The organism is Paenibacillus faecis, from assembly GCF_008084145.1.
In the GTDB taxonomy this organism is placed as follows: domain Bacteria; phylum Bacillota; class Bacilli; order Paenibacillales; family Paenibacillaceae; genus Fontibacillus; species Fontibacillus faecis.
This window is the reverse complement of record NZ_VSDO01000001.1, coordinates 288,119-345,789: the sequence shown is the minus strand read 5'-3', so window position 1 is coordinate 345,789 and position 57,671 is coordinate 288,119. Positions and strand designations below refer to the sequence as shown.

Sequence of the window (57,671 nt, the reverse complement as noted above, 5' to 3'; positions counted from 1 at the left end):
CGCGCATAACCGAGCTGGAGCTCGATGGGCTCAATTGTGACCCGGACGTTTGGCCGATGGAAGATCCGAAGGACGACCCGCCGGATCCCATGGATCCGACGGAACCGACAGACCCCATAGAACCGGTGGAACCGGCAGATCCAACTGAGCCGAGGGAACCGGCGGAGCCGATAGATCCGACGGACCCTGCGGAAGATCCGAAAGAGGAACCGCTTTGCGGACCGAAGGATGATCCGGCCGACGATCTGAGCGAAGAAGTTCCAAAGGATCCTGCCGACGAACCGGAGGCTCCGAACGACGAATTTACAGGCGAAGCTCCGATGGAAGAGCCTGCGCCAAAGGATGCACCGGATCCGATGGAAGAGCTTGCGCCAAAGGATGAACCGGCCCCGATGGAAGAGCCTGCGCCAAAGGAGGATCCAGACCCGATGGAAGAGCCTGCGCCAAAGGATGAACCGGCCCCGATGGAAGAGCTTGCGCCAGAGGAGGATCCAGACCCGATGGAAGAGCCTGCGCCAAAGGAGGAGCCGGCCCCGATGGAAGAGCTTGTGCCTGAAGAGGAGTCGGATCCGATGGAAGAGCCCATGCCAAAGGACGAACCCGAGCCGAAGGAAGTTCCGCCGGAAGAAGCGCCAATGGAAGAAGCGCCAATGGAAGAAGCGCCAATGGAAGAAGCGCCAATGGAAGAAGATCCAATCGAAGAAGATCCAATCGAGGAAGAGCCGATGTTTCCTTGGTTAAATCCCGTTTGGCTAAATCCCGTTTGGCTAAATCCCCCCCCAAATGAGCTGGACGGTCTGTATTCCTGGCTTCCGAATTGGCTGGTTCCAGAGAAAGAGGTTCTTTCAATTTGGCTCGTCAGCTGCGACAGCTGCTGGAACTGCTGCATCGCTTGCTGATGACCTTGAATCGCTGTCTGAATCGTTTGAACCGCCTTGCGTTCGCGTTGAGCCAACTGCTCCAGTTGAATCGCGTTTTGTTGTTCCTGTTCCAGCATTTGCTGATACATGGCGGTAGATTGGCGGGTTTGCTGTTCCAATTGTCTTACAATCTGTTCGATCTCGCGAACTTGCTGAGAGACATTATTGTACATGTAGTTTGTCCTCCTAAATGTTTAGATATTGGGAATCATGGTTAGCTTGCCCACCATGTACCTCGATATGCATGTTAGAATGTACGGCCGAATTTCCGTTTATGTGGAGAAAATATCTTACTACGAAATAAGAAAGGTGATGGATGAATGTACCGGTTGGTGCTGGTCAGACATGGAGAAAGCGAATGGAACAAATCCAATTTGTTTACGGGATGGACGGATGTCGACTTATCTGCGAAAGGAGCCAAGGAAGCGAAGGACGCTGGAATTTTGCTGAAAGAGGGGAAATTCGTTTTCGATGTGGCCTACACTTCCTACCTTAAGAGGGCGATTAAAACACTGTACTATATCCTGGATGCGATGAATTTGCTCTGGATCCCGGTGCATAAGACTTGGCAGCTGAATGAACGGCACTACGGGGCTCTGCAAGGGTTGAGTAAATTGACGACAGCCCAGCAGTATGGAGAGGATCAGGTTATGTTATGGCGCCGAAGCTTTGATGTGCTTCCTCCTTCCCTTAATCAGGAGGATGAGCGTTATCCGCGAAACGATCCGAAATATCGCGATGTTCCGGATTCGCAAATCCCCCTGACGGAGAGCCTGAAAGAGACGATCGTGCGAGTGCAGGATTATTGGGACAGAGAAATCAAGCCACAGATCCTTGCGGGGAAAAACGTGGTCATCGCAGCCCATGGCAACAGCCTCAGAGCCCTGGTGAAATATCTGGAGAATTTAAGCAATGAGGAGATCGTGGATGTCAACATCCCCACGGGAACTCCGTTGGTTTACACGTTGGACGAAAATTTAAAACCTGTGGAAAAGTACTATCTGGGAAGCGACCAGAAGGTGGAGCACAAAATCAGAAAAGCGGCGGATCCCGACAAGATCCTGGAATAAGCCTGTTTTGTCCTATTCTGTCCAAGCGTCCGGAGAAACCTCTGCATATGCTGATTTTGGAGGTGATGAGATGGACAGAGCGGAATTCATCGCTGCAATTGCTCCGGACGCGGTGAAAGACTGGCATCAAAGCGGAGTTCCCGCTTCCCTCACGATCGCTCAAGCCGCATTGGAATCGAATTGGGGATCCAGCGGTCTGGCGAGACAAGCCAACAATTTATTCGGAATTAAAGGTAACGGGCCTGCAGGCAGCGTAATGATGCCGACGACGGAATACCGGAACGGATCACCGATACGAATCCATGCCCCGTTCCGGAAATACCGCTCGTGGGCAGAATCGATAGCGGATCATACCCGGCTGTTGCAGAATAAACGATACGCCGGGGTGCTGCGGCGTTCCGGGCAGGAGGCGGCTAAGGCGGTCGCGGCGGCAGGTTATGCGACCGATCCGTCATACGCTTCCAAATTAATCGGTTTGATGGATAAGTATAATCTATATCAATATGATACTCGGAAAGGGGATGAGCCGATGACGGCCGAGGAAAAGAAGCGGTTTGACGCCCTGTTGGATACGGTGAACATGCAGGCGGAGCGGATTGCCGAACTGGAAAGAAAGGCGAGCATGCCCGTACCGGATTGGGCCAAAGCAGCGGTTCAGGCCGCCGTCAGCTATGACCTGGCCCGGCCGCTGATCGATACCCCGGAGGGCGGAAGCCTCGATTTCTACCGGGTCATCACCATTTTGCATCGCCGCGGACTGTTTGACAAGAAAGAATGAAATCCAACAAATTCAGGAAATGAAATGACGGTTTTTTAATCCAAAAGTTACGGATTTGTAAATTTCTATATATACAAGGATTGGGAAAAGGCTTATACTCATGGTATGGGGAACGAAAAACACAAAGAAGACACCCTCTTTCTGCATAGTCATACCAATAGAAAGGAGTGTGTTGGATGGATTCGCTGGAACAAATAAAGGAGCATTACAAGTCTCTGGAAAATCGGGTCCGGTTGTTTATCATGGTGCACTCCGACATAGAATACGTTCAAGGATCTTCCGAATGTGTGGAAGGCGGGGCATTTACTTGGGCAACCCTCTCTCCGGATTCCCAACTCATACAATCCGAACTGTACCATGAATATATGTCCTTGATCAAGCGAGCGAGAAAGCACTTGGAATTGGCCGGGAGCTCCTATCTTGAAACATTTGATAAGAGCTGCGCCGAGGTCAAAGCTTATATTTTGCAGGAAAATCTTCTTTGGGGCTCGTCCCTTCAAGATGTTTTCATCGGTGTTAAAAAAGAACTTGACCTGCAACGAGGTCTGATTGCCCAGCCGATTTTGATCTGAAAAAGCGAAACAGCGCGAAGGCGTCGCAGAGTATATCTGTGACGCCTTTTTACCGTTTCAAACTCCCCCAGGAAATGGCGAAACTTCCCTTATGCTGTTTCCCCTTCACCTCAAGACGGTAGTTTCCGGGTTGATCGAGCTGGACGACAAAGGAGGAAGTTTGGATTTGTTTTCCTTGATAGGAGGGGTTGCCCTGACTATCCGTCAAGGAAATATCCAACTGCCCGGAATCGGTGGTTACTTCAAACCCGACCTCCAACGGCTGACCTTTTTCCACCTGAATGTCCTTTTCTTTTTGCCCCGTAAACTTGGCGTATTTCATGCTCATCGAGGTTGGGGTGTTGGTCTCTACGGCCATTTTCGTGGACTCACAGCTTGTGAGAAGAAGTGCCGCCATCACCATGGCCAAAAATCCTTTAAACGAAAAAACGCTGCGCCACAACGGACTCATAAAAGGAACCTCCCCAGATTTGAACTGTTTTCTTAATACAGCATACAACAGAATCTGGAATATCGGCTATGAAATCTGATATACCCGGCATAAAAAGCGAAATGAGGATCAGATATTTAAAACGGCCGTAAAACTGCCATATTATAAACTTAAATGCTAAGCTTAACCGATAGCACTGCTCTGGCAGTTCTGGTACAATACCATCATCAAGTTTTAAGGAGCGGAGTCCCATGGACAATGATCTTAAAGAGTTGCTGCAATCGGTAATTCGAGCGGAATTGGTACCCGTGAATGAGCGCTTGGAACGTATCGAAACAGAACAGCAGGAAATGAAGCAAGAACTCCAGGGGATAAAGCAAGAGCAGCAGGGGATGAAACAAGAACTCCATGAGATAAAGCAAGAACTTCAGGAGGTAAAGGAAGAACAGCTGGGAATGAAACAGGATCTGCTGGAGATGAAGCAGGATCAGGTTTTGATCAAGCGTGTGGTACTGGAAACCAATGATCGCCTGAAGAACGTGGAAACCATTTTGGAGAATCAGCATAGAATCATCGAGCTTCTCTCTGCTCGTTCGATCCAGCAGGAAGCAGAATTAAAAAGAATCAAGTAAACCGGTCCCGTGGGGAATCGGCATGTTCCACGTTGGATTCAGGAATTCCCGACCGCTCTCTATGAGCGGTTTTTTGCTTTTTCGCATTATGGTTAAAGTTCAGTTCATCAACTCATAAAAAAAGGACAAAAACCTTCGTAGAAAACCTTGCTACAAAGGCTTTTGTCCGGGCGCCCCTTGCGGGACGCCCATCATGGGAGAGGAGAAACCGGACGAAGAGCTTATGGGGAAACGTAAGTCTTCTCCGCGGTTGTCTACGACATTTGTGATGTCGATAGTACCATTCTGATCACTTTAAGGGTGATTTATACATCCTTGCGAGAAAATATGGAGAGATTTCAATTTTTAATTCCCCGTTCGATTATGGTACGATAGCGTCAGGCATTTTTTGCATGAAGGAAGGGAAGCGAAACATGAGAGTCATATCGGGCAGTGCCCGGGGGAGAGCGCTCAAGGCGGTCCCCGGTATGGGGACAAGGCCCACGACAGACAAAGTGAAGGAGGCCTTGTTCAGCATGATCGGGCCGTATTTCGAAGGGGGCTGCGCGCTGGATTTGTTCGCGGGTACCGGCGGACTGGGGATCGAGGCCTTGAGCCGCGGAATGGACAAAGCCGTATTCGTGGACTTGGAATATAAAAGCATCGAAATCGTTCGCGCCAATTTGCGGACGGCGGGGCTGGAGGACAAGGCGGAGGTTTATAAAAATGACGCCGAACGGGCGCTCAAGGCGTTAGCCAAGCGCGAGGCGAAGTTTAATCTCGTCTTTCTGGATCCGCCTTATCGTCTAAAGCATGGGGACAAGCTGATGAGCATGATGGATCAGCTAGGCCTGCTCCATCCCGGAGCGACAATCGTTTTGGAGTATGAATCCTCGTACGCTTATCCGGAGCGGGTCGGGGCCTTTGCCGAGACGAGAAAGGCCCAGTACGGCGAGACGGCTGTCTCTATCTACCGCTACAATGAAGAGGATCATGAACCCCCGGTTCAAGAACCGGGCGAGGAGGCATAAGATGGAACATCAAAGAAAAACGCCGCGGATCGCGGTTTATCCGGGAAGCTTTGACCCGGTGACAAAGGGGCATATGGATATCATTCAGCGGGCGTCGCGCCAGTTCGACAAACTGATCGTAGCCGTCCTGAACAACTTGAGCAAAAATCCTTTGTTTACGGTGGACGAGCGAAAAGAATTGCTCGGCACGGTGACGGCGCATTTGCCTAATGTGGAAATCGACAGCTTCCGGGATCTGCTCGTCAATTACATGGATCTCAAGCAGGCTCATGTAATCGTAAGAGGGATCCGGTCCGTAACCGATTTTGAATACGAACTCCAACTGGCGTCGACGAACCACAAGCTGAACAGCGAGGTCGAGACGATTTTTATGATGACCAATCCGAAATATTCCTATCTCAGCTCCAGTGTGGTGAAGGAAATCGCCAGCTTCCACGGGGACGTGGGCGACCTCGTTCCGCCGGAAGTGGAGAAGGCGCTGAAGGAGAAATTCGCGAACCGTTGAAGGATATCAAGCAAAGCATCAATTCGCATTTTTTTTGTAAACGAGCGAAATGACCAGAAAAGCTGCGACAAGGAACAACAGCAGCCAAAACTGGGCCTGAACAACTCCGGAGATTTGCTCCCATCCCGGTATGGGAAAAGAGCCCGCGGTAACGGAAGGCAGATCAACCTCCGCCGTGGTGGACTTGACTTGGGGGAGCCATTTGGACATCGGAGCCCACAGCAGTAAAGTCAATACATAGGCGTATGCTCCATGAAGCAGTCGAGTCAGCAAAAAATACTTCGTACCGCCCAGGCCGGCAGGCTTCAGGACGGACCTCGCCTGCAGAAACGCGCAGATTCCGCTCCATCCCAGCAAAGCGCCGAGCAGTGCGCAGACCATCGCCGGCGGAAGCGACAGCCGGGCGGCCGTGTAGGTGCCCAGATGGACTTCCAGCAGGCCGGCCACGACGAAGGAAGGAAGAAATCCGGGCAAGATGCCGGTCAACACATGGATGACCACTGCAAAAATAAGCATATAACCGCCGGTCGTCATCGAGATCTGTACTCCCGAACTGACCGTATCCCCCAGCAGTTTGCCGATACCGCGGCCGTCCGCCCTGCGGGCTTCTTCCATTTGCGCGAGCGCCTGGCGGAATCGGGACGGCCGGGGGCGGGAGGGAGAGGTGACGGCCGGCTTTGCTTTGGGTTCGGGGCCCGGACTCCGGTCCAGAAGGTGAAGCGTAACGCCTGCGGCGAGGCCGCCGAGCCAATGCGCGGCAAGGAGCAGGAGGCCCCACTCGGGCCGCCCCCAGAAGCCGGTGCCGACCACAACCGCAATGAGCATCGGACTGGCAAAGTGGGCGGATGCGGCCATCTTTTCCGCTTCCAGAGCCGAAATCTTGCCTTGTTTGTACAGAGTGGCCGCGGCGGATGCGGCGGCCGGAAAACCCGCCGTAAGACCGAGCGGCAGCACCCAGGCATAAGAGCCGGGCAGGCCCAGTCCCCTTCGGGTTAACGGCTCGACCAAGACGCCGAGCCCGTGAGCGAAGCCGCCGGCAAGCAGGATTTCGGACAGCACCAGAAACGGGAGAAGGGCGGGGAACACGATCCGCCACCAGACGGTTAACCCCTGGCCGGAAGCCTGAAAGGCCTCGCGGGGGTCGATCATAATACAAACGACGAGCAGGACGGCGGACAGCCCGAATAGCAGTGTCGCCGAAAAGCTGCTTCCGGAAGTGGAGCTCTTGCTTGGCAAGGAGTTCACCTACTTTTTTTGATAATCGCTAAAAAACGAATGGAATAGTACAAGATATATGCTCGGGAGGCAAAGTACATGCCATTGTCCGAGAACGGCAAAATCAGAGGGGGGAGAGGGAAATGCGCAGAAGCAGATCGTCCGTCATTAAAGCGGGGCTGTATTTAATCACGTTGGCCATATTGATTTACGTCCTGGTGTACATGCCCACGCCTTATATGATCCATCAACCCGGTTCGGCGGAGGAGATCAAACCGATCGTCAGCGTTAAGAAAGGGGATACGGAAGAAAAGGGAACCTTTATGCTGACCACCGTTTCCGTCAGCTATGCGAATATCGCTATGCTCGTCACGTCCCAATTTCAGCCTCACACGGAAGTCATCCGCAAGGAACCGGACCGGAACGAGGAGGAATATCAGACCGAGCAGCGCTACTACATGAATACTTCGCAATCCAGCGCGATCATGGCCGCTTACAAATACGCGGGGGTCGAATACAAAATCGTGCCGGAGTATGTTTTTGTGATCGGCCTTTCCGACAAGATCACCCCCAAGGGAGAGTTTCATCCTGGAGACATCCTCAGAAAAGTGGACGGGAAGAAAGTCGAAAAGTTCGAGCAGCTGGCTGAGCTCATGTCCGGGAAATCGGCGGGGGATCAAGTAGCGGTGGAGCTGGAGCGAAACGGGAAAAAGGTCGAACAGCGGGTAGAGCTGGTGGAACTCGGCGAAACCAACGGGATCGCCAAAGTGGGATTCGGGGTCAGCGTCGGGGAAGTCCGAAAAATCCAGCCGCAGGATCCGGGCATGGAGGTGCATTTTGCCGAAACGCGAATCGGCGGTCCTTCCGCAGGGTTGATGTTCTCCCTGGAAATTTATAACCAGCTGACCCCCGGGGACCTGAGCAAAGGCTACCGCGTTGCCGGAACGGGCACCGTGGCGGAGGACGGAACCGTCGGCCCGATCGGCGGGGTCCAGTTTAAAATCGTCGCTTCCGATCGGGAGAAGGCGGATATATTTTTTGTGCCGGAGGACAATTATAAGGAAGCAAAGGCGAAGGTCGACGAACTCGGGACTTCGATGAAGCTGGTTCCGGTCAAGCGAGTCGACGACGCCCTGAAGTATTTGAAGGAGCTGTCGTACAAATCATAAAGGCCGAACCTCGGCCTCTATAACTGAAGTGGAGGCTGCCGATAATCCCGCAACATATCTTCCGTCGTTCTTGTCGTCATGGCGTTCGCGTAAAGGGCGGAGGCTTTGAGATCAAGCGCCAAATGAGAATGAGCCTCGCCGCCGGCCGCCCGGGTGATGACGGGGAGGGCGGCCGTTTTTCTCATCGTTTTGAGCAGCGCTCTGCCTTTTTGCGAAAAGCCCAGGACCCGCAAATATTGCGGCCCTTGCCCCAAAGCTTCAGGGGCGAGGGAATCGGCCGGATGCTGAAGCAAAACATGGAGCAGGGTCCGCTGAAGTTTGGTGTGCGTGTAACGCTTCGTTTTCAGCTGTTTGACCAGCTCGGATACCGTGGGGTGGCTTAGATCGGATAACAGACGTTTAATCCGGTACTCCAGCCCTTCGGTCATTTCATGATGGGCCGCGAGCTCGCCGGGCGTGCAGGCGAGCAGCCGGTGAAACAACTGGGGCGCGAACCGCTCCCAGTCCATCGGCCCCCGCCCGGCGGCGAACTCGCGGGCCAGTACGGCCGCCGTGAACGGCGGCACGTACGGCTCCGCGGCGGCAAGCCCGCCCGCCTTGGCCAGGAGCGCCCGCACGGCGGTGGCGCTAGCGATCGCGGCGTCCCGCGGCGCCGCGTCGTGGTACCCCGCGGCCCGCCGCCGCACCGTCAGCGGCGCGATGCCGCTGGACAGCCGCCGCAGCGCGATCAGGTAATGCAGCCCCAAACTGTTGTTGGGCTGCATCAAAAGCGCTCGCGCCGCGGCGGCATCGCCGCCCGCGCAGGTGCGGGCGGCCGCGGCGGCGTAGGCCGCGGGGTAGCTCGCCCCGGTGGCGAGCTCCTCGCGGACTGCCGCCCGGAGCGCGGCGCTCTCGTCCGCCAGCCGCTCCGCGAGCGGCTGCAGGGCCTCGAGCGCCCCGGCTTCGCTGCCGAAGCACAGATGCGTCACGACGCCGGTCGCCTGGAGCGTGGCGACGGCGCCGTACGCAAACCATTCGGCCGGCTGCACGGCATAGGCGACCGGCAGCTCCAGCACGAGGTCGACGCCGAGCCGCAGGGCCATTTCGGTCCGGGCCCATTTGCCGACGATCGCGGGTTCGCCCCGCTGCAAAAAATCGCCGCTCATCACGGCGACGGCGGCTTCGGCACCGGCCAGCCGCTTGGCTTCGGCGAAATGATAGGCATGCCCGTTATGAAGCGGATTATATTCGACGATGAGTCCGACGGTCTTCAAAGTTCGTTCCCCTCTGACGGCACAGCTTCCGCAGGGCGCTCTGTAGAGGCGCGCCGGCGGTTACTGCACGATGATTTTGGTTTATTTAATATGAATAATAACACAGCAGGGCTGTTGACAAAACTTACTGAAAATCGGTATAATAATTTTTGTTTGTTTGGAGTGATATTCATGATCTTAAATTTTCGTCAGTTGGCGTCGTCCGACCGCCCGGTGGAGTTCCACCAGACGCTGGATGTCAGCCAGGTTATCAAGGGACGCAAGGATATTCAGGCGGCCGGACCCCTACAAGCCGATCTTCAGGCCGAGCCTGCCGGCGGCGGAGTGGTGAAGGTGACCGGAACCCTTGCGGGCGAACTGGACATGTCCTGTTCCCGATGCCTGAAGCCCTTGAGCCACAAAGTCGATATCGAGTTTGAAGAACGCTTCAAGCAAAGCGATCATCCCGAGGCGGAAGCGCAGGATGAAGATGAGGAACTGCAATGGGTCGCTGAAGATCAGTTGGATCTGAAGCCCTACGTTGAAGAGTCCTTTCTTCTGAACCTTCCTTTCGCGGCCTTGTGCAAGGAAGATTGCAAAGGGCTTTGCCCTTCTTGCGGAACCGATCGCAATGAGCGGGATTGCGGCTGCAATACGGAGCGGATTGATCCTCGTCTGGCCTCGCTCGGCGATTTTTTCAAAAAGTAAACAACGAACAGCGTAAGAAACCGGGAACCCGGGTTGACTTGATAAGGAGGTGGGAACCATGGCAGTACCTCAACGGAGAACGTCCAAAACGCGCCGCGACAAACGTCGTACGCACTTCAAATTGGCTGTGCCGGGCATGGTAAAATGTGAACAATGCGGCGAATTGAAGCTTGCTCACCACGTATGCAAAGTTTGCGGAACATACAAATCGAGAGAAATTATCAACGCGTAAGCGACTGTAATTTCAACAACTTCAGGTAGTATCTCATTTCGGTGAGATACTATTTTTTTTGGGGCTAGTTTCCAAACTTCCAACTCCAAAAAGATGCAAATCTGCAGGAATTTTAGGCCGATTCCCGAGGGAATGCGAAAAAAGATGCAAATCTGCAGGCATTTCCAGCGATTTTAGAGAAACGAGCCGGTTTCGTCGAAAATTCCTGCAGATTTGCAGGTATTTTGAAATTTTTAATCCAAACAGGAAAAAAGCATGCACATATGCAGGAATTCTATGTTATCAAGGTTGTCTGAAGGGGGACTAGTAATAAACGCACCCCTTCAGGAGTAGGCAAAAGCGGTAACGGAATAGTAGCTTGAACGAAGTGAAAGTTAGCGCCTTTAGACGCAAGCCGGTAATAAAGGCATATAGCCTTAAAGCAAAACCACCCGTTTGACGGGTGGCTATGATGTGCCGCGGGGCGGAAAGAACGGCGGTTAGAAGCATTGCCTCTTTCTTTTTCCGGGCAGATGTTTTATACTAGAATTTAGTACCAGGTTCTAAAATGTGATGTCATCAACCTAGCGTTTATAATAGATTGAACTGATCCTCGGAGGGGATATCCATCGAACGTTTGCCGAAAAGAGCGAGACAGCAGCAGCTCGTGAAACTTATAGAGGAAAATCCGTTTGTCACGGATCAGGAGCTGACGCGTCAGCTTAAAGTCAGCATTCAGACGATTCGATTGGACCGCCTGGAGCTGGGAATCCCCGAACTCAGGGAACGCATGAAGCTGATGGCGGAGCGCTCCTACGATCAGGTTCGGTCCCTGCCGCTGCATGAGGTGATCGGGGAAATCGTCGATCTCCAGCTGGACAAGAGCGGGATCTCCATCTTCGAAATCCGGGAGGAGCATGTTTTTTCCCGGACGGGGATTGCGCGGGGACACCATGTGTTCGCCCAGGCCAACTCCTTGGCCGTCGCCGTGATTAACGACGAGATCGCTTTGACGTTCTCCGCCGACATCCGGTTTATCCGCTCGGTTCATTTGGGGGAGAAGTGCATCGCGAAGGCTTACGTGCGTCCGATGTCCGGCAACAAAGGCAAGGCTCGGGTCGAAGTATTTACCTATGTGGGGGAAGAAATGGTTTTTCAAGGGAACTTTGTCATCTACCGGTCCACCGCCGATGACAATCAAGAGGGAGGAAATAGCCATGCGAATCGCGATTGACGCCATGGGCGGGGATCACGCGCCGAAGAGCACCGTGGAAGGCGCGCTGGCCGCGGCCCGGGAATGGAGCGACGTGCAAATCGTGCTGGTCGGCCGCAAGGAGGCTTTGGAACCGCTGATGGCGGGGGCTCCGTCCAATCTATCGATCCAGCACGCCGAAGAGGTGATCGAGGCCGAGGATGAGCCCGTTAAGGCGGTCCGCCGCAAGAAGGACGCTTCGATGGTCGTAGCCGGACGGATGGTCCGCGAAGGCCAAGCGGACGCGATGATTTCGGCGGGCAATACGGGCGCGCTTATGACGACCGGCCTGCTTGTCGTCGGGCGGCTGGAGGGGATCGAACGGCCGGCCCTGGCGCCGATGATTCCTACGCTGGACGGACGCGGCGTATTGGCGCTGGACTTGGGCGCGAATATGGACGCGAAGCCGGAGCATCTGGCGCAATACGCGCTGATGGGCAGCATTTACCGGCAAAAGGTTCACGGTATGGAGAAGCCGCGCGTCGGCTTGCTGAACGTCGGAACGGAAGCGAAGAAGGGCAACGAATTGACGAAGGCGGCTTATCCGCTGCTGGAGGAGACGCCGATCGCGTTTGTCGGCAATGTCGAGGCGCGCGATATTCTGACCGGGGCTTGCGATGTCCTCGTCTGCGACGGGTTTGCCGGCAATATTTTGCTTAAAACCTTGGAAGGGACGGCCGGCGCCATGTTCTCGCTGCTCAAGCAGGAGTTTACCAAATCGCTGAAGAACAAGCTGGCGGCGGCGATGCTGATGCCGTCCCTGAAAGGGCTTAAGCAGACCTTGGACTATAAAGAGCACGGCGGAGCGCCGCTGCTCGGTCTTAGCGGCCTGGTAGTCAAGGGGCACGGCTCTTCGGACGGCGATGCGATCAAAAACGCGGTTCGCCAGGCGCGGACCGCCCTGCAGAGCCGGTTGACGGAAAGTATCGCGGAGGAAATCGGGAAACGGATGGTGCAATCATGAAATTTCGTTCAATTGGAATCGTCGGGTACGGCAAGTATGTGCCCGAGAAGGTGTTGACCAACGCCGATTTGGAAAAAATGGTAGAGACGAACGATGAATGGATCGTATCGCGGACGGGGATCCGCGAACGCCACATCGCCGCGCCGGAGCAGGCGACTTCCGATCTGGCGTACGAGGCGGCGGTCCGGGCGCTGAAAACGGCCGGTCTGGCGGCGGAGGATGTGGAGTTGATCATCGTCGCCACCGTGACGCCGGACACGACCTTTCCTTCGACCGCCTGCATTTTGCAGGAAAAGCTGGGGGCGAAGAAAGCCGCCGCTTTCGACCTGTCCGCGGCATGCTCGGGCTTTGTGTACAGCATGGCGACCGCGAACGGCTTTTTGCAGACGGGCATGTATAACAATGCCCTGATCATCGGGGCGGATACGTTGTCCCGCATTACGGATTACACCGACCGGAACACCTGCGTTCTGTTCGGGGACGGAGCCGGAGCGGTCGTTCTGGGCGAAGTTCCGGAGGGCCGCGGCTTCCTCTCCTTCGACCTTGGCGCGGAAGGGGCCGGCGGGCCGCTGCTGAAACTCGAGGGCGGCGGATCCAGACTCCCGGCCTCGGAAGAGACGGTAAAGGGCGGCAAGCACTTTATTTACATGAACGGCCGCGAGGTGTTCAAGTTCGCGGTGCGGGTCATGGGGACGGCGACGGAGGAAGTGCTCCGCAAGGCCGGCAAGAGCAAAGAGGATATCGATCTTTTCGTGCCGCATCAGGCCAATATCCGGATCATTCACTCCGCAATGCAGCGCCTGGAATTGCCGGAGGAGAAGTGCGTGATCAACGTGGATAAGTACGCGAATACCTCGGCGGCTTCGATTCCGCTTGCCTTGGTCGAGGCGGCGGAAGAGGGGCGGATGAAGGAAGGCGACACGGTGCTTCTGGTCGGCTTCGGCGGAGGATTGACCTGGGGGGCGTCCGTGCTCGTTTGGTAATCCGCGCGGCGTGCAGATTGCAGATTAATGAAGGACAGGAGGGCGTGATCGGAAGATGGGGAAGATCGCCTTTGTTTTTCCGGGACAGGGTTCCCAACATGTAGGAATGGGCAAAGATATGTATGACGGCGTGTCGGAGAGCCGGCGCTTGTTTGAGCGGGCGGACGAGGTGCTCGGCATGCCGCTGTCGAAGCTGATTTTTGAAGGGCCGGACGGCGATTTGAAGCAAACGGCCAACACGCAGCCGGCGCTGCTGACGACAAGCGTGGCGCTTTATGAAGCGTTCGCCGCGAAAGGGATCAGACCGGACTATGTGGCCGGACACAGCCTTGGCGAATACAGCGCTTTGACGGCGGCGGGCGCGCTGAAGTTTGAGGAAGCCGTTGCGATCGTAAGGGCCCGCGGCGAATTTATGGAGCAGGCGGTACCCGGCGGCAAAGGCGCCATGGCGGCCGTGCTGGGCGGCGAACGCGAGGCGCTCGCGGGGCTGTGCAAAGAGATTGCGGACGGTGGCGACCTGGTCGAGCTGGCCAATATCAACTGCCCGGGCCAAATTGTCGTCTCGGGTACCCGTGAAGGGATTGCCAAAGTTGTCGAACGGGCGAAGGAGATCGGCGCCAAGCGGGCGATTCCGCTGGAAGTGAGCGGACCGTTCCACTCCTCGTTGATGACTTCGGCGGCGGAGCGGCTGCGGACGAAACTGGCCGAGGTGCAGTTCGGGGACGCCGACGTTCCGGTCATAGCCAATGTGACGGCGCGTCCGGTCCAAAGCGCCGGGGAGCTTGCGGACCTGTTGGTCCGTCAGGTGTACAACCCGGTTCTCTGGGAGGACAGCGTGAGATTTCTGATCGCCGAAGGCGTGGATACCTTTGTCGAGTTGGGGCCTGGCAGCGTGCTGGCGGGCTTGATCAAGAAAATCGACAAGAGCGTCCGGATTCTTAACGTCAACGGGCTGGAGAGCCTGGAAGCATCGGCGGAAGCGCTCCGCTAAAAGATTAGGCTGACAAGCTCATCCTTTTCTGGTATTTTTAAGCTTGACCTCCCTTGATTTAGAATCCAAAAGGTATATCCTCTTTGGGGAAGGAGATGAATGACATTATGGCAAAACCGCTTGAAGGGCAAAACGCTCTGGTTACGGGCGCGTCCCGCGGAATCGGACGCAGCATCGCCCTTGCCTTGGCCGAGGCCGGCGCGAATGTCGCGGTGAACTATGCCGGGAATGAACAGGCGGCTGCGGGCGTCGTGGCCGAGATTGAAGCGCTGGGCGTTAAAGCCTATGCGGTGAAGGCTCATGTCGGAAACAGCGAACAGTTTGAAGGGATGGTCAAGGGCGTGTTGGACGCCTGGGGCAAGATCGACATCCTCGTAAACAACGCGGGAATCACTAGAGATAATTTGATTATGCGGATGAAAGAGGAAGAGTTCGACGAAGTCATCGAGACGAATTTGAAGGGCGTGTTTAACGGAATTAAAGCGGTGACGCGTCCGATGATGAAGCAGCGTTCCGGCCGGATCATCAACATCTCTTCGGTCGTCGGCACGCTCGGCAATCCCGGACAGGCCAACTATGTGGCCGCCAAGGCCGGCGTCATCGGTTTGACGAAATCGTCGGCCCGGGAGCTCGCGTCGCGCGGGATCACCGTCAACTGTATCGCCCCGGGCTTTATCGAAACGGATATGACCGATCAGCTTTCCGAAGAACTTCGGGAAGGCATGCTGAAAGGCATCCCGCTCGCGAGGCTCGGCCAGCCGGAAGAGATCGGCAAAGTGGCCGTTTTTCTGGCCTCGGACAGCGCGTCCTATATGACCGGACAGACGCTGCACGTCGACGGCGGAATGTACATGTGATTCGCCCGCTATCGCTTCTGGCATTTTACTTTTAATTCTCGTATAATACCAAAGAGGAGGTGAACCGGATGTCCGATGTATTGGATCGCGTAAAACGCATTGTGGTGGATCGCCTTGGTGCTGATGAAGCCGAAGTTACGCTTGAAGCTTCTTTCAAAGATGATTTGGGTGCGGATTCTCTCGATGTCGTGGAATTGGTCATGGAACTCGAGGATGAATTCGACCTGGAAATTTCCGACGAAGATGCAGAGAAGATTACGACCGTAGGTGAAGTTGTAAACTACATACAATCTCATACCTAAAGTCATCTTTAAAAGTCCCGTACCTCCTTATTAAGCAGGCGGGACTTCTCCTCATCTTGAGAGAGTTCAAGGTTGTGGACAAGGGCAACAGCGAATTATGATTACACATGAAGTCTATACGAGGTGAGTGTGTTTGAAACATAGAGTAGTAGTGACCGGCATGGGCGCGGTGACGGCACTCGGACATGATCTTGAAACGTTCTGGGGCAACCTTATGCAAGGGAAATCCGGCGTATCCAAGATCGAATCGTTCGATGTCAGCGAGTATCCGACCCAAATAGCCGCTTCGGTGAAAGACTTCAATCCCGAAGATTATATAGATCGCAAGGAAGCGAGAAAAATGGACCGCTTCGTTCAGTTCGCCGTAGCCGCGGCTACGACGGCATTGAAGGACAGCGGCCTGAATATAGCCGAGCAGACCGACCCGGAGCGGGTTGGCGTCATGATTGGCTCGGGCATCGGGGGTCTGGGCACGTGGGAGGACCAGCACAACATTTTGCTGCAAAAAGGTCCTAAACGCGTCAGCCCGTTCTTTATTCCCATGATGATCGCGAACATGGCCTCCGGGCATGTCTCGATCCTGTTCGGAGCCAAAGGCCCGAACAGCACGGCGGTGACTGCGTGCGCGACCGGAACTCATTCCATCGGCGATTCGTACAAGCTGATTCAGCGCGGCGACGCGGATGTGATGATTTGCGGCGGCGCGGAAGCAACGATCCGTCCAACCGGCCTCGCCGGATTCTGCTCGATGCGGGCGATGTCGACCCGCAACGACGAGCCGGAGAAAGCCAGCCGGCCTTTCGACGCGGAACGCGACGGTTTCGTCATGGGCGAAGGCTCGGGCATCCTCATTCTGGAGTCGCTGGAACATGCTCAGAAACGCGGCGCCAAGATCTATGCCGAAGTGATCGGCTACGGTCTTAGCGGCGATGCCCATCATATGACCGAACCGGATCCGAACGGACCGGAACGGTGCATGAAGATGGCGATTCGCGATGCGGGCATCGACGCTTCCGAGGTGGATTACATCAACGCTCACGGTACATCGACGCCGGTGGGCGACCGCTCGGAGACGATCGCCATCAAGCGTGCGCTGGGGGATCATGCCTCCAAAGTCGCGGTCAGCTCGACCAAATCGATGACCGGCCATCTGCTCGGCGCAGCCGGCGGCGTGGAAGCGGTCATCTGCGGTCTGACGCTGAAGAACGGCGTTATTCCGCCTACGATCAATCTGGAGCATCCGGATCCGGAGTGCGACCTGGATTATGTTCCGAACGTAGCCAGACAAGCCGACGTTAAAGTGGCCATGTCCAACTCTTTCGGATTTGGCGGGCATAACGCCACGATCATTCTGAAGAAATTCGAAGCATAAGGGGACAGTCTGTTGAGCGGAGATCTGAAGCAGTTACAACAAAAACTTCAACTGGCATTCCAAAACAGACAGCTCTTGAAACAGGCCTTTACTCATGCGTCTTATGTAAATGAGCACCGGTTCAGCCATCATGAGGATAACGAGCGTCTGGAATTTTTGGGAGATGCCGTGTTGGAACTGACGGTTTCGGAACATTTATATCGGATTTTCCCGGACCGGCCGGAAGGAGAATTGACCAAGCTGCGCGCGGCGATCGTTTGCGAGCCGTCCCTGGTCAAATTCGCCGAGAGTCTGGAATTCGGCAAATACGTCCTTCTGGGCAAAGGTGAAGAATTGACCGGCGGGAGGACGCGTCCGGCTCTTCTGGCCGATGTGTTTGAGTCCTTCGTCGGGGCGCTTTACCTCGATCAAGGGCTCGAGGCGGTTACGTCGTTTTTGCATCATCACGTGTTCTCCCAGATTACCTTGGACGGCAAGCTTCAAACGACGGATTACAAAACCGAGCTTCAGGAGCTTACCCAACATCACAACATGGGCGTACTGGAGTATCGGATCATCGAGGAGCGAGGACCGGCGCATGAACGGGAATTTGTGTCCGAGGTCTACATGGAAGGACAGGGATTGGGCCGCGGTACCGGCAGATCCAAGAAAGAGGCCGAACAGCAAGCCGCTGCGGTAGCGCTGGAGCGGTTGAAGCAGGAACTGTCCTAAGTGGAACATTCTCATAAGGAAGAGCCGCGTCTCTCGATTGCAGCCTTAGCCGACATCAAGTCGGTTAAGGCTGCTTTCGTGTTTATGGATAGCTTATAGTCTTGGGGCGGAGGAGCGGGCGCAAACCTCTTTTCTTCGCCTGTCCCGGGGGCCTGCGGTATGGTACAATAGTCGTTAGAGGTGATCGTGAACGTATGTTTTTGAAACGGATCGAGTTAGCAGGTTTTAAATCCTTCGCCGACAAAACGGAAATGGAATTTGTCCGCGGAATTACGGCTGTGGTCGGGCCTAACGGCAGCGGCAAGAGCAATATTTCCGACGGAATCCGCTGGGTGCTGGGCGAACAGAGCGCCAAATCGCTGCGCGGCGGCAAGATGGAGGATATCATTTTTGCCGGGAGCGATGCGAGAAAGGCGGTCAATTACGGGGAAGTATCCCTGACGCTGGACAATTCCGATCATGCGCTGCCCTTGGATTTCAGCGAAGTGACGGTCACCCGGCGGGTGCACCGCAGCGGGGAAAGCGAATACCTGATCAACAAACAATCCTGCCGGCTCAAGGATATCACCGAGCTGTTCATGGATACCGGAATCGGCAAAGAAGCTTATTCGATCATTGGACAAGGGCGGATCGAAGAAATTTTGAGTACCCGGTCCGAGGATCGCAGAGGGATTTTTGAAGAGGCTTCGGGGATTGTCAAATACAAAAGCCGCAAACGCGATGCTCGCCGCAAGCTGGATGAAACGGAGCAGAATTTGCTGCGCATTCACGATCTGGTCAGCGAATTGGAGGATCAAATCGGTCCGCTGAAGGAGCAATCGGAGAAAGCCCTGAAATATAAAGAGCTGCGCGAGCAGTTGAAAAATAAAGAAATTTCCCTGTACGTCCACCAAATCGAGCAAATCCACGAAACGTGGAGCGAGGCGAACAGCCGGCTGACCAAGCTTCAGGATGAGCATACCGCCTTGTCGACGGTCGTGTCCGCGCACGATGCCAAGCTGGAAAACGAGCGGCTGGCTCTGCGCCGGGTGGAGGATCAAATCGAGCTGCTGCAAGCCCAGCTTCTGGAGTATAGCGAGAGCTACGAAAAGAGCGAAGGCTTCGGCGAGGTTTTGAAGGAACGCGCCAAGAACCTGACGCAAAACCGCGACCAGCTTCGCCAGTCGCTTGCCGTGAGCGAAGAGCGGTATGCGCAGCGGGCTGCGGAGATGGAGGCGCTCGCGGCCAAATTCGCGGTTTCGGAGAAGCAGTTGACGGAGTTGCGGACCGAGCTTTCCGCCGAAGAAGCGAAGCTGGTCGGAGTGACGGGCGGAATCAGCCAGGAGCAGGAGGAAGGGCTGAAGGGCCAGCTCCTGGAGATCATGAACCTGATGGCCCATACCCGGAGCGAAATCCGTTATGCGGATCAGCAGAAAGAAGGCGTGCAGCGCAGAATGGCCCGCTCCGAGGAAGAGGGAGCCAAATGGCAAGACGAGCTCGATCGGCTCAAAGGCAAGAAGCAGGAGCTGGAGCGGACGCTCGAGCAGCTTGGCAAGGAAATCGCCGATTTGCGGAACAAGTATATCGCCGAGAGCGAGAAGCACCAGTCCCTTCAAAGATTGATGGAAGAAAGCCAAAACGGGATCCGTAAGTGGGAGCAGAAGCGAGAAGGCTTGATCTCCCGCCGGGACACGATGAAGGAGATGGAAGAGGATTTCGACGGGTTTGCGCTGGGGGTCAAGGAAGTGCTTAAGGCCGCGCGCAAATCGGCGCTTCACGGCGTTCACGGCGCGGTCGCCGAACTGATCCGCGTACCGGAGAAGCTGGAGATCGCCGTGGAGACGGCTTTGGGCATGGCGATGCAGCACATCGTCATGGAGAATGAAGCGGTCTCCCGCCAGGCGATCGCTTTTCTGAAGCAGCGCCAGCTCGGCCGGGCGACTTTCCTGCCGCTGGACGTCATCCGTCCGCGCCAGATCTCCGCCTCGGATAAGCGCATGCTGGAGGAAGCCGACGGTTTTGTCGGCATCGGCGCGGAGCTCGTCGGCTACGAGCCGCGCTATGCCGACATCGTCGGCAGCCTGCTGGGCAATGTCGTCTTTGCCAGCGATCTGGAGCGGGCGAACAAAATGGCGGCCCGCTTGCAATACCGCTTCCGGATCGTGACGCTGGAAGGCGATGTCGTCAACGCGGGCGGTTCGATGACCGGCGGCAGCCAGCATCGCAAGAACAGCAACCTGCTCGGACGTAAACGCCAGCTGGATCAGCTCGCCGCGGACATCGCCGAGAGCGACGAGATGCTGGCCAAGCTCCGCCAAGGCTTGCGGGATATCCGCGAGCAGCTGGCGGGCGCGGAGAAAGAGCTGGAGAAGCTTCGCGAGGCGGGTGACCAGAAACGGACGGAGGAGCAGGGCGTTGCCGGGACGCTGAAGCAGATCGACCACGAGTGGCGTCATGTTTCGGAGCAGTTCCAGCTCTACGGCCAGGAGAAGGGCCATTATCTCAAGGAGCTTGAGGACCTGGACAAGAGCAAGGCCGAAGCCGAAGCCAAGCTGCTTGAGCTGGAGAAGGAAGAACAGTCCGTTCAGCAGTCCATCCAGGCGGCGGAATTCGCCCGCAAAGCCAATGAATCGGCGAAGGAAGAACTGCAGGATTTGCTGACCGGACTGAAAGTACGGGAAGGCAAGCTGGATCAGGAGGTCTTCTCGCTGCGGGAGCAGCTCAGACGGTCCGAGGAGGATTGCAGCTTGCTTAAGCGGGAGCTCGATCAGAACCGCAGCATCCTTCAATCGATCGAAGCCGACCTGGCCCAGAACGAGCGCCAGTCGGTCACCCAGCGCGAGGAGCTGAACGACTACAAGCTGAAAAAAGCGCGCGCCGGCGAGCAGTTGGAGCTGGAGCGGGCTTCCCGCATGGCGCTCGTCAAGAAGCTCGAGGAAGGCGAGAGCGAGACGAAGGAGCAGCGCGTCGCGCTCAAAACCGTGGAAGAACAGCTTCGTCAGACGGAAATCCAGGCGAACCGGCTCGATGTGGAGCTCGATAACATCCTCCGCAAGCTGGCCGACGATTACGAACTGACGTATGAACGGGCGAAGCAGCTTTACGACGTTCCGGAGGACGTGCCGCAGACCCAGGCCGAGATCAAGGAGCTCAAACGGCAAATCTCGGTGCTCGGCGAGGTCAACCTGGGCGCGATCGAGGAATTTGAGCGCGTAAATGAACGCTACCGTTTTCTCAGCGAGCAGAAGGATGATCTGGTTGAAGCGAAAACGACGCTGTACCAGGTGATCAAGGAAATGGACGATGAGATGTCCAAACGGTTTAAAACGACGTTCGACGCGATCCGCCGGGAATTCGTTATCGTCTTCTCCAAGCTGTTTGGCGGAGGACGAGCCGATCTGATTCTGATCGATCCGGAGAACCTGCTGGAGACGGGGATCGACGTGGTCGCCCAGCCGCCCGGGAAGAAGCTGCAAAACCTGCAGCTTCTCTCCGGCGGGGAACGGGCGCTGACCGCGATGGCGCTGTTGTTTGCGATCCTGCAGGTCAAGCCAGTGCCGTTCTGCGTGCTTGACGAGGTGGAGGCGGCACTGGACGAAGCCAATGTGGCGCGGTTCGCCCAGTATCTCCGCGAGTTTTCGGAGCAGACGCAGTTTATCGTCGTGACCCACCGGAAAGGAACGATGGAGGAAGCCGACGTGCTGTACGGCGTTACGATGGAGGAAGGCGGGGTTTCCAAACTGGTTTCCGTCAAGCTGGAGGATGAGGAAACGATGGAAATCGCCTGAGACTTAACATAGATCTAGGAGGGAACCTATGAGTTTTTTTAAGAAACTGAAGGAAAGCATCGCTTCCAAAACCGAATCGGTCACGAAGCAGTTTAAGGAAGGGTTGGAGAAAAGCCGCAAGGGGTTTGTCGAGAAGGTCACGGAACTCATTACCCGGCGCAAAAAGATCGACGAGGAATTTTTCGAGGAACTGGAAGAAATTCTAATTGGTGCGGATGTCGGCGTTAACACGGTGATGAAGCTGATCGACGAACTGCGCTCCGAGGTGAAGAAGCGCCGGATCGAGGATGCGGCCGAGCTGCAGCCGATTTTGTCGGAGAAGCTGGTGGAACTGCTGCGCGGCGATGAAGACAACGACCTGCGTTTGAATCCCGACGGGATCACCGTCTTTCTGTTCGTGGGCGTCAACGGGGTCGGCAAAACGACGACGATCGGCAAACTGGCGCATCACTTCAAACAGCAGGGCAAAAAAGTGATTATGGCCGCAGGGGACACCTTCCGGGCCGGAGCGATCGAGCAGTTGGAAGTGTGGGGCAAACGCGTCGGCGTGGACGTGATCAAGCAGCAAGCGGGATCCGATCCGGCGGCGGTGATGTTCGACGCCGTGCAGGCGGCCAAGCAGCGAGGCGCGGACATTCTGTTGTGCGACACGGCCGGGCGTCTGCAGAACAAAACGAACTTGATGGAAGAGTTGAACAAAATTTTCCGCGTCATTCAGCGGGAGATTCCTGGCGCACCGCACGAGGTGCTGATGGTGCTTGACGCCACCACCGGCCAGAACGCGCTTAATCAGGCGAAGCTTTTCGGCGAGAAGAGCGGGGTGACCGGGCTCGTGCTGACCAAGCTCGACGGAACGGCCAAGGGGGGGATCGTCATTGCGATCCGTCAGGAGCTTAGCCTTCCTGTCAAGCTCGTCGGTCTCGGCGAGAAGATGGAGGACCTGCAGAAATTCGATTCCGAACAGTTCGTTCACGGCCTCTTCGCCGGCTTGATCCGCGAAGAGGAAGAAGCCGAGGAAAAAGCGGAGTAACCGATGTGGGCGAACGCCCATAAGATGATTGAGGACCGTTTCGTCGGGAACATTTGCATAACGAGTCATTTGCGGAGGTGAAAAGATGGCCAATACACATACTTATCCGCGGCGCGAGGAAATCGCCAATGCCATTACCCACGGCATCGGCGCGCTGCTCAGTTTGGCCGGATTGGTGCTGCTGATCGTATTTTCCAGCATGAAGGGAACGGCCTGGCACGTCGTCAGCTTCACGATCTACGGGGTGAGCATGCTTTTGCTGTACCTGTGCTCCACGCTGGTCCACAGTTTCAAGGAAGGGAAAATCAAGGATCTGTTCGAGTTCCTGGATCATTCGTCCATCTACATTTATATCGCCGGAACGTATACCCCGTTTATGCTGGTTGCGATCCGCGGACCGCTCGGCTGGAGTCTGTTCGGGATTGTATGGGGGATTGCGCTGCTCGGCGTCGTGTTCAAAGCGTACTTCGTGAAACGATTCCTGTTCATGTCCACGTTTTTTTACCTCATTATGGGCTGGCTGATCGTGATCGCCTGGGGGCCGTTGACGGCGGCCGTGCCGGAGCCGGGAATCGTGCTGCTTGTAGCGGGTGGGCTTCTGTATACGCTCGGCACGGTGTTTTACGTATGGAGGGCCTTCCCTTATCATCATGCGATTTGGCATCTGTTTGTTCTGGGAGGCAGCATCACGCATTTCTTCGCGATTCTGATGTACCTGCTTCCGCATCGGTAGGACGGATTGGAATGTTGATTCAGGGGGAGCCGCAGCTTGGGTTTACAGGCTGCGGCTGTTTGTTTTGTGAATATTTCGCATGTTAAGGAGTTTTACTTGACAATGCATGCGCGATTGGGTATGATTAGGAACGTTGATGCGCTGTAAAGTGTTTTTCCTTGACGGAGGGGGTGCCCAAGTGAGTCAGGAGAATAAGCTTGAGAAGACCAATCGGATCAACTTGTTGTTTGATTTTTACGAAGCGTTGCTGACCGAAAAGCAGCAGACGTTTCTCAGATATTATTTTCTCGATGATTTTTCCTTGGGCGAGATCGCCTCGGAATTTGCAATTAGCCGCCAGGCGGTGTATGAACATATTAAGCGGGCCGAAGAGATGTTGGAGGCTTACGAGGAAAAGCTGGGGCTGCTTCGGAAAGACGAAGAGCGCAGCGAACTGCTGTCCCGCTTGCAGCAAGTGCTTGAGGAGAGCGGGATGTCTCAGATACATAAAGAGACGGCCAAGCAGCTGCTCCGGCAAGCGGAACAGTTGTAGCCAAGCGGTTGGACAAGGACTATGGAACGGAGGTGACCGGTGAATGGCTTTTGAAGGTTTGACGAATCGATTGCAGAGCGTGTTCAGCAAGCTTCGCGGCAAGGGCAAAGTTTCGGAGGACGATGTGAACGAAGCGATGCGTGAAGTTCGCCTCGCTTTGCTGGAAGCGGATGTCAACTTTAAAGTGGTCAAGGATTTTATCGCCAAAGTGAAAGAGAAAGCTGTCGGCAGCGAGGTGATGGACAGCTTTACGCCGGGCATGGTCATCATCGATATTGTAAACAAAGAGCTGACCGAGCTGATGGGCGGCAGCCAAGCCAAGCTGGCGAAGAGCAACCGGCCGCCGACCGTCGTGATGATGGCGGGTCTGCAGGGCGCCGGGAAGACGACGACTTCGGCCAAGCTGGCCAAGCTGCTCCTGAAGGGCAATCACCGGCCGCTTCTGGTGGCGGGGGATATTTACCGCCCGGCGGCGATCAAGCAGCTGCAGGTGCTCGGCGAGCAGATCAAAGTTCCGGTATTTACGCTGCCGGAAGGCAACAGTCCGGTGGAGATCGCCAGACAGGCGCTGCAGCATGCGAAGGACAACGGCAATGACTACCTGCTGATCGATACGGCCGGCCGGCTGCATGTCGACGAGGCGTTGATGGAGGAGCTCCGTCAAATCCACGAGGTCACGAAGCCGGATGAAGTGCTGCTCGTGGTCGATGCGATGACCGGTCAGGATGCGGTAAATGTCGCCGAAAGCTTCAATGCGCAGTTGGAATTGACCGGGGTTGTGCTCACCAAGCTGGACGGGGATACCCGCGGCGGTGCGGCGCTGTCGGTCAAAGCGGTGACGGGGTGCCCGATTAAGTTCGCCGCTCTCGGCGAGAAGATCGATGCGCTGGAACCGTTCCATCCGGAGCGGATGGCTTCCCGGATTCTTGGCATGGGCGATATGCTCTCGTTGATCGAGAAAGCTCAATCCAATATCGATGCCGAGAAGGCCAAGGAAATGGAACGTAAGATGCGCAATGCGGAATTTACGTTTGATGATTTCCTGGAACAGATGGATCAGGTGAAGAAGCTCGGTCCGATCGATCAGATCATGGACATGATTCCGGGCATGGGCAAGATGAAACAGATGAAGGACATCAAGGTCGACGAGAAGCAAATGAGCCGGGTGGAAGCGATCGTGCACTCCATGACGAAGCAGGAGAAACAGAACCCGGACATGATCAACCACAGCCGCCGCAAGCGGATCGCCGCGGGAAGCGGAACTTCGCTGGCGGACGTGAATCGTCTGATCAAGCAGTTTGATGAAATGCGCCGCATGATGAAGCAGTTCTCGGACATGATGGGCCCGAAAGGCAAAGGGTCGAAAATGATGAAGCAGCTCGGCAAAGCGGGCAAAGGCATGAGGTTTCCTTTCCGGTAAGAGTTCGTTCGATTGCCGGATGAAATAGATTTAAATTTGATTCTTTAAAGGAGGTGAATTTCGTGGCAGTTCGTATTCGTTTGAAACGCATGGGTGCTCATAAAGCTCCTTTCTATCGTATCGTGGTGTCGAATTCCCGTTCCCCGCGTGACGGCCGTTTTATCGAGGAGATTGGTTTCTACAACCCGGTTGCTGAACCGGCTGTAGTGAACATCGACGAAGAGAAAGCGTTGAAATGGCTGCAAGACGGCGCGCAAGCATCCGATACCGTTCGCAACCTGCTCAGCAAAGCAGGCGTGCTGAAGAAATTTCATGAGCTTAAGCAGCAAAAATAATTGCTGATTTCGGAGGGTCCTAATGGAACAATTAGTCGGCGTTATTGCGAAGGCTCTTGTTGATCATCCGGACGATGTCCGTGTGGAGGTCGTGGAGAAAGAACACCTGATTGTCTATGAGCTGTCCGTACATCCCGACGATGTAGGGAAAGTGATCGGCAAACAGGGGAGAATCGCCAAGGCGCTCCGCACGGTTGTGGCATCGGCAGCCGTTAAGATGGATAAGCGGGTTACCGTGGACATCATGTCTTAAAAATATACGAAAGCGGGTTAGGATGTTTGTCCTAGCCCTTTTTCGTACATGCTGAAGCTTGAGGGAAACGGGAGAAGCCACCCGTACAGAATAGAATATAGCTCAAACCGAAGTTCGGGCGGATCTATCGCAGGACTGCGGCGAAATTGCGAAAAGTTGTTTGGGAGGTAAAAATGTCGGACTCATTATTGCAGGTAGGAAAAATCGTGAATACGCACGGCATTCGCGGCGAATTGAAGGTGCTGCTCCATACCGACTTTCCGGAGGTGCGCTTTGCGCCGAAGTCGAAGCTGTTGATGATCGATCCCGAAAAGGGCGGTCCCATTCAGGTAACTGTGGCGGCGGCCAGACCTTACAAACAGATGTATATCGTGAAGTTTGAGGAATACGGAAATATCAATGACGTGGAAAAATACAAAGGTTATGATTTGAAGGTGCCGAAGGAAGAAAGTGTGGAGCTGCCGGAAAACGAGTATTACTTCCACGAAATTATCGGGTGCCGGGTCGTGGACGAAGAGGGCCGCGAACTCGGCGTGATCGAGGAGATTTTGCGCCCGGGGGCCAACGATGTGTGGGTCGTGAAGCAGCCTAATCGCAAGCAGCTCCTGCTCCCTGTGATCGATGAGGTGGTCCTGGATGTGGATGTCAAAGCGAAGCTCGTCAAGATTCATCTGATGGAAGGACTGCTCTGACATGCGCATGGACGTCTTGACCCTGTTTCCGGAAATGTTTGAAGGCGTGTTTCACAGCAGCATTCTGGGGAAAGCCCGGGAAAAAGGCATTGTCAACCTGCACGCGGTGAATTTCCGCGATTATGCGGGAAACAAGCACGGCAGCGTGGATGATACGCCCTATGGCGGAGGCGGGGGGATGGTGCTGAAGCCGGAGCCCATTTTTCATGCGGTGGAGGATCTGCTGGAAAGACGTAGGGAAGCGGGGGAGGAAGCGGGTCGCCCTCCGCGGATCATCCTGATGTGCCCGCAGGGAGAAAGCTTTACGCAGCGGAAGGCGGAGGAACTGGCCGCCGAGGATCATTTGATCTTCATTTGCGGGCATTATGAAGGCTATGACGAGCGGATCCGCGAGCATCTGGTAACCGACGAGCTGTCGATCGGCGACTATGTACTCACCGGCGGAGAGCTGCCGGCCATGGTCATTATCGACAGTGTCACCCGTCTGCTCCCCGGCGTGTTGGGCAACGAAATGAGTGCCGTCACGGATTCGTTCAGCACGGGGATGCTGGAATATCCCCATTATACGCGTCCCGTGGAATTTCGCGGCTGGAAGGTGCCGGATATTTTGCTGAGCGGACATCATGCCAATGTGGCCGACTGGCGCCGTAAAGAAGCGCTGCGCCGGACCTGGCAGCGCCGGCCCGATCTGTTGGAGAATCTTGATTTATCCCCCAAAGACCGGAAGTGGCTGGAGGAATTCGAGAAAGAATCCGGGCGGAACATGCAGGAATAAAAGAAAATTGAAATAAATCCATCAAGGAGAACCGTCGTCGATGAGGCTGCGGTTCTTTTTTTCTTACTTGGGGAATAGGACGTCGCATCGTACTCATAGGATGAACTTGGTGATCCGATGGCGAAAGTGGGGTGGCGAACATGACGATGACATAGAAACGGTCACCTTTTACAGGCTTGCGGCATATAATGAAAACCTAATGTGGAAATGCGGAGTGCGCGGGGTGTTACATTCACGTCCAAACGGGGTAAATAAAATTGCAGGACCTTCGTTCGATGAGGGTCGCAAGGGTTGCAAGGAATGTAGGAGGCAAGTGAATATGGAACAACATGTGAACCAGACGGAATCTGTACAGCAGCAGCCGTTTTCCGATCAGGAAACGACCCAACAGGAAGACGATGTATTTATGACTGTGGATGATATTTTAAAATTTTACGGTGAACGAACCTAAGGTTTACTTCAAGGAGGTTATCATCATGCTTGAATTTTTGATCGATCCGCTCGAGACGGAACAGGAGCTGTTAAGCGAAGTACTGCCCTACGAATAAAAAGGGAAGAGATCATCTCACGGCGGTGTCGGAGACGTCTTTCTATAAGAATAGAGGCTAGAAAAAACACCTTATTCAGGTAGAAACCCGAATAAGGTGTTTTTGTTTGGTTGATATGATCGGAGTAGCGGGATTCGAACCCACGGCCTCACCCACCCCAAGGGTGCGCGCTACCTGACTGCGCCATACCCCGATAAGTTAAGTGTTAAAATTCGCGTGTTTACGCGGTTTCCCGGACATTGTTCGGTAGCTCAGGCGAAGGATTTGCGCCTCCATATACAATTTACATTACGATTATACTTCATAGGCGCACACCCTTGCAAGAATTAAACGCGCACCCCTGAGGATAATTTTCCGTACTAAAGTAGTTTTTTCGGTCTCATACCGCAAATCCCTTGTAGATTTCGCGTTCATCTCTTCGGAGGTGGGATCTATAGTTTGACTTTTGAATTGCATACTAGGTGCCTCGTCAGGCAACCTTGGCTAACAAGAATTCCTGCATATCTGCAAGTTTTTTTCCTGTTCGGAGCAAAAATTTCAAAATTCCTGCGATTCTGCAGGAATTTTCGACGAAACTAGCTCGTTTCTCTAAAATCGCTAGAAATACCTGCAGATTTGCATCTTTTTTCGCATACCCTTGTGGATCGGCCTAAATACCTGCAGATTTGCATCTTTTGGAGTTGGAAGCGCACCAGGCACCTTGGTAGTAGTGGGCTTAATACGGATTTGGATGTCTGTGGGTTTGAGACTGCGTACTTTTCGCGTATCACACCCACTTTAATTTATAATTGACGCAGCGGGTTCTCGTTTCCTCCTACTACGATGTCTCATGAGGCAATAGACAGCAGTGTAGAGGGTTCTTTTCACATTTTTCACCTGCAGCTCATTAGAATTAAAAGGAATTACTCCAGTTAATTTGGTGCATATGCGGCTTTAGAGGCGAAATAGCTGGAGAACCTCCCGCTAATTCGCTTGAAATTGAGTATATCGGTAATAGGGCCGCGAAATAGATGGAGTTTTTCCAGCTAAATCCGGTAGAAGAGCCAAGATCGGTACATTAACGGGAGATTTTCCCGTTAATGATGTGGGGATGTCGGTGACGTATCTCCGAAACTATTTCATATCCTTCCCCAACGCCAATTCTTTAGTTCAACCTATCTAGCCTTCTCAACATTTCCACCCGTAGTTTGGATAATCAATTCATTATTTTCATTAATTCTTTGCCTTAATCCTTTTAGTATTTCATGAACGCTATATTCCATCAGAAGGACACCCTTTCTGCTATCCCGCAAACCAGGATGTATATAAATTATTTTTTTCTTACTAGTGGGGCCCTTATCATTAAGAGCCCCGCATCGTTTACTTCATTCGCACGCTATTCCATCGCCGTCGCGGTCCAATTTTTTACGGTATCCCGGATCACCTTCGTAAAGAGGTGCGGCACCGGCCTCTCTGGCAGCGGAACAGTTTTTGTAGTACACGTCACTGCTCGATTTCTTTGTGGTGGTTGTTGTTCTTTTCTTGGTTGTTGTTTTCTTCGATTTGGATGTCGTCGTTTTCTTTTTCGTCGTCGTTTTTTTAGTCGTTGCAGTTTTATTCGCAGTTGCTTTCGTTGCCGCCGCAAAGCTGTCTTTTTCGGCCGCGGTTGAGGACCCCACGGACATCGTCAGCACAAGCGTACAGGACAGTATGAAGGTCACTATTTTTTTTGTCATCCTAACCTCATTTCCTTTCATGGTTGAAATTTCCTTGGTTTATTTCGCCATATGGTTCTTTTTTCCTCCCTCAAGAATTAAGAAAATGGCCAATTCCGTTACGGCTTGGACAGCCGGGCAGATCAATAAAGGTCTTTTAGGCCTTTATTTTGTCGAACTCGGCTGGGCAGTGAGAAATAGCGGAGTTTTAGGCCCTTATTTTTGGAAAAAGCAGGCCAAACCTTGATTTTGGTGCCTGCATCTGGGAAATAAGACTTTTTTGACCGCTATTTTCCCCGTGGAGCCGAATCGGCTTGAAATAACGCCCCAAAAGGCCGCTATTTCAGAGGGCGGTTTGAGAAATTGTAGGACTTCGGATTCAATCCGTCTATAATAGCTGCTTATAGCAATTTTTGATGAGGCTATGTCATTCAAAATTAACGGTTGACGGACAGAATAAGGATGAATAAAATGAGAAATGCAAACGTTTTCAGTATAGCGCTTACATATACGTTGTTTAATCATCTCTGAAAGCCGCGAGTTACCGGAATTGTCCGGCTTTGTCCCATAAAAGGGGCAGGGGACTTTAAACTTATTTGCGCAAGCGTTTGCATGAATTTTGTCGATTCCCGAAACAAAAAGGAGGCTATGCACAATGAGGTTGAGGTTGGATGCAGCAGGTAGGCGGGTTTGGGCTATTCTGGTAGTTGTTTCGCTGGTTGTCTCGATGATTTGGATCCCTCCCGCCGCCAAGGCGGAAACAACTCAGGCGAAGGTTGTTCTGGCAGGCGATTTGCAAACGCGTCTCGGAGCGGGCAAGGATTGGGATCCCGCGGCGGCGGCCACCGAGATGACGTATGTGGGCGACGGCGAGTATAGGTTCACCGGAACATTGCCGGCCGGTACATATGAGTATAAGGTGGCCATTGACGGCGATTGGAAAGAAAGCTATGGGAGCGCTCACTATAGTCATCCCGGCGGGGCTGGTTCGGAGGGGAGAATCCAGCTTCGTTTGACCGGGGATACCGAGGTTACCTTTTATTACAATCACAACACACACCGGATTGCGGATTCCACAGTTTACAAACCGCTATCGGCGGATCATTTGCCGCGAGTGACCGGCAGCTTCCAGCACGGAATCGGCGAATCCGCAAATCGGCCTCCAGCGGAAGCGGAGCTGATTCTGAAGGATCCGGACTATGACCAAGTGTATTCGGTAACGGCCGTGGTGTATGCCGGGGCTCATGAGTTCCAGATCAGCCTGGGAGATGGACCGGCAAGCGAGGTATATCCGAGTGCGAAGGAACCGCTTTTTTTGACGGAAGATCGCGAAGTCACTTTTTTGTATAATTCGATCGACCATAAAGTCTCCGTAGATTTCGCCGCTCCGCTTTCCGGAAATCCGGGTTCCGTGAACCCGGTGCCCGCCGACCATTTACGGGTTCACTATAACCGGACGGACGGGGATTACGGCAATTTGGGGCTCTGGCTGTTTGAGGACGTGGCGGCTCCGTCCACGGATTGGCCTGGAGGGGCGACCGCTTTTCCCGACGGGCAAACGGACAGTTACGGAGCCTATGTCGATATCCCGTTGGCGGCCTCCCCTAAAAAGATAGGGATGGTTGTCGTCAACACGAAAACCGGTGACAAGGATGGCGGCGATAAAGTCGTTGAACTGGTATCGCCGCAGATGAATGAGGTTTGGCTGAAGGAAGGGACGGATACGGCATACAGCTTTGAGCCGGTCGAGCTTCCGGCCGATACGGTGAGGATTCATTACGCCAGACAGGATCGGCAATATGAAGCTTTTGGGGTTTGGTTGTGGGGCGATGTCGAAAGCCCGTCCAGCGATTGGCCGACCGGAGCTACGATGTTCACGGGCGCGCAGCGCGACAGCTTTGGCGCTTATGTGGACGTCAAGCTGAAGAGCGGTGCGCAAAGCATCGGTTTTCTGATGCTTGATCCTTCCAAAGGGGATGCGGGGAAGGACGCGGGCGATAAAAGCTTTGCCATGATGGACCGTTTCCGCCACTTGTTCATAAAGGAAGGGGACAATACGGTCTATGTTTCCCCTTATGGGGAGACTCCGACCGGACTCGTATCGGCGGAAGTTGTGGCAGCAGGAAAACTGCGGCTGAGTCTTACTTCGACCGAAGGCTTGGAGCCCGAGACTTTAAAGCAGGAACTGCAAATCATGAACAGGGACGGCCAGGCCGTTACGGTCCAACGGGTGAATATGACGGGGGCGACAAGCGTAGAGGTGGAAGCCTCGTTCACTTTGGAAGAACTACCGCTTCAAGTAACATACGCGGGGAAAACCGTCTCGGCCGTGAGCGGCTGGAGAATGCTGGATGAGCTGTACTACTATGACGGCGATGATTTGGGTGCGACTTACCGGGCGGGCGGAGCGGAGTTAAAACTATGGGCGCCGCTGGCCGAAAAGGTATCCGTTCAAGTTTTTGATAAAGATGACGCGGTCCGTTCTGTCGGAGTACCCCTCGAACTGGACAAAGGCGACAAGGGGGTATGGTCGCTTGCGTTAAAACCAGGGGATATGGGGATTCCGGACTTCAAAGGCTACTTCTATCAGTATGAGGTAACCCATAACGGGGTCCCCAAGAAGGTGCTGGATCCGTATGCCAAGTCGATGGCGGAATTCAGAGTAAATACCAAAGGCACGGTAGGGCCCGACGGGGATCCGGTCGGTAAGGCGGCGATCGTAGATTTAACTGAAACGAATCCGCCGGGGTTTGATTTCGCGGATATTCCGGGTTATGAGCAAAGGGAAGATGCGGTGATTTGGGAAATTCATGTTCGTGACTTCACTTCGGATCCCGCCGTCGCCGCGGATCTGCACCAGACTACCTGGGGAACGTATGATGCTTTCGCCAAGAAGCTGGAATACCTTAAATCCCTTGGCGTGACGCATGTTCAATTGCTTCCGGTTATGGCCTGGTATTACGGGGATGAAGCCAATATGAAAAGCCGGGAAGCCGCTTACTCCGCTAAGGACAACGAGTATAACTGGGGATATGATCCGCACGGTTATTTTTCCCCGGACGGCGCGTACTCCGAAAATCCGGCCGATCCGCATCTGCGCATCAAAGAGCTGAAGGCGATGATCGATGCGATTCACGATGCGGGCATGGGTGTCATCCTGGACGTGGTTTACACGCATATGGCAAAGGCGGATTTTCTCAATGACATCGTACCTAATTATTACGCATTCCAGGATCAGAACGGCAACTTTATCGGAGGCTTCGGCAACAATCTGGCGACCAATCGTAAAATGGCTGAAAAATTGATGATCGACTCGGTCAAGTATTGGTTCACCGAGTACAAAATCGACGGGATGCGCTTCGATATGATGGGGGACGCCACCTATGAGGCGGTTCAAAACGCCTACAATGCGGCTGCCGCGATCCATCCGAAAGCGCTGTTTATCGGTGAAGGCTGGAAGACGTTCAGCGGCGCGATATCCGATCCGTCCCTTGCCGGCAAAGGCGCGGACCAGGATTGGATGGATCAGACGGACGACGTCGGCGTCTTCTCCGACGAGTTTCGCAATGAACTAAAATCGGGATACGGCAGCGAGGGGGAGCCCAGGTTTATCACCGGGGGCGCACGCGACATTCAGACGATCTTCAAAAACATAAAAGCCCAGCCCGGCAACACGCCGGCCGATGATCCCGGGGACATGGTCCAATATATCGAAGCTCACGATAATTTGACCCTGCATGATATCATCGCTCAGGCGACCAGGAAGGATCCGGCCGTCCCAGCCAATGAAGCGGAAATATTGAAGCGGTTAAGGCTCGGCAATTTGCTTACTCTGGTGTCTCAAGGCACCGCCTTTCTCCATGCCGGACAGGAATATGGACGGACGAAGCAGTGGCATGGACAGGGGGTTCCGGAGCAGAAGTATCACGAATTGAAGGATGAAAACGGGAAATCATTCGGTTATTTTATCCATGATTCTTACGATTCTTCCGACGCCGTTAACAAGTTCGATTGGACCAAGGCCACGGATGCGAACGTTTATCCCGAGCACGTGAAAACCAAGGAGTACACGGCAGGGTTGATCGAGTTAAGAAAATCGACGGACGCCTTCCGGCTCGGCGACCAAGCGTTGGTCAATACGAATGTGACATCGCTGCAGATTCCTGAAATAAATGCGCAGGATCTCGTTATCGCGTTCAAAAATAAAGCGACGGACGGCACCGGCAACTATTATGTCTTTGTCAATGCCGACAATAAAGCCAGGACGCTAACGCTTTCCGAAGATCTGACCTCGGGCGCCGTACTTGTCGACGACGATGAGGCCGGCAAAGATCCCGTTACGGTAAAGTCCGGATTTACGCTAACCGCGGGCTCGATCACACTGGAACCTCTAACGGCCGTGGTCATCCGGACCGATGCGGCCGCAGCCGTAATTCAAGGCTTGTCGGTCGACAAGGACAGCTATTCCTTGCCCATCGGAAAGACGCACCAAACGGCGGTTTATGCCAATTATGAGGACGGCGGCAAACGAACGGTAACCAAGCAGGCGGTATACGCCTCCAGCCGTCCGCAGGTCGCCTCGGTGACTAGTACCGGTCTGGTCCGAGGGAACGCGGAGGGGGTTGCGGTCATTTCCGTAACGTACGGCGGCTTCCAAAAAGAGATCACCGTTACAGTGACCGCCGATGCCGTAGACGCCAAGCGGTACGTACAGCTGAACTACATCCGTCCGGATCGCGATTATACGGATTGGAACTTGTGGGTGTGGAATACCGGAGTGAAGAACGACGAAATCCGTTTTGACAAAATCGAAAACGGGATCGCGACGGCCCTGATCGAGGTGTCTCCCGACGCCACAAACGTAGGATTCGTCCTGCGGAAGGGAACGGATTGGAGCACGGCCAAGCAGGATATTCCGGACGACCGGATCATCCCGCTTACCCCGGGGGAAGGTTTTACAAAAGTCAATGTAACTAGCATGGTGCATGCGTTGGATATTTTGCCGAGTATTCAGGGACCTGTCCTTGAGGACGGCAACATCACGTTCCTGTATCGGGACGATCAGCTGTTTCGTGAAGGCCGCCTCGATACGATATCCGAAGTGAAAGTCGTGATCAACGGAAAAGCGGAAACGCTGAGGTATATCCCGGAAAAAGAGTGGTTCAGCTACACCCTGAAGGGGGCGGCCCCGGGAACGTACGAATATACGTTTTTGGTCACCCGAGAAGGGGTAACCCGCGAGCTGACCGATCCGAAAAATACGGTGAACGGGAAATCCGTCCTTGTCTTCTCGGTACCGAAGGTTACCGTCGAAGCGGAGGTGAATCCGGGGACTATCGCGGCGGATGAAAACGCGGTGTTGAGCATCAAGGCGATGACGTCCGAATCCGAATCGGTGACGTTCAAGGAGGCGCATATCGACCTTTCGGAGCTGGGCGGACCGGCCAAGGTGAAGCTTGATCCGCAGCTTCTTGAGCAAAGCATCGCCGTGAAGGATACGGTGACGCCGGGGAACAAGAGCATACCGGTCACGCTGGTCGACCAGTACGGCAACCGCCACTCGGGTACGGCCAAGGTGACCGTTAGCACGCGGGCGCAGGCGGGGAAGGCCGATTTTGACTGGGATGAGGCGCGGATTTATTTTATTCTGACAGACCGGTTTATGGATGGTGACCCCGCCAACAATGCGGAAGTGGACAAAAATCACCTGGAAGCCTATCACGGCGGAGATTTCAGGGGCTTGATCGACAAGTTGGATTACTTGGAAACCTTAGGCGTCAACACGCTCTGGATTACGCCCATTGTCGATAACATCGATTATAATGTGGGAGCTGGATTTAACGGCAAACAGTATGGCTACCATGGCTATTGGGCTAAAGATTTTACCCGGATCGACGAGCACTTGGGCGACTTGGAAACGTTGAAAGAGCTGATCGACAAAGCGCATGACCGCGGCATAAAAATCATGGTCGATGTGGTTCTCAATCATACCGGATATGGACTAAAACCGGGGGATGACGCTCCGGGCGTCACCCAGCAGGATAAGGAGCGGTTTGCCGGCATGCTGCGGACGGACGGCGTCTCGGCGGATACGGACCCGGTGAAAGGCGAACTCGCCGGGCTGCCTGATTTGTTAACCGAAGATCCGGAGGTCCGGCAGCAAGTGATCGAATGGCAGGCGGGTTGGCTTGAGCGGGCGAGAACGGACCGGGGGGATACGTTCGACTATTTCCGGGTGGACACGGTCAAACACGTCGATGATACGACTTGGAAGGCATTTAAAAATGCGCTCACGGCGATCGACCCCGATTTTAAACTGCTCGGCGAATATTACGGCGCTACCGTCCAAAGCGACGGGGGGCAGCTGCAGAGCGGTCAAATGGACAGTTTGCTCGATTTTGGCTTTAAGCACGAGGCGAGAAAACTGGCGAATGGCGACGTTGAATCGGTCGAGGCCTACCTCGCCGAGCGCGAAGCCCGGCTGGACAATACGAGGATGATGGGGCAATTCCTCAGCAGTCATGACGAGGACGGTTTTTTGACCCATTATGTCAACGGGGATAAAGGCAAACTGATGGCCGCCGCAGCGATGCAAATCACGGCAAAGGGCCAGCCGGTCATTTATTACGGTGAAGAACTCGGACGTTCCGGCAAAAACGCAGGGGATATCAGCAAAGGGGAACTCGGCGAAAACCGGAGCGACATGCCGTGGGAACGGCTTGAAGCGGAGAATAAGCTGCTCACGCACTATCAAAAGCTCTTGAACATCCGGGGCGAGCATTCGAAAGTGTTCTCCAAGGGAGCGCGTACCCCGATCGCCGCCTCCAATGAGGAAGGCTACCTGGCGTTTGCCAAGCAATACGGCGGGGAGCAACTCGTGACGGCCATTCACGTGAAGGAGGAAGCCAAGCAAGTCACCTTGCCGGTTCCGTTTATGGCGGGCGGCAAAGTGAAGGATCTGTACGGCGGATCCGAGTACCGGGTGAGTGCGGAGCAAAAAGTCACGGTGACGCTTCCGGCCATGGCGGATGGCGGAACGGTTATTCTAGCTCCGGTTCCGGCGGGTGGCGGCAACTCCGGCTCCGGCGGCAACTCCAGCTCCGGCACCGGTGGCACGGGCTCGGACGCTGCCTCCGGATCGACGGCCGATCACTGGCCGGCGGCTCCCGGCCGAAAAGTAGTCGACGGGCAAACGCTACAAGGCGGCGATGCGAAGGTAACCATTCTCCTGGAGGCGGGTGACCAGGAAGCGATTCTTCCGCGCAATGCGGGGGAACTGCTCGGCTCCAAATCGCTTGAGCTGAGAAGAGCCGGTGTCGCATTGACGATCCCGTCCAAACTGCTTCAGGCCGTGGGAAAACAGACCTTGGAAGGTCCGTCCCGGGAGGCGTTCATCTCGATCAAGCTGCGGGAGTTGGCGGCATCCGAGTTGGACCCGCTGTGGGCGAAGGTGGCGGATACCGGTACGGTACGGCGCGGCGGCGCAATCATTGATTTGGGCATCGCCGTTATTACGAAAGACGGAACAACGAGCGGGCCGGAACCATTCCCGGCGCCCGTCACGATCTCGATCTCGCTGGATCCGGATAGCCATATCGACGGCAATCTGGCCGGAATATACCGGTTGACCGACGGCGGCTCGCTCATCTATATTCCCGGCCAACGGACGGGAGGGAAACTCGTAGCGGACATCACGCATGCCGGACATTACGCCGTTCTGGAGTTCGACAAGACGTTCACCGATCTCGTAGGTCACTGGGCGGAGCCTGCCCTGAAGCAGCTTGCGGCCCGGCACATCGTAAACGGGACCGGCGCAGCGGAGTTTCATCCGGGCCGGCAGCTTACGCGGGCGGAGTTTGCGGCCATGCTTGTTCGGGGATTGAATTTGGACGTTCGGGACGAGAGGGCTGCTAGTGATCGGGAACGCGCAGCCTGGTATGAGTCGGCGGTGACGACGGCCCATCATTACGGCCTGATGAACGGGAAAGCGACGGGCGGCTTTGCGCCGAACGATCCGATGACGCGCGAAGAAATGGCCGTTATGCTGATGCGCGCTTACCGAATGACCGAAGAAGCGATAACCGCATCTCCATCGATGACATACAAGGACAGGGGGCAAATATCCGCCTGGGCGGTCAAAGCGGTCGACGAAGCCGCGGTACTAGAGCTTATGAAAGGGCAAGGGGGCGGAAAGTTCTCCCCTAAAGCTTACGCGACCCGAGCCGAGGGTGCGCAGGCGGTGCTGAATTTGCTGACCAAGCTGGAGATGAAGTAAAATAAAAAGAGATAGAAATTCGATGTTTAGCGTTATGGATTAGGGAAATGACCAAATGCGCGGGCGAATCCCCCTTCGCCCGCGCACAATAAAACTCCTTGCTATGCATAGAAAATTATGATAAAATTCTTTTTGTTGTGAATTCGGTGGTCCTCTGCGGATGATGAGGGAGAACAAGGGGTTCTCCGGAAGAGGCATGAACACCTGAGTGGAAGGAGGGAGTCCTAGATGAATATCGTACAAGCGATTACGCAAGAACAACTTCGCAAAGATATTCCGAGCTTTCGTCCTGGTGACACTTTAAAAGTGTTCGTAAAGGTTATTGAGGGAACTCGTGAACGTATCCAGTTGTTTGAAGGTGTTGTTATTAAGCGTCGTGGCGGCGGAATCAGCGAAACTTTTACAGTTCGTAAAATTTCGAACGGTGTAGGCGTGGAAAGAACTTTCCCGCTTCATTCCCCGAAAATCGATAAGATCGAAGTGGCTCGCCGTGGTAAAGTGCGTCGTGCGAAGCTGTACTATCTTCGTGAACTTCGCGGTAAAGCAGCGAGAATTAAAGAAGTACGTCGTTAATTCGTTAACGATCAGGGGGCTTGGATTCATCAAGCCCCTTTACTTTTTTTATGAAGGAAATTTTGGTATGATTTCAGCGGAGCTGAGGCATCTTCTTATAAACAGGCTTTCCTTACATATTTGACGAAGAGAGGTCAGGAACTATGGAGCATCAAGTTCAATCCGAGCAACCGGTCTCGTCGGAAACCCCGCAAGATCCGCCCAAAAAGGAAAAAAGCGAGGCGATGGAATGGCTGAAAGCTATTGTCATCGCTGTCGTACTGGTTCTCCTGATTCGCTGGCTTTTCTTTGCCCCCTTTATTGTGGACGGTCCGTCGATGCAGCCTAACTTCCACACCGGCGAGAGGATCATCGTGAACAAAATTATTTACGATATCCGTGCGCCCAAGCACGGTGAAGTCGTCGTATTCCATGTTCCTTCCGAGGGGCGTGATTTTATCAAACGGGTGATCGGCGTACCCGGAGACACGGTGAAAGTGGAAGGGGATACGGTTACCGTCAACGGTAAGGCGATTGAAGAACCCTATATTCAAGGTATTCTGAATGAAAAACATAGCAATAATCAACTCTATAATACGGAAGCGAATTTCCCCAATGACTTCGTTCCGGAAGGCGTCGTGCCGGAGGGACACATCTTTGTGCTTGGCGATAATCGCTCCAACAGTACGGATAGCCGGCGAATCGGGTTCGTACCGTACGGCGACATTATCGGCCGCGCGGATCTCGTATTCTGGCCTTTGAAGGATATCCAGTTCATCAAGCATCATTAAACGACATCCGGTTGGCCTGGCTAATCGGGAGCTAGAGGTGAAAGAGCATGACAATTCAATGGTTTCCCGGACATATGACCAAGGCCCGCCGCCAGATCCAGGAGAAGCTGAAGCTGATCGACGTGGTGATCGAACTCATCGACGCCCGGCTTCCGTTATCCAGCAGAAATCCGATGATCGATGAGATTTTACAAGGTAAGCCGCGCCTCATTGTTTTGAATAAGGCGGATTTGGCCGATCCGTCGATTACTCGGCAGTGGATCGATTACTTTAAGGAAGAAGGCCATACGGCCGTTCAAGTGGACGCCACGAGCGGGCAGGGCGTGAAGGAAATTCCGGTAAAGGCGAAGGAACTGCTCAGGGACAAAATCGAGCGTCAATTGGCCAAAGGAATAAATCCGCGTGCCGTTCGGGCGCTGATCGTGGGGATTCCGAATGTCGGCAAGTCGACGCTGATCAACCGCCTGGCGGGACGGAGCATCGCCGCGACGGGCGATCGTCCCGGGGTGACCAAAGCCCAACAGTGGATTAAGGTAGGAACGGAGATGGAACTCCTGGATACACCGGGTATTCTCTGGCCCAAGTTTGAGGATCAGAATGTAGGTTACCGGCTGGCCTTGACCGGGGCGATCCGTGAGGAAATTTTGAATGTCGAGGACATCGCTTTTTTCGGAGTCAAATATTTGGCAAAGTACTACTGGGACCCGCTCAGGGAACGTTTTGACCTGAAAGAGCAGCCGCAGGATACCGAGAACCCCGACGAAATCGTGACCGTCATGGAAGAGATCGGGCGGAAACGCGGCTGTATCGTCAGCGGCGGCCGGGTGGATTTGGAGAAGGCTTCGGGAATCTTTCTTCGTGAGCTTCGGGCGGGAAAACTGGGCAGATACAGCCTGGAAGCCCCCTATTGACGTAAACGAACGTTATGGGATTCTTATACAAAGCACGCAATCCTTTGGGATTCGTGCTTTTTTTGTTGTTAAAGAGTTGATGTCTAATATAGGTAAGGTAAATTTTAGGCATCTACTCTCAAAATAGATAGCACGTGCCGATAATAAAGGTAATGCGTTGAAATGTCTTCAGTCATGTCCATGCATAACCAGACAAGTCGGCCGGAACTCGGAAGAACTTGAACTTCACAACCCAGAGGAGTAAGCTTGTAAGGGTTGCGTCATGAAGGAGGCACTATGAGCGATCTTTTAATTTACGAAAAAGAATACTGGCAGTCATACCGCAATATCGCCGGTATTGACGAAGTCGGACGAGGCTGTCTGTTCGGCGATGTGGTGGCGGCGGCGGTCATTTTGCCGCAAGGTTTAGTCCTGGAGGATGTCAATGATTCCAAGAGGTTGAGTCCGAAAAAAAGGGACATGCTGTATGATCTTATTATGGAACAGGCGGTCGCGGTAGGAATCGGCTATGCGGATTCCGAGACAATAGATCAAATAAATATTAAACAGGCTACGCGTCTGGCCATGAAGCAGGCGGTAGAGCGTTTGGCGGTAACTCCGGATTATCTTCTTATCGATGCCGAGAAAATCGATTCGCCGATCCCACAGTTATCGGTGATTAAAGGAGACGCCACGAGCCAATCGATCGCGGCGGCTTCCATCGTGGCGAAGGTGACGCGGGACCGTCTATGTCAGGGCACCTGGGATGCGCTTTATCCCGAATACGGGATTGCGGTACATAAAGGGTATGCCACGAAGTTTCACAGGGAGCAGATTCTGGCTCTCGGCCCAACGCCTATGCATCGCAAAAGCTTTATGCGGAACTTATTTGTGGAAGAACAAACCTTATTTTGATAAGCCCGCCCCGCAAGGGCGGGTTTTCCTTCATCGCAAGACATTTTTTATACAACTTGGGCGGACGGGAGTGGAATCATATGAATATTGGACCTTTACTGCGCGGAATGATCGGGGAGAGTCGGCCCGGCACACCGAAAACCCTGGATCTAAAAGCCGGTCAGGTCGTTCGGGGCACGGTGCTAAGCGTATCGGAGGACGGCCAGGAGGCGGTGATCCAGGTACAAGGGGTTAAACTGCATGCTGCGCTGGAAACCCCGCTGAAAGAAGGGCAGACGACATTACTGCAGGTACAGCCGCCGTCCGATGAAGGACTGCTCATGCTTAAGCCGATTCAAACTTCACCTGGAGGCACGATGTCAGCCGCCTCGCTGGCGAGTGCGCTCGAAGCGATGGGGATGCAGGACACCCCCGAGAATCGGGATCTTTTGCAATTGATGCAGACGAACGGAATTCCTTTGACCAAGGAAAACGCGGCGAAATTGCTGGCGCTGGCCAGCCAGAAGCCGGCCGGAGCTCCGCTGGCGGAGTGGGTTCATGCGGTGGGGATCGCCATGAACCGAGGCCTTCCTCTCACGGGCGAAACGGTTAGAGGCCTGCATCAGGCCGTGTTCGGTCCGCCGCTGCATACGCTTTTATCCACTTTGGAGGAGCAGCTCGGGCAATGGCTCAGGCAAGAGGCTTCGGCGGAAGCCGGTTTGCCTGCGAATAGAGATGCCGCAGGGACGGCATGGAGCGGAAAAGGCGGAATGCCCGCCGGGACGGCCCCGAACGAGGGGGCCGGAAGAGCCGTTGTGCCAACCGATTCGCAAGAGGTGGCACCGCAAGGGAAGGCCGCGCCTTCGGACGGGGCCTTACGGCCGGTCGGCGGCGGCATGGCTGCGCAGGCCGCCGACACGCCTGAGCCCCCCGCCACTATGGGCCAGGGGGCTCAGGCTAAGCCGGAGAGCGGGCTTTCGCCGCAGCTTCTGCAGAAGCTGCTGACCGTGCTCTCCGATGTAAAAGCGGCCGTGCTGCTGGAAGGCACGGCCGCGGGGAGCGCGTCCCCGTCCGCTGCGGGGACAGCCGGGACCGGCACCGCCAGCGGACAGCCGCTGGCGGGCGCCCCTGCCGCTGCCGGCGAACCGGCGGCAGCGGCGGTGCCCGGCGAAGGGCCCGCAGGGCCTTCGCCGCAGCAGCGCCCCACCCCCCACGCGGAGCCGTGGGTGGGGCGCGTGCTGAAGCTGCTCGGTGCGGAGCACGAGCAGCAGGTGCTGCGCGCGGGCGCCTCCGGCGAGCCCGCGGCCAGCGCCGCGCCGCCGCCTGCCGGAGGCACGGCGGCGCAGGCCGCCCCGGGCGGCGGCGCGGGAGCGCACGCGCCGTCGCCAGGGGGCGCTGTGCCCGGCGGCGTGCCGCAGGCGGCGCCCGGGCAGCCGGGCCAGGCTGGCGCGGCCGTTCCGGCCGGCGCCGCCGGGGCAGGCCCGCAGGAAGCGGCGCCGACGCACCCGGCCGGGCCGGCGGTGCTGCCGGGCCCGGCTTCGCAGGAGGCGGCCGATTCCGCGGCGGCCCATGCCCGCGACACCTTGAAGAGCCTCCTGCTTCAAGTCGCTGCCGCCGACGACCTGCCGGCCCCGCTTCAGGAGGCCGCCCGGCAAGTCGTTCAGCAGTTGACCGGTCAGCAGCTGCTGTTGACGACGGACCGCACGGCTCCCTTCGCCCAGGTGACGATGTTTCTGCCGTTTATCGGACCCGACGGAGAGCAGACCGCCGCGGTACACATCGAATCGCGCCGGGGAAGAAAAGGCGAGCTGGACGCGGATAACTGCCGGCTGTGGTTCGACTTGCAGATGAAAGCGTTGGGACAGCTGATGGTGGATGTGCAAGTTGCGGATAAAAAAGTGCTGCTCAAAATTTACAGCGAACGGGACATCGCCGGCGCCTTCCTGGAATCCAGACAACCGGAGATCGAAGCCGCGCTGGATGCCGCGGGATACCGCCTGTTGTCATTAAAAGCCGAGCCTTTAATCCCGCCGGGGGAAACGGGAGAAAAGCCGGGGCACGAGTTGGCGCCTTCCTTGTCCTACGCCCCCAGTCCCTATAAAGGGGTGGATTATCGCGTATGAGCGGGAAGGACGAACAGCGTGCGCTTTCCTTGAAGAAAGCCGTCGCCTTGAAATATGATCCGCAGAAGCACGATGCTCCGGTCGTTGCGGCCAAAGGCAGCGGGCTGCTGGCGGAGAAAATATTGGACCTGGCCCGGGAGAACGAAATCCCGGTTCAGGAGGACGCCGCGTTGGTCGAGGTGTTGTCCAAAATCGATCTGGACCGGCAAATCCCTCCGGAGCTGTATACCTTGGTCGCCGAGATCCTCAGTTTTATTTACCGCTCGGACAAGCTTGCGGAAAGAGGGATGGACCTTGAATAAACGTTACGCCTCTTTATCGGGAGACGGCAGTTCTTCGGCTCGGGATGAGCGTGTGGTCCGAGGGCGGCGGGCCGAGCAGTTGGCGGCCGATTATCTGGTCGAGCAAGGCTACGAAATTCTGCATCGGAACTGGCGCTGCCGCAGCGGGGAACTGGACCTCGTGGCCAAAAGGGATGGCGTGCTCGTCGTCGTGGAGGTACGCAGCCGAAAAAGCCGCAATTCGGCCTTCGGTACGCCGGCGGAATCGATGACGGCTCGCAAAATCAAGCAGGTTCGCGATACGGCCGCGGTCTATTTTCAACAAACCGGCAATTCCGCCGCGATCATTCGATTTGATGTCATCGCCGTCACGTTTGGCTACGGGGACGAATTCACCCTGGAACATATTCAGGCGGCCTTTTGAAACGGGTCGTAAAAATAAAACGAAGTTAAATAAAAGAAGAAGTACAAAACCGTGACGGTTCTGTACTTCTTTTTCTACTTTATGGCGCCGCGCGGTTTTAGCCCCCTGGAAAGCGAAGCCGTTCCCCCGCTTGATTTTGCTGGCATAGAGAGCGGCCGCCGCGATCCTCTCTTTTTTCGGCGAACGATCGTTCCGCCCCTGCCCGCCGATTTGACCGGCTTCGAGTAGGATAAACCGCTGCGGGTCATTCTGCTTCGTTTGGATCGAAAATTTCCTCCGGCCGTTCTCCGCTTTCTGCGTTTGATGCGCGTCCGTCCCCTCATCCCTCTCCCGATAGCGGGGGCCGCGGAGTAACGGGGTGCTTGTTTGCTCCAGGGCGTCAGGTTAAGGTAGTTCAGGTACAGTTCCCATCCCGGGGAAGTGCGGTCCCAACATTTATCAGTGCCGGCAAAGTGGACGATTTTATTCGTGTAGTCATGGTCAGCGGCCGCCATGTTAAAAAAGTTGAAACGCAGGTCGAGCGGGAGGTAGTTCCCCCCATAAACCGCATTTAAGGCATCCTGATCAGGCATGGAGGTATTCGGAAAGTTGCGGAAAAAATTCAGCGTTTCTTCATACCAGCCAGGGTTCTGGCGGATATTGTTTAGCCCGAATAATATCACCCCGGAGTTAAAATAGAGATCCGGATTTAATCCCATGGAACTGATCGTTTGCGTTACATTCATAATATTCTGGTCCCATACGGCGCCCAAATAAGCCTCATTTAACTCGGTTTGCCACAGTTCTTCAATATCCATGTTCACCAGAACGTCGCAATCGAGATAGATGATTTTGTCGACCGGCACGATCGCCGGAATCAGCAGTCGATACAGGGAGGCAGGAGTCCAAACATTGACCGAGGCCACACTCTCCATGAGCTGACGCAGATCTTCGGGGAGGATTACCGGATAAAACTGGATCGTATGGTTAAAACCCGTCGCCAAATCAAAAAGTTTCTGCCGGTTATCTTCACTCAGCGTTTCATCGTGCAAAATATGGACGTTCACAGGGGATTTGGTGTTATGGAAAATCGATGCTAGAACGACACCTGCATGCTCAGCGTATTGCCCATCCTTATCCTGAAAGGCCAAGGCCAGTTCAATCATCTGATTTATCCTCTCTTTAAGTAATGGTTGTATGCACATTATACGTTCGTGGAGAGGGAGTGGGTAAGGCGCTTTCCCCAGTCGGAAAGCCTAAATTCGCAATATCGCCCGTTAAAAAAGGCGGTTCTGGTTTGGCTTATTAGCCGGACACATCCGGCTGCCTTCGATCGAGCTGGCGATATTGAATCGCTTCGGCAACCTGTTCTTCCCGGATATCCTCCCGTCCCTCCAGATCGGCAATCGTGCGCGACAGCTTTACGATCCGGTCATAGGCGCGCATACTGAGTCCCAATGCCTCAAAGGAGGCGTCCAACAGCCGGGCTGCTCCTTGGCTCATCTGGGCATATTGTCGCAGCAGGCTGCCGGATAATTCGCTGTTCCTGGAAATCTTCAAGCCTTGGTAGCGCCGAAGTTGGATCTGTTCGGCCCGACGCACCTGCTCGCGCATTTCCTTCGTGGATAGCGGCTTCGTATCCTCCTGCCGGCGCTGGGGGCGGGGGACTTCCACTTGCATATCGACCCTGTCCAGCAGGGGGCCGGAGATCCTCTCGCGATATTGGGCGATGCGAAAAGGCGAACAGGTGCACGACGGTTGCGGGAACTCCGAGCCGAACCAGCCGCACGGACAAGGATTTAAAGAACCGGCGAGCAAAAATTGAGCCGGGAAGGTGAACGCCGCCCGTGAACGGCTGATCGTAACGACCCGTTCTTCCAGCGGCTGCCTGAGCACTTCCAGGACATTGCGGGAAAACTCCGGGAGCTCGTCCAAAAACAAGACGCCTCTGTGCGCGAGGCTGACCTCTCCCGGCTTGGGGATGCTTCCGCCGCCGATCAGGCCCCCGCCGGAGATTGTATGATGCGGCGAACGAAACGGCCGCCGGGTTATCAAGCCGTCCTGCTGCTTCAGCTTGCCGGCAGAACTGTAAATTTTGGTTACCTCCAATGACTCGTCGGGGGTGAGAGGCGGCAATATGCCGGGGAGGCGGCGGATCAGCATCGTTTTACCGGTACCGGGCGGGCCGATGAGGACAATGTTGTGCATTCCGGCCGCGGCAATGGTCAGGGCCCGTTTGATCGGCCGCTGCCCCAGGACGTCCAGATAGTCCTCGAACGGGATATCCGGCTGTTGGGAGGGACCGCCGCCAGGCACACGGTCTCTTGTTTGCACCAAATGGTCCAAGGAGTGGAGAACGACCGGTTCCGTGCGATTTTGGTCCCTTTGGTGGGCCGGTACCAGTTCACGGAGATGGCCGATGCCGAAGACGGTGATTCCGTCGAGCAGCAGCGCTTCGGGGACGCTGACGCTGGGAACCAGGACAGCCTGGAACCCGTGCTTGCGGGCCAAATCCACCATCGGCAGAATTCCCGGGACCCCGCGCAGCGCTCCATCGAGAGCCAATTCACCGATGATCAGGAGATTTCCGCTCGCCGGAAGAGTGACCTGGCCGCTAGCGGATAAGAGCGCGAGCGCGATCGCCAGATCGAAGGCCGTGCCTTCCTTGCGCAAATCCGCCGGGGCCAAATTGATGGTCACCCGCTGCAGCGGAAAGGCGAAGCCGCAGTTTTTGATCGCCGCCCGGACACGGTCGACCGCTTCCCTGACCGCGGAATCAGGCAAGCCCACCACCTGGGTCTGCGGGATCCCGCTGGCCAAATCCACTTCGACTTCGATCAAAACGCCGTCAATCCCGTAAAGACAGGCGCTGTAGAGTTTTCCATACATAAAAAAAACACCTCTCTCCCGTTCAAAGCCGTCTAGGCCGGATTTGGGAAAAAAGGTGCTTCCATATTTTCCATATTCTTATGTTCGTATCTTAGAAGTTTCCGCGGAAAAAGTCAAGTTGCCTATCTATTAATGACAATCGACAATTTATAGCCCACCCAATGACTTAACTCCGTTAAGAACAGATCCAATATTTCATTGGATGGAAATCTGCATTCGAGCAGATAACAACTTTCCCCGCGTTGGGACGGGTTATGACGCCAAAGCCGTCCATAAGCTAAGAAGACCGCCCAGCAAAAGGAAGGTGCCAAGGATCACCGCTACAAACCCGGAAAATTTCATAGACTCCAAATAAGATTCGCTCGGTTCCGAATCGCCCTTGATTTTCCACCCTTCGTTGAACCTCCAACCGAAAGAAGGCTTGTTTCTGACGAAAAAACCATAAGCGATGATCGCGATACCGGCCAGCATGAGTACAATGGCGATAAACATAAGCTCAGCTCCTTTCACAGGGAACGGGACTAATTTCAATACTACCAATTTATCGAGGGGATTGCGAGAGCCTTTCTCTTTCATGCGGGTTTGATTTTGATATCTACGCAAAAAAGCAAGTATAGACAGCACAATTCATGATTTCGTTCCTTTTGACGAAAACAAAGAAAAAACGCGGTTTCCATCGAAATTTAGCATAGCTAAAACGCTAACATAGCGGTAAACCGGTGTGCAAACCCATTAAATTCATCTCAAAATGAGATTATTATGATATAAAAAAGTTGTGTATAAATCATGAACTTTTTAAGGAAAGCGTTTTAAAAACATGGTACAATAATTTGGGTTTTACTATTGTTTGACTACCATTAAAACCGCCTGTTGATAGGAGGATTCCAAGCATGAATATCCATGAATATCAAGGAAAAGAAGTCCTTAAGCAGTACGGGGTCGCCGTCCCCAAAGGTCAAGTGGCATTTACGGTGGAAGAAGCCGTAGAGGCGGCGAAAGCGCTGGGCAGCCCGGTGGTTGTTGTCAAGGCGCAAATCCATGCCGGCGGCCGCGGGAAGGCCGGTGGTGTCAAGGTTGCGAAGAACCTGGATGAAGTTCGCGCTTATGCCCAGGAGATTCTGGGGAAGGTGCTGGTTACCCATCAAACGGGACCGGAAGGGAAGGAAGTCAAGCGTCTGCTGATTGAGCAGGGCTGCGATATCAAGAAGGAATATTATGTCGGTGTCGTAGTGGACCGGGCGACCGGACGGGTCGTGATGATGGCTTCCGAAGAAGGCGGTACGGAAATTGAAGAAGTGGCGGCGAAGACGCCTGAAAAAATATTCAAAGAGGTAATCGATCCGGCGATAGGACTGCAGGCCTACCAGGCCCGGAGACTGGCCTTTGCCATCAACATTCCGAAGGAATTGGTGAATAAGGCTTCCCAATTTATGCTGGCGCTTTATCGCGCGTTTGTCGATAAGGACTGCTCTATCGCGGAGATCAACCCCCTTGTCGTTACAGGGGACGGGGATGTCATGGCGCTCGACGCCAAGCTGAACTTTGATTCCAACGCGCTGTTCCGGCATCCGGATATTTTGGCCCTGCGCGATTTGGAAGAAGAGGACGAGAAGGAAATCGAAGCTTCCAAGTATGATCTCAGCTACATCGCATTGGACGGGAATATCGGCTGTATGGTGAACGGCGCCGGCTTGGCGATGGCCACGATGGACATCATCAAAACCTACGGCGGAGATCCGGCCAACTTCCTGGACGTAGGCGGCGGCGCGACGGCCGAGAAAGTGACGGAAGCGTTCAAAATCATCCTCTCCGACTCCAAGGTGAAGGGGATTTTCGTTAATATTTTCGGCGGCATTATGAGATGCGACGTCATCGCCTCGGGCATCGTGGAGGCGGCGAAGCAGGTCGGGCTGGATCGTCCGCTCGTGGTTCGTTTGGAAGGCACGAATGTGGAGAAGGGGAAATCGATTTTGGCCGAATCCGGACTTGCGATCGTGTCCGCGGATTCGATGGCGGACGGCGCGCAAAAAATCGTTTCGCTCGTATCTTGATCTCATCACCATATCCATGAACGGGAGGCTCGAAGCATGAGTATTTTGGTCGATAAACATACAAAAGTCATCACCCAGGGAATTACGGGGAAAACCGCCCTTTTCCATGCCAAAGGGGCGTTGGATTACGGGACGCAAATGGTCGGGGGAACTTCGCCCGGCAAAGGCGGGACAACGGTGGACATCTCTTTGGAGAACGGCGAAACCGTCAGCCTTCCGGTGTTTAATACGGTCCGCGAAGCCAAGGAAGCAACCGGGGCTACCGCAAGTGTCATATACGTACCTCCTGCGGCTGCCGCGGATTCGATTCTGGAGGCGGTCGAGGCGGAGATGGATCTGGTCATCTGCATCACGGAAGGTATTCCGGTGCTGGACATGGTCAAAGTCAAGAGATATATGGAAGGCAAAAAAACGGTTCTGATCGGACCGAATTGTCCGGGCGTCATTACCCCGGGCGAATGCAAAATCGGCATCATGCCGGGGTACATTCACTTGCCCGGCCACGTCGGCGTCGTATCGCGCAGCGGTACGCTCACGTATGAGGCCGTGCATCAATTGACGACCCGCGGCATCGGTCAGTCCTCGGCGGTGGGAATCGGCGGCGACCCCGTCAAGGGCTCGGAATTCATCGATATTCTAAAGAGATTCAACGAGGACGAGAACACCTACGCGGTTATTATGATCGGGGAAATCGGCGGTACGGCGGAGGAAGAAGCGGCCGAATGGATCCGCGACAACATGAAGAAGCCGGTCGTCGGTTTTATCGGTGGAGTTACGGCGCCTCCGGGCAAACGTATGGGGCATGCCGGCGCGATCATTTCCGGGGGCAAAGGAACGGCCAGCGAGAAAATCGCCAAGCTGGAGGAATGCGGCATCCGCGTGGCGCCGACGCCTTCCGAAATGGGGGCGACGCTGGTTAGTGTGCTCGAAGAGCGCGGGATCTTGAATACCTGCACGACACACTAGGAAAGTTCTGCTATAATCAAAACAGAGGTAAGCAACCTTCTGTTCCCTAAGGGATGGAAGGTTGCTTTTTTTGTTTGATTATAACGGAGAAAGAGGTCGGAAAGGATGAATAAGCGTTGGGTCCTGATCGGACTCCATGAATGCCCGGGTTTGGGGTGGAAGAGAATAGCGGGGATTTTGTCGAAAGATGAGGATTGGGTGCATGCCCTGGATTTCGAACCGGGCGATTGGACGGCACGGGGGCTTGAACCCGAATTGGCCCTTCGTGTGACGGAGCGGTTCACGCCCGGCTGGATCGAAGAGCGAGCGGAAGTGATGCGACGGAAGGGCATTGAACCGGTCACGATTTTGGATGAGTCATATCCTATATTAATGAAGGAAACGGGGAAACCGCCGTGGGTGTTGTATACCATCGGCAACCGGGACCTCTTGAATCGTTTATCCGTCGCCTTGGTCGGGACGCGGGTGCCGACCGCTTACGGCCGCAAAGTGGCCGCTTGGCTCGCGGAGACTTTATGCGGCTCGGGGATCACGGTCGTCAGCGGACTGGCCCGCGGCATTGACGGCGTTTGTCACGAAGCCGCGCTGCGAGCGGACGGATCGACCATCGCGGTGCTGGGAACGGCGATCGACGTGGCTTATCCGCGAGAACATGCCGCGATGTACAGACAAATCGCGGAGCGGGGGCTGCTGGTGTCCGAGTACCCCTCGGGCACGCCGGGGCATCCCGGGCTGTTTCCGCAGCGCAACCGGATCATCGCGGGAATAACGCGGGGAACGGTCGTTGTGGAAGCCGATTCCCGCAGCGGTTCGCTGATCACCGCGGACCAGGCGCTGGAGGAGAGCCGAGACGTGTTTGCCGTACCCGGCCCCATCACGTCCCCAAAGAGCCGGGGGACATTGGGCCTTCTGAAGCAGGGGGCGAAGCTGGTGACGGAGCCCGGGGATATTTTGGAAGAATACGCATCACTCCTGCCGAGGGCCGGTGTGTGTCCCGAAGCGGCGGCGCCGGGAGCCGAGTTGACAACTGACGAGCAGGCCATATACCATATGTTGGAGCAGGGGGATGCTTCATTCGAGGAACTGCTGGCACGGTCCGGGTGGGATTTTGGACATTTACATTCAGTTCTGTTATCTTTAATCATGAAAAAAGCGGTAGTTCAACTGCCGGGTTCTGTTTATAGGATTATATAGTCCATTCTTCGGTGAGTGGTTTCTCATAATAAGGCTATATATCAAGAATTCTAAATATCGAGAAAATCAGTAGTGAGCTGTATGAGAGGAGGATGAACCTGTGGCGGATTCTCTCGTCATCGTCGAGTCGCCGGCCAAGGCGAAAACGATTGGCAAATATTTGGGAAGCAAATACATCGTGAAGGCTTCAATGGGGCATGTTCGCGATTTGCCCAAAAGTCAGATCGGGGTTGAGGTCGAGAACGATTTCAGTCCAAAGTATATTACAATCCGTGGGAAAGGTTCGGTATTAAAGGAACTAAAGGACGCTAGTAAAAAGGTGAAGAAAATTTATCTGGCGGCTGACCCGGATCGCGAAGGAGAAGCGATCGCCTGGCATTTGGCCCATGTTCTGGACGTGGACCAGACGGAAAACTGCCGCGTCGTCTTTAACGAAATTACCAAGGAAGCCGTTAAGGATGCGTTTAAAACCCCGCGCAAAATAAATATGGACCTGGTCAACGCCCAGCAAGCGCGGCGAATCTTGGACCGTTTGGTCGGCTACAAGATCAGCCCGCTTTTGTGGAAAAAAGTAAAGAAAGGCTTGTCGGCCGGCCGCGTTCAATCGGTTGCCGTCAAAATCATCCTCGACCGCGAGAATGAAATCTCGGCTTTTGTACCGGAGGAATATTGGAGCATTACGGCCAAACTCAAAACGGGCCAAACCCCGTTTGAGGCCAAGTTCCATCAATATAAGGGAGAAAAGCTGGAGCTCGGCAACGAGGAGCAGGTGAAGGAAATTCTGAAGTCGATCGAGAAAGCGGAATTCCGGGTCGCCGATGTGAAGGAAAAGGAACGGCTGCGTCACCCCGCGGCTCCTTTCACGACCAGTTCCCTGCAGCAGGAAGCGGCGCGGAAGTTAAACTTCCGTGCGGCTAAGACGATGTCCGTGGCCCAGCAGTTGTACGAGGGCGTCGATTTGGGCAAAGAGGGGACCGTGGGTCTGATCACCTATATGCGTACGGACTCGACGCGGATTTCCACCACAGCCCAGGACGAGGCGAAGGAGTATATCGTCGGCAAATTCGGCGGGGATTTCGTGCCGGAATCGCCCCGGCAGTACTCCAAAAAAGCGGCCGGAGCCCAGGATGCCCATGAAGCGATTCGCCCGACTTCCGCTATGCGGGATCCCGAATCGGTCAAGGCGTTTACCAGCCGCGACCAGTACCGGCTGTATAAACTGATCTGGGAACGCTTTATGGCCAGCCAAATGGCGTCCGCGATTCTGGATACGATGTCCGTGGACATTGCCGCAGGCGACGCGACCTTCCGGGCCGTCGGTTCCAAAATCCGCTTTCCAGGATTCATGAAGGTCTATGTGGAAGGGAACGACGACGGAGCCACCGAAGACGACAAGTTCCTGCCGCCTCTGCACAGCGGGGATAAGCTTGGCGTGGAAGAAATCGAACCCAAGCAGCATTTTACTCAGCCGCCCCCTAGGTACACGGAGGCCCGGCTTGTGAAAACGCTGGAGGAACTTGGCATCGGCCGCCCGAGTACGTATGCTCCAACGCTGGAAACCATTCAGAAACGCGGTTACGTGGCGATCGAAGAGAAGAAATTTGTGCCTACCGAACTCGGAGAGCTCGTCATCGAACAGATGGAGCAGTTTTTCCCGGAGATTTTGGACGTTGAATTTACCGCCCATATGGAGGGCGACCTTGACCACGTTGAGGAAGGTTCGGAGGATTGGGTAAGAGTCCTTGGCGAATTTTACGAGACCTTTGAGAAGCGGCTGGAAGTCGCGGAAGAAGAAATGAAGGAAATCGAAATCGAAGATGAGGTTTCCGATGAAATTTGCGAAAAATGCGGAAAGCCGCTTGTATATAAACTGGGCCGTTTCGGCAAATTTTTGGCCTGCTCCGGGTTCCCGGACTGCCGGAATACGAAGCCGATCGTCAAGGACATCGGGGTCACCTGTCCGAAATGTAAAGAAGGGCATGTCGTCGAACGCCGCAGCAAAAAAGGACGCGTGTTCTACGGCTGCGACAGATATCCGGAATGCGACTTCGTATCTTGGGATCGCCCGTCGCCGAAGCCTTGTCCGAAGTGTGATTCTCTGCTAGTGATCAAGCGCAACAAGCAGGGAGGCAAGCTGCAATGCACGGCTTGCGATTACACGGAGGCGATCGAGGAGCAGGAGGACGAAGCGGCGGCGGAATAATTCAAATGAGATGGAATTGAAATTTGCGAAACAGCCAGAGATGCGGGGGAATTCTAAGTGACAGAGAAAAATAGGGTTACCGTGATCGGGGCGGGCCTGGCCGGCAGTGAAGCCGCTTGGCAGCTTGCGAGCCGCGGCGTGCCCGTAACGTTATATGAAATGCGGCCGGTTGTCAAAACGCCGGCCCACCATACGGATAAATTTGCGGAACTCGTATGCAGCAACTCGCTTCGGGCGAACGGTCTGACCAATGCGGTCGGCGTTTTGAAAGAAGAAATGCGCATGTTGAACTCGCTTGTTCTCGGATCCGCGGACCGGAATGCCGTGCCGGCGGGAGGCGCCTTGGCCGTCGACCGGGACGGTTTCTCCGGCGAGATTACGCGCACGCTTCATGATCACCCTTTGATCGAGGTCGTGAATGAAGAAATCAGGGAGATCCCGCGGGACGGTATCGTCATCATCGCCACCGGCCCGTTGACCTCCCCGGCCTTGTCGGAGCAGATCCGGAGTTTGACCGGCGAGGACTATTTTTATTTCTATGACGCGGCCGCTCCGATTGTGGAGAAGGATTCCATCGATATGAGCAAGGTTTATCTGGCCTCCCGCTATGACAAGGGAGAGGCCGCTTATTTGAACTGCCCGATGACGGAAGAGGAGTTCGATGCTTTTTATGAGGCGTTGATTACCGCTGAGGTCACCCAACTGAAAGAGTTTGAAAAAGAAGTTTATTTTGAAGGCTGCATGCCGATCGAAATCATGATGCGCCGCGGCAAACAGACCGCCTTGTTCGGTCCGATGAAGCCGGTCGGGCTTGTGAACCCGCATACGGGCAAGCTTCCGCATGCGGTCGTGCAACTGCGTCAAGACAATGCGGCCGGCACACTCTACAACCTGGTGGGCTTCCAGACGCATTTAAAATGGGGGGAGCAAAAGCGGGTCTTCTCGATGATCCCCGGTCTTGAAAATGCGGAATTTGTCCGTTACGGGGTCATGCACCGCAACACGTTTATCAATTCGCCTAAACTGCTGCAGCCGACCTACCAGTTGAAGGAGCGTCCTACGCTCTTTTTTGCCGGGCAAATGACCGGGGTGGAGGGATATGTGGAATCCGCCGCTTCGGGTCTCATCGCGGGGATCAACGCGGCTCAGGCGTATGCCGGGCGGGAAGGGATCGTCTTCCCTGAAGATACGACGCTCGGAAGTATGGCCAGGTATATTACCACCGCGGACTTCAAGCATTTTCAGCCGATGAATGCGAATTTCGGGCTGTTCCCGAAACTGGATACCCGACACCGCAAAAAGGCGGAGAAGAACGAAGCGCTGGCTCGCCGCGCGCTCGACAGTCTGCGCGCTTTCATGGAGCGCACGGGGCTATAGGGCCGGTTTGAGGCATAGGATGATAAAGGGATTCAGGTTAGATGCAAGTGGAATTGAGTGATGAAAGGAAGCGGTAGCTATGGTTCCTAGTTTTCATGCGACCACGATTTGCGCGGTTCGGCATAACGGCAAAGGGGCGATCGCCGGAGATGGCCAGGTGACCTTCGGCGAGAGCGTCGTCATGAAGCAAACGGCCAAGAAGGTCCGCCGTTTGTACAGAGGCCAGGTTCTGGCCGGCTTTGCGGGTTCGGTGGCCGATGCCATCACCTTGTTTGAGAAGTTTGAAGGGAAGCTGGAGGAGCATCACGGGAATTTGCAGCGGGCGGCGGTGGAACTGGCGAAAGATTGGCGTCAGGACCGGGTCTTACGCAAGCTTGAGGCGCTGATGATCGTGATGGACCACTCCGGCATGCTGCTTATTTCGGGGGGCGGAGAAATCATCGAGCCGGATGACGATGTGCTCGCCATCGGTTCGGGCGGAAACTTCGCCCTATCGGCAGCCCGTGCTTTAAAACGCCATGCCGGTCAGCTGGAAGCCAAGGACATCGTGCGTGAAGCGCTTCAGGTCGCGTCGGAAATTTGCGTGTACACCAACAGCAACATTATCGTTGAAGAATTGTGATCGGGGGAACGAACTTATGCCTAACGCCAATTTAACGCCCAGACAAATTGTCGCCGAATTGGATAAGTATATCGTGGGGCAAAAGCAGGCGAAGAAATCGGTTGCGGTAGCTTTGCGAAACCGCTACCGCCGGAGTTTGCTTAGCGAAGACGTCCAGGATGAGATCGTACCGAAGAACATCCTTATGATCGGTCCCACCGGCGTGGGGAAAACGGAAATAGCCCGGCGCCTTGCCAAACTGGTGGGGGCCCCGTTTATCAAAGTGGAAGCCACGAAATTCACGGAGGTCGGTTATGTAGGCCGGGATGTGGAGTCGATGGTGCGCGATCTGGTGGAGACCGCCATTCGCACCGTCAAGCTGGAGCGGACGGAGAAGGTGAAGGATAAGGCTGAGGAGCTAGCCAATGAACGGCTGGTGCACATTCTCGTGCCGTCCCCCAACAAGTCCAAGAACAGCCGCAATCCGTTTGAGATGTTGTTCGGTAACCAGAATGCCGGGGAGACGAGCGGAGCCAGCCAGGAGAAGTCCGAGGAGGACGGCGATCTGGCGGAACGCCGCCGCCAGGTCCGCTTTAAGCTGCTTGCCGGACAGTTGGAGAACGACATCGTGGAGATCGAGGTGGAGGATAATGCTCCAACCATGATGGATATGTTTGCCGGCCAAGGGAACGACCAGATGGGGATGAATATGCAGGAGATGTTCGGAAACCTGCTGCCGCGCCGCACGAAGCGCAGAAAATTGTCCATCAAAGAAGCGAGAAAGGTCCTGACCCAGGAAGAGGCGTCGAAGCTGATCGATCATGACGACCTGGTTCAAGAGGCGGTAGAGCGTGCGGAGCAAACCGGGATTATCTTCATCGACGAGATCGATAAAGTCGCCAGCCGGGGCCAAGGTTCCGGTCCGGATGTGTCCCGGGAAGGGGTTCAGCGCGATATTTTGCCTATCGTCGAAGGATCGACGGTGATGACCAAATATGGACCGGTCAAAACGGACTATATTCTCTTTATCGCGGCCGGCGCCTTCCATATAGCGAAACCGTCGGATCTGATTCCCGAGTTGCAGGGGCGTTTTCCGATCCGGGTCGAGCTCAGCAGCTTGTCGCTGGATGATTTTGTCTCGATTTTGACGGAGCCTCAGAACGCCTTGACCAAGCAATATACGGAGCTTTTGCGGACCGAAGACATTGAAATTGAGTTTTCTTCGGAAGCGATTCGCGAGATCGCCGCCATTGCGGCCAGCGTGAACGCCAATACGGAGAACATCGGTGCGAGAAGACTCCATACGATTCTGGAGAAGCTGCTTGAGGATCTTTCGTTTGAAGCGCCTGAATTAACTTTGGAAAAAATGACGATTACTCCCGAATATGTACGAGAGAAGCTGGGGGATATCGCCAAAGATCGTGATTTAAGCCAGTATATTTTATAAGCAAAGCAGGACCTGTTCTATTTTTCACCATAAATATTTAAGGCCGTAAGACCCAGTCCTTCCATCGGGTTTACGGCCTTTTTTCGTGGCCCCCAGGATTTAACATGGAAAAAGTCGCTGTCGAAATATTGCGAAAAATTGAAATAATTTCAAAAAGTGCAAAAAATATCGTCAATTTCGTCAAAGATAGTGCTTTTTTCTTATTGTAATAAAGTCGATTCTCCCTGAAACTTAGGATATATGACATTCTCCTATTTTTTTCTACACTAGGACGTTGGAAAGACGTAAAAAACTAGGTTTTTGTCGAAAAAAAGAGGAAAAGTTTGAAAGCTGTTGAATATCTTAAACCTGTACTAATTAATGAGTTATAAGGGGGGAAATTAGATGCAGTTATTGAATGGTATCGGGTTCCAACGCTTGGAAACCGCTTTGCAGGCGGCCAATCTTAGGCAGGGGGTTCTTGTCAATAATATTGCAAACGTAGATACCCCTTACTTCAAACGATCGGGTGTATCTTTTGAAAGTCTTTTGCAGCAAGAAATGAGCGGAGCGACAAGAACCCTGGAAGGACGCAGAACTCACTCGAAACATTTTGCAATAGGTCTATCGGCCCGTTTGCCCGGACCCGAAGTTCATACCGATCAGTCAACGATGATGAACAATAACCAGAACAATGTGGATATTGATAGCGAAATGACTCAGTTGGCTGAAAATCAGCTCCGCTACAATTCTTACATAGAACAAGTCAATTACCAAATCAAAATGAAGCGAACCGCTTTGGAAGGGAGATAACGCATTTTGAAGATCAGCAACGCTTTCACCATTAGTGCTTCCGCATTAACCGCCCAACGTCTGCGAATGGATGTCATCTCGTCAAATATCGCCAATGCCGAAACGACGAGAGCGCAGGTTGTGGATGGCAAAGCCGTCCCTTACCGCCGCAAGATGGTAGTGATGTCCCCGATGAAAAGCGACTTTGGCCAGGCTTTGGGCTCCGCGCTCGGAAACAGCCAGCCGAGTCAAGGCGTAAAGGTTACGCAAATCAAGGAAGATTCGGCTCCGTTTAAACCG

Annotated in this window: 52 protein-coding genes, 1 tRNA gene and 2 pseudogenes (1 of these 55 cut by a window edge); 46 read left to right on the top strand and 9 right to left on the bottom strand. The window is 54.6% G+C overall.

The features are described from left to right. Positions 1 to 56 precede the first annotated feature (56 nt). From FRY98_RS28345 to FRY98_RS01570, 5 genes are all read left to right on the top strand, one after another. On the top strand, positions 57 to 899 hold the full coding sequence (locus FRY98_RS28345; protein ID WP_170286996.1) for a hypothetical protein: 843 nt from the start codon (positions 57 to 59) through the stop codon (positions 897 to 899). Then, a complete protein-coding gene (locus FRY98_RS28340; RefSeq protein ID WP_170286995.1) occupies positions 851 to 1,138 on the top strand; it encodes a hypothetical protein in 288 nt (95 codons plus the stop codon). Before FRY98_RS28345 ends, FRY98_RS28340 begins: the two co-directional genes overlap by 49 nt. A 102-nt stretch (positions 1,139 to 1,240) precedes the next feature. Further along, a complete protein-coding gene (gene gpmA / locus FRY98_RS01580) occupies positions 1,241 to 1,990 on the top strand; it encodes a 2,3-diphosphoglycerate-dependent phosphoglycerate mutase (RefSeq protein WP_148449940.1) in 750 nt (249 codons plus the stop codon). Positions 1,991 to 2,060: 70 nt separating this feature from the next. Beyond that, complete coding sequence (locus tag FRY98_RS01575) at positions 2,061 to 2,768, top strand: glycoside hydrolase family 73 protein (RefSeq protein WP_148449938.1); 708 nt, start codon at positions 2,061 to 2,063, stop codon at positions 2,766 to 2,768. A 176-nt stretch (positions 2,769 to 2,944) separates the two neighbouring features. Beyond that, on the top strand, positions 2,945 to 3,340 hold the full coding sequence (locus FRY98_RS01570) for a hypothetical protein (protein WP_148449936.1): 396 nt from the start codon (positions 2,945 to 2,947) through the stop codon (positions 3,338 to 3,340). Between the two features lie 49 nt (positions 3,341 to 3,389). Here FRY98_RS01570 and FRY98_RS01565 read toward each other — a convergent pair whose 3' ends face one another. Continuing rightward, positions 3,390 to 3,791: a hypothetical protein gene (locus tag FRY98_RS01565; RefSeq protein ID WP_148449934.1), complete on the bottom strand. Its 402-nt coding sequence runs from the start codon at positions 3,789 to 3,791 to the stop codon at positions 3,390 to 3,392. Between the two features lie 230 nt (positions 3,792 to 4,021). Here FRY98_RS01565 and FRY98_RS01560 point away from each other — a divergent pair, with 230 nt between their 5' ends. From FRY98_RS01560 to coaD, 3 genes are all read left to right on the top strand, one after another. After that, positions 4,022 to 4,402, top strand: a complete 381-nt coding sequence (locus tag FRY98_RS01560) for a hypothetical protein (protein ID WP_148449933.1) — start codon at positions 4,022 to 4,024, stop codon at positions 4,400 to 4,402. Between the two features lie 413 nt (positions 4,403 to 4,815). After that, positions 4,816 to 5,412 (top strand): 16S rRNA (guanine(966)-N(2))-methyltransferase RsmD, encoded by a 597-nt coding sequence (gene rsmD, locus FRY98_RS01555; protein ID WP_148449931.1) that lies wholly within the window; start codon positions 4,816 to 4,818, stop codon positions 5,410 to 5,412. A gap of 1 nt (position 5,413) precedes the next feature. Further along, a complete protein-coding gene (coaD, locus tag FRY98_RS01550) occupies positions 5,414 to 5,917 on the top strand; it encodes a pantetheine-phosphate adenylyltransferase (protein WP_148449929.1) in 504 nt (167 codons plus the stop codon). Positions 5,918 to 5,935: 18 nt separating this feature from the next. Here coaD and FRY98_RS01545 read toward each other — a convergent pair whose 3' ends face one another. Beyond that, on the bottom strand, positions 5,936 to 7,153 hold the full coding sequence (locus tag FRY98_RS01545) for a nucleoside recognition domain-containing protein (RefSeq protein ID WP_148449927.1): 1,218 nt from the start codon (positions 7,151 to 7,153) through the stop codon (positions 5,936 to 5,938). A gap of 122 nt (positions 7,154 to 7,275) precedes the next feature. Between FRY98_RS01545 and FRY98_RS01540 the strand changes: the two genes are divergently transcribed. Beyond that, complete coding sequence (locus FRY98_RS01540; protein ID WP_148449925.1) at positions 7,276 to 8,301, top strand: SepM family pheromone-processing serine protease; 1,026 nt, start codon at positions 7,276 to 7,278, stop codon at positions 8,299 to 8,301. A gap of 17 nt (positions 8,302 to 8,318) precedes the next feature. On the opposite strand, the gene FRY98_RS01535 is transcribed toward FRY98_RS01540, so the two are convergent. After that, entirely contained in the window at positions 8,319 to 9,554 is a 1,236-nt protein-coding gene (locus FRY98_RS01535; RefSeq protein ID WP_148449923.1) for a nucleotidyltransferase, read from the bottom strand. Positions 9,555 to 9,725: 171 nt separating this feature from the next. Between FRY98_RS01535 and FRY98_RS01530 the strand changes: the two genes are divergently transcribed. From FRY98_RS01530 to FRY98_RS29155, 20 genes are all read left to right on the top strand, one after another. Next, entirely contained in the window at positions 9,726 to 10,241 is a 516-nt protein-coding gene (locus FRY98_RS01530; RefSeq protein WP_148449921.1) for a YceD family protein, read from the top strand. A gap of 58 nt (positions 10,242 to 10,299) precedes the next feature. Then, positions 10,300 to 10,473 (top strand): 50S ribosomal protein L32, encoded by a 174-nt coding sequence (gene rpmF, locus FRY98_RS01525; RefSeq protein ID WP_148449919.1) that lies wholly within the window; start codon positions 10,300 to 10,302, stop codon positions 10,471 to 10,473. 616 nt (positions 10,474 to 11,089) lie between these two features. Continuing rightward, positions 11,090 to 11,686, top strand: a complete 597-nt coding sequence (gene fapR / locus FRY98_RS01520; protein ID WP_148449917.1) for a transcription factor FapR — start codon at positions 11,090 to 11,092, stop codon at positions 11,684 to 11,686. Further along, the gene (gene plsX / locus FRY98_RS01515) at positions 11,670 to 12,668 is read left to right on the top strand and encodes a phosphate acyltransferase PlsX (RefSeq protein ID WP_148449916.1); all 999 of its coding nucleotides are present in this window, start codon (positions 11,670 to 11,672) and stop codon (positions 12,666 to 12,668) included. Before fapR ends, plsX begins: the two co-directional genes overlap by 17 nt. Next, complete coding sequence (locus FRY98_RS01510; protein ID WP_148449913.1) at positions 12,665 to 13,651, top strand: beta-ketoacyl-ACP synthase III; 987 nt, start codon at positions 12,665 to 12,667, stop codon at positions 13,649 to 13,651. The genes plsX and FRY98_RS01510 overlap by 4 nt, the downstream gene beginning before the upstream one ends. Before the next feature lie 55 nt (positions 13,652 to 13,706). Then, positions 13,707 to 14,642, top strand: a complete 936-nt coding sequence (gene fabD / locus FRY98_RS01505) for an ACP S-malonyltransferase (RefSeq protein ID WP_148449912.1) — start codon at positions 13,707 to 13,709, stop codon at positions 14,640 to 14,642. A gap of 107 nt (positions 14,643 to 14,749) precedes the next feature. Next, positions 14,750 to 15,499 (top strand): 3-oxoacyl-[acyl-carrier-protein] reductase, encoded by a 750-nt coding sequence (gene fabG, locus FRY98_RS01500; RefSeq protein WP_148449910.1) that lies wholly within the window; start codon positions 14,750 to 14,752, stop codon positions 15,497 to 15,499. A 68-nt stretch (positions 15,500 to 15,567) separates the two neighbouring features. Continuing rightward, positions 15,568 to 15,801 carry an acyl carrier protein gene (acpP, locus tag FRY98_RS01495; protein WP_018750834.1) on the top strand — a complete coding sequence of 78 codons (234 nt, stop codon included), beginning with the start codon at positions 15,568 to 15,570 and terminating at the stop codon, positions 15,799 to 15,801. Positions 15,802 to 15,934: 133 nt separating this feature from the next. Then, positions 15,935 to 17,173, top strand: coding sequence for a beta-ketoacyl-ACP synthase II (gene fabF / locus FRY98_RS01490; protein ID WP_148449908.1), 1,239 nt, complete (start codon positions 15,935 to 15,937; stop codon positions 17,171 to 17,173). A 12-nt stretch (positions 17,174 to 17,185) separates the two neighbouring features. Continuing rightward, entirely contained in the window at positions 17,186 to 17,884 is a 699-nt protein-coding gene (gene rnc, locus FRY98_RS01485) for a ribonuclease III (protein ID WP_148449906.1), read from the top strand. A 194-nt stretch (positions 17,885 to 18,078) separates the two neighbouring features. Next, positions 18,079 to 21,651, top strand: coding sequence for a chromosome segregation protein SMC (gene smc / locus FRY98_RS01480; RefSeq protein ID WP_148449904.1), 3,573 nt, complete (start codon positions 18,079 to 18,081; stop codon positions 21,649 to 21,651). Positions 21,652 to 21,679: 28 nt separating this feature from the next. Then, positions 21,680 to 22,681 (top strand): signal recognition particle-docking protein FtsY, encoded by a 1,002-nt coding sequence (ftsY, locus tag FRY98_RS01475; protein WP_148449902.1) that lies wholly within the window; start codon positions 21,680 to 21,682, stop codon positions 22,679 to 22,681. An 85-nt stretch (positions 22,682 to 22,766) separates the two neighbouring features. Further along, positions 22,767 to 23,414: a PAQR family membrane homeostasis protein TrhA gene (gene trhA / locus FRY98_RS01470; protein ID WP_148449900.1), complete on the top strand. Its 648-nt coding sequence runs from the start codon at positions 22,767 to 22,769 to the stop codon at positions 23,412 to 23,414. Between the two features lie 178 nt (positions 23,415 to 23,592). Beyond that, positions 23,593 to 23,946 carry a putative DNA-binding protein gene (locus FRY98_RS01465; RefSeq protein ID WP_148449898.1) on the top strand — a complete coding sequence of 118 codons (354 nt, stop codon included), beginning with the start codon at positions 23,593 to 23,595 and terminating at the stop codon, positions 23,944 to 23,946. Positions 23,947 to 23,989: 43 nt separating this feature from the next. Beyond that, positions 23,990 to 25,366 (top strand): signal recognition particle protein, encoded by a 1,377-nt coding sequence (gene ffh, locus FRY98_RS01460; RefSeq protein WP_148449896.1) that lies wholly within the window; start codon positions 23,990 to 23,992, stop codon positions 25,364 to 25,366. Between the two features lie 62 nt (positions 25,367 to 25,428). Then, entirely contained in the window at positions 25,429 to 25,701 is a 273-nt protein-coding gene (rpsP, locus tag FRY98_RS01455) for a 30S ribosomal protein S16 (protein ID WP_148449894.1), read from the top strand. Between the two features lie 22 nt (positions 25,702 to 25,723). Next, a complete protein-coding gene (locus FRY98_RS01450) occupies positions 25,724 to 25,954 on the top strand; it encodes a KH domain-containing protein (RefSeq protein ID WP_068780674.1) in 231 nt (76 codons plus the stop codon). A gap of 173 nt (positions 25,955 to 26,127) precedes the next feature. After that, positions 26,128 to 26,646 carry a ribosome maturation factor RimM gene (gene rimM, locus FRY98_RS01445; protein ID WP_148449892.1) on the top strand — a complete coding sequence of 173 codons (519 nt, stop codon included), beginning with the start codon at positions 26,128 to 26,130 and terminating at the stop codon, positions 26,644 to 26,646. Position 26,647: 1 nt separating this feature from the next. Beyond that, complete coding sequence (gene trmD, locus FRY98_RS01440; RefSeq protein WP_148449890.1) at positions 26,648 to 27,421, top strand: tRNA (guanosine(37)-N1)-methyltransferase TrmD; 774 nt, start codon at positions 26,648 to 26,650, stop codon at positions 27,419 to 27,421. 319 nt (positions 27,422 to 27,740) lie between these two features. After that, positions 27,741 to 27,872, top strand: coding sequence for a hypothetical protein (locus FRY98_RS29155; protein ID WP_263639163.1), 132 nt, complete (start codon positions 27,741 to 27,743; stop codon positions 27,870 to 27,872). Between the two features lie 216 nt (positions 27,873 to 28,088). Here FRY98_RS29155 and FRY98_RS01435 read toward each other — a convergent pair. Beyond that, a tRNA-Pro gene (locus FRY98_RS01435) sits at positions 28,089 to 28,162 on the bottom strand. A 1,171-nt stretch (positions 28,163 to 29,333) separates the two neighbouring features. Continuing rightward, positions 29,334 to 29,456: pseudogene (locus FRY98_RS29375) on the bottom strand (excalibur calcium-binding domain-containing protein); the annotation flags it as partial. An 862-nt stretch (positions 29,457 to 30,318) separates the two neighbouring features. On the opposite strand from FRY98_RS29375, the gene FRY98_RS01425 reads away from it, so the two are divergent. The 8 genes from FRY98_RS01425 to FRY98_RS01390 all read left to right on the top strand — a co-directional run bounded on the left by FRY98_RS01425 (position 30,319) and on the right by FRY98_RS01390 (position 43,893). After that, positions 30,319 to 37,938, top strand: coding sequence for a pullulanase (locus FRY98_RS01425; protein WP_148449888.1), 7,620 nt, complete (start codon positions 30,319 to 30,321; stop codon positions 37,936 to 37,938). A 228-nt stretch (positions 37,939 to 38,166) separates the two neighbouring features. Beyond that, positions 38,167 to 38,511, top strand: a complete 345-nt coding sequence (gene rplS, locus FRY98_RS01420; RefSeq protein WP_114495903.1) for a 50S ribosomal protein L19 — start codon at positions 38,167 to 38,169, stop codon at positions 38,509 to 38,511. A 143-nt stretch (positions 38,512 to 38,654) separates the two neighbouring features. Then, a complete protein-coding gene (gene lepB, locus FRY98_RS01415; protein ID WP_148449886.1) occupies positions 38,655 to 39,281 on the top strand; it encodes a signal peptidase I in 627 nt (208 codons plus the stop codon). A 47-nt stretch (positions 39,282 to 39,328) separates the two neighbouring features. After that, the gene (gene ylqF, locus FRY98_RS01410; protein WP_148449885.1) at positions 39,329 to 40,192 is read left to right on the top strand and encodes a ribosome biogenesis GTPase YlqF; all 864 of its coding nucleotides are present in this window, start codon (positions 39,329 to 39,331) and stop codon (positions 40,190 to 40,192) included. A gap of 276 nt (positions 40,193 to 40,468) precedes the next feature. Next, a complete protein-coding gene (locus tag FRY98_RS01405) occupies positions 40,469 to 41,086 on the top strand; it encodes a ribonuclease HII (protein WP_148449883.1) in 618 nt (205 codons plus the stop codon). Positions 41,087 to 41,166: 80 nt separating this feature from the next. Beyond that, entirely contained in the window at positions 41,167 to 43,188 is a 2,022-nt protein-coding gene (locus FRY98_RS01400) for a flagellar hook-length control protein FliK (protein ID WP_148449881.1), read from the top strand. Further along, positions 43,185 to 43,490, top strand: a complete 306-nt coding sequence (locus tag FRY98_RS01395; protein WP_148449879.1) for an EscU/YscU/HrcU family type III secretion system export apparatus switch protein — start codon at positions 43,185 to 43,187, stop codon at positions 43,488 to 43,490. The genes FRY98_RS01400 and FRY98_RS01395 overlap by 4 nt, the downstream gene beginning before the upstream one ends. Next, positions 43,483 to 43,893, top strand: coding sequence for a YraN family protein (locus tag FRY98_RS01390; protein WP_148449877.1), 411 nt, complete (start codon positions 43,483 to 43,485; stop codon positions 43,891 to 43,893). The genes FRY98_RS01395 and FRY98_RS01390 overlap by 8 nt, the downstream gene beginning before the upstream one ends. Positions 43,894 to 43,967: 74 nt before the next feature. Here FRY98_RS01390 and FRY98_RS01385 read toward each other — a convergent pair whose 3' ends face one another. The 4 genes and pseudogenes from FRY98_RS01385 to FRY98_RS01370 all read right to left on the bottom strand — a co-directional run bounded on the left by FRY98_RS01385 (position 43,968) and on the right by FRY98_RS01370 (position 47,253). Next, positions 43,968 to 45,038, bottom strand: a complete 1,071-nt coding sequence (locus FRY98_RS01385) for a glycosyltransferase family 8 protein (protein WP_170286994.1) — start codon at positions 45,036 to 45,038, stop codon at positions 43,968 to 43,970. A 139-nt stretch (positions 45,039 to 45,177) separates the two neighbouring features. Beyond that, complete coding sequence (locus FRY98_RS01380; RefSeq protein WP_148449873.1) at positions 45,178 to 46,761, bottom strand: YifB family Mg chelatase-like AAA ATPase; 1,584 nt, start codon at positions 46,759 to 46,761, stop codon at positions 45,178 to 45,180. A 122-nt stretch (positions 46,762 to 46,883) separates the two neighbouring features. Beyond that, positions 46,884 to 47,000, bottom strand: a pseudogene (locus tag FRY98_RS28745) (Lrp/AsnC family transcriptional regulator); the annotation flags it as partial. A 13-nt stretch (positions 47,001 to 47,013) separates the two neighbouring features. Beyond that, on the bottom strand, positions 47,014 to 47,253 hold the full coding sequence (locus tag FRY98_RS01370; RefSeq protein ID WP_249043304.1) for a DUF6199 family natural product biosynthesis protein: 240 nt from the start codon (positions 47,251 to 47,253) through the stop codon (positions 47,014 to 47,016). A 398-nt stretch (positions 47,254 to 47,651) separates the two neighbouring features. Between FRY98_RS01370 and sucC the strand changes: the two genes are divergently transcribed. From sucC to flgC, 9 genes are all read left to right on the top strand, one after another. Beyond that, entirely contained in the window at positions 47,652 to 48,812 is a 1,161-nt protein-coding gene (gene sucC / locus FRY98_RS01365) for an ADP-forming succinate--CoA ligase subunit beta (protein ID WP_148449871.1), read from the top strand. A gap of 36 nt (positions 48,813 to 48,848) precedes the next feature. Next, complete coding sequence (gene sucD, locus FRY98_RS01360; RefSeq protein ID WP_148449869.1) at positions 48,849 to 49,778, top strand: succinate--CoA ligase subunit alpha; 930 nt, start codon at positions 48,849 to 48,851, stop codon at positions 49,776 to 49,778. Between the two features lie 105 nt (positions 49,779 to 49,883). After that, entirely contained in the window at positions 49,884 to 50,972 is a 1,089-nt protein-coding gene (dprA, locus tag FRY98_RS01355) for a DNA-processing protein DprA (protein ID WP_148449867.1), read from the top strand. A gap of 100 nt (positions 50,973 to 51,072) precedes the next feature. Next, entirely contained in the window at positions 51,073 to 53,175 is a 2,103-nt protein-coding gene (gene topA / locus FRY98_RS01350) for a type I DNA topoisomerase (RefSeq protein WP_148449865.1), read from the top strand. A gap of 57 nt (positions 53,176 to 53,232) precedes the next feature. Beyond that, positions 53,233 to 54,552, top strand: a complete 1,320-nt coding sequence (gene trmFO, locus FRY98_RS01345; protein WP_148449864.1) for a methylenetetrahydrofolate--tRNA-(uracil(54)-C(5))-methyltransferase (FADH(2)-oxidizing) TrmFO — start codon at positions 53,233 to 53,235, stop codon at positions 54,550 to 54,552. A 79-nt stretch (positions 54,553 to 54,631) separates the two neighbouring features. Next, entirely contained in the window at positions 54,632 to 55,174 is a 543-nt protein-coding gene (gene hslV, locus FRY98_RS01340) for an ATP-dependent protease subunit HslV (protein ID WP_148449862.1), read from the top strand. 16 nt (positions 55,175 to 55,190) lie between these two features. After that, a complete protein-coding gene (hslU, locus tag FRY98_RS01335) occupies positions 55,191 to 56,600 on the top strand; it encodes an ATP-dependent protease ATPase subunit HslU (RefSeq protein WP_148449860.1) in 1,410 nt (469 codons plus the stop codon). Positions 56,601 to 56,984: 384 nt separating this feature from the next. Then, positions 56,985 to 57,392 carry a flagellar basal body rod protein FlgB gene (gene flgB, locus FRY98_RS01330; protein ID WP_148449858.1) on the top strand — a complete coding sequence of 136 codons (408 nt, stop codon included), beginning with the start codon at positions 56,985 to 56,987 and terminating at the stop codon, positions 57,390 to 57,392. A gap of 6 nt (positions 57,393 to 57,398) precedes the next feature. After that, positions 57,399 to 57,671 carry the 5' portion of a flagellar basal body rod protein FlgC gene (gene flgC / locus FRY98_RS01325; RefSeq protein ID WP_148449856.1) on the top strand. The gene runs 177 nt beyond the window's last position, so 273 of the gene's 450 nt are visible here — the first part of the coding sequence; it begins with the start codon at positions 57,399 to 57,401; the stop codon falls past the right edge of the window.

Excerpts from the sequence above, each read along its gene's own strand:
- FRY98_RS28345 (WP_170286996.1), top strand. The coding sequence starts at position 57 with ATGGAAGATCCGAAGGACGACCCGCCGGATCCCATGGATCCGACGGAA.
- gpmA (WP_148449940.1), top strand. The coding sequence starts at position 1,241 with ATGTACCGGTTGGTGCTGGTCAGACATGGAGAAAGCGAATGGAACAAA.
- FRY98_RS01575 (WP_148449938.1), top strand. The coding sequence starts at position 2,061 with ATGGACAGAGCGGAATTCATCGCTGCAATTGCTCCGGACGCGGTGAAA.
- FRY98_RS01570 (WP_148449936.1), top strand. The coding sequence starts at position 2,945 with ATGGATTCGCTGGAACAAATAAAGGAGCATTACAAGTCTCTGGAAAAT.
- FRY98_RS01565 (WP_148449934.1), bottom strand. The coding sequence starts at position 3,791 with ATGAGTCCGTTGTGGCGCAGCGTTTTTTCGTTTAAAGGATTTTTGGCC.
- FRY98_RS01560 (WP_148449933.1), top strand. The coding sequence starts at position 4,022 with ATGGACAATGATCTTAAAGAGTTGCTGCAATCGGTAATTCGAGCGGAA.
- rsmD (WP_148449931.1), top strand. The coding sequence starts at position 4,816 with ATGAGAGTCATATCGGGCAGTGCCCGGGGGAGAGCGCTCAAGGCGGTC.
- coaD (WP_148449929.1), top strand. The coding sequence starts at position 5,414 with ATGGAACATCAAAGAAAAACGCCGCGGATCGCGGTTTATCCGGGAAGC.
- FRY98_RS01540 (WP_148449925.1), top strand. The coding sequence starts at position 7,276 with ATGCGCAGAAGCAGATCGTCCGTCATTAAAGCGGGGCTGTATTTAATC.
- FRY98_RS01530 (WP_148449921.1), top strand. The coding sequence starts at position 9,726 with ATGATCTTAAATTTTCGTCAGTTGGCGTCGTCCGACCGCCCGGTGGAG.
- rpmF (WP_148449919.1), top strand. The coding sequence starts at position 10,300 with ATGGCAGTACCTCAACGGAGAACGTCCAAAACGCGCCGCGACAAACGT.
- plsX (WP_148449916.1), top strand. The coding sequence starts at position 11,670 with ATGCGAATCGCGATTGACGCCATGGGCGGGGATCACGCGCCGAAGAGC.
- FRY98_RS01510 (WP_148449913.1), top strand. The coding sequence starts at position 12,665 with ATGAAATTTCGTTCAATTGGAATCGTCGGGTACGGCAAGTATGTGCCC.
- fabD (WP_148449912.1), top strand. The coding sequence starts at position 13,707 with ATGGGGAAGATCGCCTTTGTTTTTCCGGGACAGGGTTCCCAACATGTA.
- fabG (WP_148449910.1), top strand. The coding sequence starts at position 14,750 with ATGGCAAAACCGCTTGAAGGGCAAAACGCTCTGGTTACGGGCGCGTCC.
- acpP (WP_018750834.1), top strand. The coding sequence starts at position 15,568 with ATGTCCGATGTATTGGATCGCGTAAAACGCATTGTGGTGGATCGCCTT.
- smc (WP_148449904.1), top strand. The coding sequence starts at position 18,079 with ATGTTTTTGAAACGGATCGAGTTAGCAGGTTTTAAATCCTTCGCCGAC.
- ftsY (WP_148449902.1), top strand. The coding sequence starts at position 21,680 with ATGAGTTTTTTTAAGAAACTGAAGGAAAGCATCGCTTCCAAAACCGAA.
- trhA (WP_148449900.1), top strand. The coding sequence starts at position 22,767 with ATGGCCAATACACATACTTATCCGCGGCGCGAGGAAATCGCCAATGCC.
- ffh (WP_148449896.1), top strand. The coding sequence starts at position 23,990 with ATGGCTTTTGAAGGTTTGACGAATCGATTGCAGAGCGTGTTCAGCAAG.
- FRY98_RS01450 (WP_068780674.1), top strand. The coding sequence starts at position 25,724 with ATGGAACAATTAGTCGGCGTTATTGCGAAGGCTCTTGTTGATCATCCG.
- rimM (WP_148449892.1), top strand. The coding sequence starts at position 26,128 with ATGTCGGACTCATTATTGCAGGTAGGAAAAATCGTGAATACGCACGGC.
- trmD (WP_148449890.1), top strand. The coding sequence starts at position 26,648 with ATGCGCATGGACGTCTTGACCCTGTTTCCGGAAATGTTTGAAGGCGTG.
- FRY98_RS29155 (WP_263639163.1), top strand. The coding sequence starts at position 27,741 with ATGGAACAACATGTGAACCAGACGGAATCTGTACAGCAGCAGCCGTTT.
- FRY98_RS01425 (WP_148449888.1), top strand. The coding sequence starts at position 30,319 with ATGAGGTTGAGGTTGGATGCAGCAGGTAGGCGGGTTTGGGCTATTCTG.
- rplS (WP_114495903.1), top strand. The coding sequence starts at position 38,167 with ATGAATATCGTACAAGCGATTACGCAAGAACAACTTCGCAAAGATATT.
- lepB (WP_148449886.1), top strand. The coding sequence starts at position 38,655 with ATGGAGCATCAAGTTCAATCCGAGCAACCGGTCTCGTCGGAAACCCCG.
- ylqF (WP_148449885.1), top strand. The coding sequence starts at position 39,329 with ATGACAATTCAATGGTTTCCCGGACATATGACCAAGGCCCGCCGCCAG.
- FRY98_RS01405 (WP_148449883.1), top strand. The coding sequence starts at position 40,469 with ATGAGCGATCTTTTAATTTACGAAAAAGAATACTGGCAGTCATACCGC.
- FRY98_RS01400 (WP_148449881.1), top strand. The coding sequence starts at position 41,167 with ATGAATATTGGACCTTTACTGCGCGGAATGATCGGGGAGAGTCGGCCC.
- FRY98_RS01395 (WP_148449879.1), top strand. The coding sequence starts at position 43,185 with ATGAGCGGGAAGGACGAACAGCGTGCGCTTTCCTTGAAGAAAGCCGTC.
- FRY98_RS01385 (WP_170286994.1), bottom strand. The coding sequence starts at position 45,038 with ATGATTGAACTGGCCTTGGCCTTTCAGGATAAGGATGGGCAATACGCT.
- FRY98_RS01380 (WP_148449873.1), bottom strand. The coding sequence starts at position 46,761 with ATGTATGGAAAACTCTACAGCGCCTGTCTTTACGGGATTGACGGCGTT.
- FRY98_RS01370 (WP_249043304.1), bottom strand. The coding sequence starts at position 47,253 with ATGTTTATCGCCATTGTACTCATGCTGGCCGGTATCGCGATCATCGCT.
- sucC (WP_148449871.1), top strand. The coding sequence starts at position 47,652 with ATGAATATCCATGAATATCAAGGAAAAGAAGTCCTTAAGCAGTACGGG.
- sucD (WP_148449869.1), top strand. The coding sequence starts at position 48,849 with ATGAGTATTTTGGTCGATAAACATACAAAAGTCATCACCCAGGGAATT.
- dprA (WP_148449867.1), top strand. The coding sequence starts at position 49,884 with ATGAATAAGCGTTGGGTCCTGATCGGACTCCATGAATGCCCGGGTTTG.
- hslV (WP_148449862.1), top strand. The coding sequence starts at position 54,632 with ATGGTTCCTAGTTTTCATGCGACCACGATTTGCGCGGTTCGGCATAAC.
- hslU (WP_148449860.1), top strand. The coding sequence starts at position 55,191 with ATGCCTAACGCCAATTTAACGCCCAGACAAATTGTCGCCGAATTGGAT.
- flgB (WP_148449858.1), top strand. The coding sequence starts at position 56,985 with ATGCAGTTATTGAATGGTATCGGGTTCCAACGCTTGGAAACCGCTTTG.